Annotated in this window: 60 protein-coding genes and 1 riboswitch (1 of these 61 running past the window's edge); of the genes, 49 read left to right on the top strand and 11 right to left on the bottom strand. The window is 49.8% G+C overall.

Annotated features, from left to right (window positions below; translation table 11 throughout):
• Nucleotides 1-400 carry the 3' end of a transglutaminase domain-containing protein gene (locus tag ABEW73_RS24105; protein WP_430161587.1) on the top strand. 743 nt of this gene lie to the left of the window's left edge, so 400 of the gene's 1,143 nt are visible here — the last part of the coding sequence; the start codon falls outside the window, past its left edge; it ends in the stop codon at nucleotides 398-400.
• 75 nt (nucleotides 401-475) lie between these two features.
• On the opposite strand, the gene ABEW73_RS24110 is transcribed toward ABEW73_RS24105, so the two are convergent.
• Together ABEW73_RS24110 and ABEW73_RS24115 are read right to left on the bottom strand one after the other, a co-directional pair.
• Complete coding sequence (locus ABEW73_RS24110; protein ID WP_430161707.1) at nucleotides 476-1,867, bottom strand: amino acid permease; 1,392 nt, start codon at nucleotides 1,865-1,867, stop codon at nucleotides 476-478.
• Nucleotides 1,868-2,037: 170 nt separating this feature from the next.
• A riboswitch (Lysine riboswitch) is annotated at nucleotides 2,038-2,217 on the bottom strand.
• A gap of 118 nt (nucleotides 2,218-2,335) precedes the next feature.
• Nucleotides 2,336-3,466 carry a virulence factor gene (locus ABEW73_RS24115; RefSeq protein WP_430161585.1) on the bottom strand — a complete coding sequence of 377 codons (1,131 nt, stop codon included), beginning with the start codon at nucleotides 3,464-3,466 and terminating at the stop codon, nucleotides 2,336-2,338.
• A 731-nt stretch (nucleotides 3,467-4,197) separates the two neighbouring features.
• On the opposite strand from ABEW73_RS24115, the gene ABEW73_RS24120 reads away from it, so the two are divergent.
• The 5 genes from ABEW73_RS24120 (at nucleotide 4,198) to ABEW73_RS24140 (ending at nucleotide 9,750) form a co-directional block, all read left to right on the top strand.
• Nucleotides 4,198-5,550, top strand: coding sequence for a cytochrome ubiquinol oxidase subunit I (locus ABEW73_RS24120; protein WP_430161583.1), 1,353 nt, complete (start codon nucleotides 4,198-4,200; stop codon nucleotides 5,548-5,550).
• Nucleotides 5,547-6,578 carry a cytochrome d ubiquinol oxidase subunit II gene (locus tag ABEW73_RS24125; RefSeq protein ID WP_430161581.1) on the top strand — a complete coding sequence of 344 codons (1,032 nt, stop codon included), beginning with the start codon at nucleotides 5,547-5,549 and terminating at the stop codon, nucleotides 6,576-6,578. The genes ABEW73_RS24120 and ABEW73_RS24125 overlap by 4 nt, the downstream gene beginning before the upstream one ends.
• Nucleotides 6,579-6,583: 5 nt before the next feature.
• Nucleotides 6,584-6,685 carry a cytochrome bd oxidase small subunit CydS gene (cydS, locus tag ABEW73_RS24130; RefSeq protein WP_015737491.1) on the top strand — a complete coding sequence of 34 codons (102 nt, stop codon included), beginning with the start codon at nucleotides 6,584-6,586 and terminating at the stop codon, nucleotides 6,683-6,685.
• 127 nt (nucleotides 6,686-6,812) lie between these two features.
• A complete protein-coding gene (locus tag ABEW73_RS24135; RefSeq protein ID WP_430161579.1) occupies nucleotides 6,813-7,844 on the top strand; it encodes an MBL fold metallo-hydrolase in 1,032 nt (343 codons plus the stop codon).
• Between the two features lie 280 nt (nucleotides 7,845-8,124).
• A complete protein-coding gene (locus tag ABEW73_RS24140) occupies nucleotides 8,125-9,750 on the top strand; it encodes an ABC-F family ATP-binding cassette domain-containing protein (protein WP_430161577.1) in 1,626 nt (541 codons plus the stop codon).
• A gap of 126 nt (nucleotides 9,751-9,876) precedes the next feature.
• Here ABEW73_RS24140 and ABEW73_RS24145 read toward each other — a convergent pair whose 3' ends face one another.
• A complete protein-coding gene (locus tag ABEW73_RS24145) occupies nucleotides 9,877-10,068 on the bottom strand; it encodes a hypothetical protein (RefSeq protein WP_076325415.1) in 192 nt (63 codons plus the stop codon).
• 226 nt (nucleotides 10,069-10,294) lie between these two features.
• Here ABEW73_RS24145 and ABEW73_RS24150 point away from each other — a divergent pair, with 226 nt between their 5' ends.
• On the top strand, nucleotides 10,295-11,170 hold the full coding sequence (locus ABEW73_RS24150) for a cation diffusion facilitator family transporter (protein WP_430161575.1): 876 nt from the start codon (nucleotides 10,295-10,297) through the stop codon (nucleotides 11,168-11,170).
• Between the two features lie 109 nt (nucleotides 11,171-11,279).
• Here ABEW73_RS24150 and ABEW73_RS24155 read toward each other — a convergent pair whose 3' ends face one another.
• Complete coding sequence (locus ABEW73_RS24155) at nucleotides 11,280-11,645, bottom strand: hypothetical protein (RefSeq protein ID WP_430161573.1); 366 nt, start codon at nucleotides 11,643-11,645, stop codon at nucleotides 11,280-11,282.
• A 203-nt stretch (nucleotides 11,646-11,848) separates the two neighbouring features.
• Between ABEW73_RS24155 and ABEW73_RS24160 the strand changes: the two genes are divergently transcribed.
• The 3 genes from ABEW73_RS24160 to ABEW73_RS24170 all read left to right on the top strand — a co-directional run bounded on the left by ABEW73_RS24160 (nucleotide 11,849) and on the right by ABEW73_RS24170 (nucleotide 14,685).
• Nucleotides 11,849-12,427 carry a hypothetical protein gene (locus tag ABEW73_RS24160; RefSeq protein ID WP_430161571.1) on the top strand — a complete coding sequence of 193 codons (579 nt, stop codon included), beginning with the start codon at nucleotides 11,849-11,851 and terminating at the stop codon, nucleotides 12,425-12,427.
• A 250-nt stretch (nucleotides 12,428-12,677) separates the two neighbouring features.
• Nucleotides 12,678-13,127, top strand: coding sequence for a MarR family transcriptional regulator (locus ABEW73_RS24165; protein WP_076325419.1), 450 nt, complete (start codon nucleotides 12,678-12,680; stop codon nucleotides 13,125-13,127).
• 52 nt (nucleotides 13,128-13,179) lie between these two features.
• Nucleotides 13,180-14,685 (top strand): DHA2 family efflux MFS transporter permease subunit, encoded by a 1,506-nt coding sequence (locus ABEW73_RS24170; RefSeq protein WP_430161569.1) that lies wholly within the window; start codon nucleotides 13,180-13,182, stop codon nucleotides 14,683-14,685.
• A 128-nt stretch (nucleotides 14,686-14,813) separates the two neighbouring features.
• On the opposite strand, the gene ABEW73_RS24175 is transcribed toward ABEW73_RS24170, so the two are convergent.
• Nucleotides 14,814-14,978 (bottom strand): DUF1328 domain-containing protein, encoded by a 165-nt coding sequence (locus ABEW73_RS24175; RefSeq protein ID WP_006212708.1) that lies wholly within the window; start codon nucleotides 14,976-14,978, stop codon nucleotides 14,814-14,816.
• A gap of 275 nt (nucleotides 14,979-15,253) precedes the next feature.
• Between ABEW73_RS24175 and ABEW73_RS24180 the strand changes: the two genes are divergently transcribed.
• The 11 genes from ABEW73_RS24180 (at nucleotide 15,254) to ABEW73_RS24230 (ending at nucleotide 27,298) form a co-directional block, all read left to right on the top strand.
• Entirely contained in the window at nucleotides 15,254-15,775 is a 522-nt protein-coding gene (locus ABEW73_RS24180; RefSeq protein WP_430161567.1) for a DUF948 domain-containing protein, read from the top strand.
• Nucleotides 15,776-15,832: 57 nt separating this feature from the next.
• Nucleotides 15,833-16,366 (top strand): hypothetical protein, encoded by a 534-nt coding sequence (locus tag ABEW73_RS24185; RefSeq protein WP_430161565.1) that lies wholly within the window; start codon nucleotides 15,833-15,835, stop codon nucleotides 16,364-16,366.
• An 87-nt stretch (nucleotides 16,367-16,453) separates the two neighbouring features.
• Complete coding sequence (locus tag ABEW73_RS24190; protein WP_430161563.1) at nucleotides 16,454-16,798, top strand: general stress protein; 345 nt, start codon at nucleotides 16,454-16,456, stop codon at nucleotides 16,796-16,798.
• 253 nt (nucleotides 16,799-17,051) lie between these two features.
• Entirely contained in the window at nucleotides 17,052-18,227 is a 1,176-nt protein-coding gene (locus ABEW73_RS24195) for a PP2C family protein-serine/threonine phosphatase (RefSeq protein WP_430161562.1), read from the top strand.
• Complete coding sequence (locus tag ABEW73_RS24200; RefSeq protein ID WP_430161560.1) at nucleotides 18,224-21,883, top strand: response regulator; 3,660 nt, start codon at nucleotides 18,224-18,226, stop codon at nucleotides 21,881-21,883. The genes ABEW73_RS24195 and ABEW73_RS24200 overlap by 4 nt, the downstream gene beginning before the upstream one ends.
• A 60-nt stretch (nucleotides 21,884-21,943) precedes the next feature.
• Nucleotides 21,944-22,816 (top strand): CheR family methyltransferase, encoded by an 873-nt coding sequence (locus tag ABEW73_RS24205; protein ID WP_430161558.1) that lies wholly within the window; start codon nucleotides 21,944-21,946, stop codon nucleotides 22,814-22,816.
• 20 nt (nucleotides 22,817-22,836) lie between these two features.
• Entirely contained in the window at nucleotides 22,837-24,516 is a 1,680-nt protein-coding gene (locus tag ABEW73_RS24210) for a response regulator (RefSeq protein WP_430161556.1), read from the top strand.
• A gap of 111 nt (nucleotides 24,517-24,627) precedes the next feature.
• Nucleotides 24,628-24,951, top strand: coding sequence for an STAS domain-containing protein (locus ABEW73_RS24215; RefSeq protein ID WP_430161554.1), 324 nt, complete (start codon nucleotides 24,628-24,630; stop codon nucleotides 24,949-24,951).
• A gap of 32 nt (nucleotides 24,952-24,983) precedes the next feature.
• Nucleotides 24,984-25,433 (top strand): anti-sigma B factor RsbW, encoded by a 450-nt coding sequence (rsbW, locus tag ABEW73_RS24220; RefSeq protein ID WP_430161552.1) that lies wholly within the window; start codon nucleotides 24,984-24,986, stop codon nucleotides 25,431-25,433.
• Complete coding sequence (locus tag ABEW73_RS24225) at nucleotides 25,430-26,200, top strand: sigma-70 family RNA polymerase sigma factor (RefSeq protein WP_009594120.1); 771 nt, start codon at nucleotides 25,430-25,432, stop codon at nucleotides 26,198-26,200. Before rsbW ends, ABEW73_RS24225 begins: the two co-directional genes overlap by 4 nt.
• Nucleotides 26,201-26,320: 120 nt before the next feature.
• On the top strand, nucleotides 26,321-27,298 hold the full coding sequence (locus tag ABEW73_RS24230; protein WP_430161550.1) for a magnesium transporter CorA family protein: 978 nt from the start codon (nucleotides 26,321-26,323) through the stop codon (nucleotides 27,296-27,298).
• Between the two features lie 93 nt (nucleotides 27,299-27,391).
• Here ABEW73_RS24230 and ABEW73_RS24235 read toward each other — a convergent pair whose 3' ends face one another.
• The 3 genes from ABEW73_RS24235 to ABEW73_RS24245 form a co-directional block, all read right to left on the bottom strand.
• Nucleotides 27,392-27,823 (bottom strand): DUF5665 domain-containing protein, encoded by a 432-nt coding sequence (locus ABEW73_RS24235; protein ID WP_430161548.1) that lies wholly within the window; start codon nucleotides 27,821-27,823, stop codon nucleotides 27,392-27,394.
• Nucleotides 27,824-27,961: 138 nt separating this feature from the next.
• Nucleotides 27,962-28,369 (bottom strand): YtxH domain-containing protein, encoded by a 408-nt coding sequence (locus ABEW73_RS24240; RefSeq protein WP_430161546.1) that lies wholly within the window; start codon nucleotides 28,367-28,369, stop codon nucleotides 27,962-27,964.
• A gap of 47 nt (nucleotides 28,370-28,416) precedes the next feature.
• Nucleotides 28,417-28,674 carry a GlsB/YeaQ/YmgE family stress response membrane protein gene (locus ABEW73_RS24245; protein ID WP_006212694.1) on the bottom strand — a complete coding sequence of 86 codons (258 nt, stop codon included), beginning with the start codon at nucleotides 28,672-28,674 and terminating at the stop codon, nucleotides 28,417-28,419.
• 282 nt (nucleotides 28,675-28,956) lie between these two features.
• On the opposite strand from ABEW73_RS24245, the gene ABEW73_RS24250 reads away from it, so the two are divergent.
• Both ABEW73_RS24250 and ABEW73_RS24255 read left to right on the top strand, forming a co-directional pair.
• Complete coding sequence (locus ABEW73_RS24250; RefSeq protein ID WP_430161544.1) at nucleotides 28,957-29,961, top strand: asparaginase; 1,005 nt, start codon at nucleotides 28,957-28,959, stop codon at nucleotides 29,959-29,961.
• A gap of 65 nt (nucleotides 29,962-30,026) precedes the next feature.
• On the top strand, nucleotides 30,027-30,746 hold the full coding sequence (locus ABEW73_RS24255) for a pirin family protein (protein WP_430161542.1): 720 nt from the start codon (nucleotides 30,027-30,029) through the stop codon (nucleotides 30,744-30,746).
• Between the two features lie 110 nt (nucleotides 30,747-30,856).
• On the opposite strand, the gene ABEW73_RS24260 is transcribed toward ABEW73_RS24255, so the two are convergent.
• The gene (locus ABEW73_RS24260; protein WP_430161540.1) at nucleotides 30,857-31,084 is read right to left on the bottom strand and encodes a DUF1128 domain-containing protein; all 228 of its coding nucleotides are present in this window, start codon (nucleotides 31,082-31,084) and stop codon (nucleotides 30,857-30,859) included.
• Nucleotides 31,085-31,265: 181 nt separating this feature from the next.
• On the opposite strand from ABEW73_RS24260, the gene yyaC reads away from it, so the two are divergent.
• From yyaC to ABEW73_RS24285, 5 genes are all read left to right on the top strand, one after another.
• Nucleotides 31,266-31,805 carry a spore protease YyaC gene (gene yyaC, locus ABEW73_RS24265; protein ID WP_430161538.1) on the top strand — a complete coding sequence of 180 codons (540 nt, stop codon included), beginning with the start codon at nucleotides 31,266-31,268 and terminating at the stop codon, nucleotides 31,803-31,805.
• Between the two features lie 108 nt (nucleotides 31,806-31,913).
• Nucleotides 31,914-32,705 (top strand): alpha/beta fold hydrolase, encoded by a 792-nt coding sequence (locus tag ABEW73_RS24270; protein ID WP_430161536.1) that lies wholly within the window; start codon nucleotides 31,914-31,916, stop codon nucleotides 32,703-32,705.
• A gap of 345 nt (nucleotides 32,706-33,050) precedes the next feature.
• Nucleotides 33,051-33,734, top strand: a complete 684-nt coding sequence (locus tag ABEW73_RS24275) for a DUF6483 family protein (protein ID WP_430161534.1) — start codon at nucleotides 33,051-33,053, stop codon at nucleotides 33,732-33,734.
• A gap of 37 nt (nucleotides 33,735-33,771) precedes the next feature.
• Entirely contained in the window at nucleotides 33,772-34,947 is a 1,176-nt protein-coding gene (locus tag ABEW73_RS24280) for a class I SAM-dependent methyltransferase (protein ID WP_430161532.1), read from the top strand.
• A gap of 415 nt (nucleotides 34,948-35,362) precedes the next feature.
• A complete protein-coding gene (locus tag ABEW73_RS24285; RefSeq protein WP_430161530.1) occupies nucleotides 35,363-37,591 on the top strand; it encodes an O-antigen ligase family protein in 2,229 nt (742 codons plus the stop codon).
• Between the two features lie 38 nt (nucleotides 37,592-37,629).
• Here the strand turns inward: ABEW73_RS24285 and ABEW73_RS24290 are convergent, their stop codons facing one another.
• Nucleotides 37,630-37,944 carry a hypothetical protein gene (locus ABEW73_RS24290; RefSeq protein ID WP_430161528.1) on the bottom strand — a complete coding sequence of 105 codons (315 nt, stop codon included), beginning with the start codon at nucleotides 37,942-37,944 and terminating at the stop codon, nucleotides 37,630-37,632.
• Between the two features lie 150 nt (nucleotides 37,945-38,094).
• Between ABEW73_RS24290 and ABEW73_RS24295 the strand changes: the two genes are divergently transcribed.
• The 20 genes from ABEW73_RS24295 (at nucleotide 38,095) to ABEW73_RS24390 (ending at nucleotide 53,391) form a co-directional block, all read left to right on the top strand.
• The gene (locus ABEW73_RS24295; protein WP_430161526.1) at nucleotides 38,095-38,706 is read left to right on the top strand and encodes a DedA family protein; all 612 of its coding nucleotides are present in this window, start codon (nucleotides 38,095-38,097) and stop codon (nucleotides 38,704-38,706) included.
• Nucleotides 38,707-38,709: 3 nt separating this feature from the next.
• Complete coding sequence (locus ABEW73_RS24300) at nucleotides 38,710-39,276, top strand: thioredoxin family protein (RefSeq protein ID WP_430161524.1); 567 nt, start codon at nucleotides 38,710-38,712, stop codon at nucleotides 39,274-39,276.
• A gap of 2 nt (nucleotides 39,277-39,278) precedes the next feature.
• Nucleotides 39,279-39,917, top strand: coding sequence for an MBL fold metallo-hydrolase (locus ABEW73_RS24305; RefSeq protein WP_430161522.1), 639 nt, complete (start codon nucleotides 39,279-39,281; stop codon nucleotides 39,915-39,917).
• A gap of 178 nt (nucleotides 39,918-40,095) precedes the next feature.
• Nucleotides 40,096-40,287, top strand: coding sequence for a hypothetical protein (locus tag ABEW73_RS24310; RefSeq protein WP_430161520.1), 192 nt, complete (start codon nucleotides 40,096-40,098; stop codon nucleotides 40,285-40,287).
• Between the two features lie 247 nt (nucleotides 40,288-40,534).
• Nucleotides 40,535-41,080 carry an RNA polymerase sigma factor SigY gene (gene sigY / locus ABEW73_RS24315; RefSeq protein ID WP_430161518.1) on the top strand — a complete coding sequence of 182 codons (546 nt, stop codon included), beginning with the start codon at nucleotides 40,535-40,537 and terminating at the stop codon, nucleotides 41,078-41,080.
• On the top strand, nucleotides 41,064-41,399 hold the full coding sequence (locus ABEW73_RS24320; protein WP_430161516.1) for a YxlC family protein: 336 nt from the start codon (nucleotides 41,064-41,066) through the stop codon (nucleotides 41,397-41,399). Before sigY ends, ABEW73_RS24320 begins: the two co-directional genes overlap by 17 nt.
• Nucleotides 41,399-41,608, top strand: a complete 210-nt coding sequence (locus ABEW73_RS24325) for a hypothetical protein (RefSeq protein ID WP_430161514.1) — start codon at nucleotides 41,399-41,401, stop codon at nucleotides 41,606-41,608. Before ABEW73_RS24320 ends, ABEW73_RS24325 begins: the two co-directional genes overlap by 1 nt.
• A 36-nt stretch (nucleotides 41,609-41,644) precedes the next feature.
• Nucleotides 41,645-41,839: a PLDc N-terminal domain-containing protein gene (locus ABEW73_RS24330; protein WP_430161512.1), complete on the top strand. Its 195-nt coding sequence runs from the start codon at nucleotides 41,645-41,647 to the stop codon at nucleotides 41,837-41,839.
• On the top strand, nucleotides 41,836-42,759 hold the full coding sequence (locus tag ABEW73_RS24335; protein ID WP_430161510.1) for an ATP-binding cassette domain-containing protein: 924 nt from the start codon (nucleotides 41,836-41,838) through the stop codon (nucleotides 42,757-42,759). The genes ABEW73_RS24330 and ABEW73_RS24335 overlap by 4 nt, the downstream gene beginning before the upstream one ends.
• Nucleotides 42,756-43,532, top strand: a complete 777-nt coding sequence (locus ABEW73_RS24340) for a hypothetical protein (protein ID WP_430161508.1) — start codon at nucleotides 42,756-42,758, stop codon at nucleotides 43,530-43,532. The genes ABEW73_RS24335 and ABEW73_RS24340 overlap by 4 nt, the downstream gene beginning before the upstream one ends.
• Before the next feature lie 214 nt (nucleotides 43,533-43,746).
• The gene (locus ABEW73_RS24345) at nucleotides 43,747-44,127 is read left to right on the top strand and encodes an ATPase (RefSeq protein ID WP_430161506.1); all 381 of its coding nucleotides are present in this window, start codon (nucleotides 43,747-43,749) and stop codon (nucleotides 44,125-44,127) included.
• Nucleotides 44,128-44,300: 173 nt separating this feature from the next.
• Nucleotides 44,301-44,588, top strand: a complete 288-nt coding sequence (gene gatC / locus ABEW73_RS24350; protein ID WP_071219587.1) for an Asp-tRNA(Asn)/Glu-tRNA(Gln) amidotransferase subunit GatC — start codon at nucleotides 44,301-44,303, stop codon at nucleotides 44,586-44,588.
• A gap of 20 nt (nucleotides 44,589-44,608) precedes the next feature.
• Nucleotides 44,609-46,066, top strand: coding sequence for an Asp-tRNA(Asn)/Glu-tRNA(Gln) amidotransferase subunit GatA (gene gatA, locus ABEW73_RS24355; RefSeq protein WP_430161504.1), 1,458 nt, complete (start codon nucleotides 44,609-44,611; stop codon nucleotides 46,064-46,066).
• A 30-nt stretch (nucleotides 46,067-46,096) separates the two neighbouring features.
• A complete protein-coding gene (gene gatB, locus ABEW73_RS24360) occupies nucleotides 46,097-47,536 on the top strand; it encodes an Asp-tRNA(Asn)/Glu-tRNA(Gln) amidotransferase subunit GatB (RefSeq protein ID WP_430161502.1) in 1,440 nt (479 codons plus the stop codon).
• Between the two features lie 116 nt (nucleotides 47,537-47,652).
• Nucleotides 47,653-48,111 (top strand): GNAT family N-acetyltransferase, encoded by a 459-nt coding sequence (locus tag ABEW73_RS24365; protein ID WP_213647777.1) that lies wholly within the window; start codon nucleotides 47,653-47,655, stop codon nucleotides 48,109-48,111.
• Nucleotides 48,112-48,160: 49 nt separating this feature from the next.
• Nucleotides 48,161-48,874, top strand: coding sequence for an MgtC/SapB family protein (locus ABEW73_RS24370; RefSeq protein WP_430161500.1), 714 nt, complete (start codon nucleotides 48,161-48,163; stop codon nucleotides 48,872-48,874).
• A gap of 196 nt (nucleotides 48,875-49,070) precedes the next feature.
• Nucleotides 49,071-49,682: a hypothetical protein gene (locus tag ABEW73_RS24375; protein ID WP_430161498.1), complete on the top strand. Its 612-nt coding sequence runs from the start codon at nucleotides 49,071-49,073 to the stop codon at nucleotides 49,680-49,682.
• A 49-nt stretch (nucleotides 49,683-49,731) separates the two neighbouring features.
• Nucleotides 49,732-51,051 carry a DUF4097 family beta strand repeat-containing protein gene (locus ABEW73_RS24380; RefSeq protein WP_430161496.1) on the top strand — a complete coding sequence of 440 codons (1,320 nt, stop codon included), beginning with the start codon at nucleotides 49,732-49,734 and terminating at the stop codon, nucleotides 51,049-51,051.
• An 88-nt stretch (nucleotides 51,052-51,139) separates the two neighbouring features.
• Complete coding sequence (gene perR, locus ABEW73_RS24385) at nucleotides 51,140-51,559, top strand: peroxide-responsive transcriptional repressor PerR (RefSeq protein WP_071219580.1); 420 nt, start codon at nucleotides 51,140-51,142, stop codon at nucleotides 51,557-51,559.
• A 116-nt stretch (nucleotides 51,560-51,675) separates the two neighbouring features.
• Nucleotides 51,676-53,391, top strand: a complete 1,716-nt coding sequence (locus ABEW73_RS24390) for a glycosyl hydrolase family 18 protein (RefSeq protein ID WP_430161494.1) — start codon at nucleotides 51,676-51,678, stop codon at nucleotides 53,389-53,391.
• A 127-nt stretch (nucleotides 53,392-53,518) separates the two neighbouring features.
• Here ABEW73_RS24390 and ABEW73_RS24395 read toward each other — a convergent pair whose 3' ends face one another.
• A complete protein-coding gene (locus tag ABEW73_RS24395) occupies nucleotides 53,519-53,884 on the bottom strand; it encodes a YgzB family protein (RefSeq protein ID WP_076325456.1) in 366 nt (121 codons plus the stop codon).
• 186 nt (nucleotides 53,885-54,070) lie between these two features.
• Between ABEW73_RS24395 and ABEW73_RS24400 the strand changes: the two genes are divergently transcribed.
• The gene (locus ABEW73_RS24400; RefSeq protein WP_430161492.1) at nucleotides 54,071-54,949 is read left to right on the top strand and encodes a hypothetical protein; all 879 of its coding nucleotides are present in this window, start codon (nucleotides 54,071-54,073) and stop codon (nucleotides 54,947-54,949) included.
• Nucleotides 54,950-55,320 lie beyond the last annotated feature (371 nt).

The raw sequence follows: 55,320 nt of genomic DNA on the forward strand, positions 1-55,320 counted from the left end.
ATCCTATACGTACTACCTCCGGACGGATGAACAGATGGGCCGTGATCATACCTGGGTCAAATCCTATCCGAAGGCGAGCACCCTTTACCGCAACACGCTGTCAGGGCTTGCCGTAAAGGATCGTTCGAGAGCCGGAGTATACAAACAATTGAAACGGGATCTGGAATATCAGCTCTATGATGCCCGATCCATCGTCAGCTCCTACACACAGCTCCAACCATTGGTTAAAGCCGCAAAGGCTGAAGGCAGCCAGAAGCTGGTGTTCCGGTTTGACGGCAGCGAGCGAGAGCTTGTGAATGTGCTCCAGCAATTGCAGATGAAGAGCAATCTCGGCTCCATCAAATACTATCACCATGCGTTTGAGAACACCGGTGATCTGAGAGTGCAGATTATTTGGTAATTAGTCCGCATCAAAAAAAGCAGCTTCCGTTCCCAAGTATGGGAGGGAAGCTGCTTTTGGTATGTCTGGTCTATATTATTTGACGTTCGTGCTTAAATCGCACTCGTCCAATGGCACGACGCGGCTCTTCTTAATCATGCGGTAGCCGAACCAGATGGAGAGGAACAACGGAATGCTGACATAAGTAGCAATGATCGTTAACCAATCGATCTCCCCGCTGAAATTGCCTTGACCGATAATGGCTACAAGACAGAGCAGGAAGGCAAAGATGGGACCGAAGGGGAACCAGCGTGCACGGAACGGCAGCTCCTTCAGGTCTTTACCTTGGGCGACATAGGCTTTGCGGAAGCGGTAATGACTCACGGCAATGGCCAGCCAGTTAATGAATCCGCACATCCCGGAGGCATTCAGGAGCCACACGTATACCACGCCATCGCCGAAGAAGGAGGCCAGGAAGGCCAGCATACCTACGGCGGAGGTTACAATTAGAGCCGCAACCGGTACGCCGCGGTTGTTCAAGCGGCTCAGCCATCTCGGAGCCATTCCTTGCTTCGCCATGGCATACAGGACACGGGTTGAAGCATACATCCCCGAGTTGCCTGCCGACAGCACGGAGCTTAGAATAACGGCATTCATGACGGATGCGGCAAAGGCAAGCCCGGCCTTCTCAAACACCAGCGTGAAAGGGCTGACTCCGATATTATCGACCCCGGATTGAAGCAAGCTGGGGTGGGTGTAAGGGATCAGCATGCCGATGACAAAAATAGCGAAAATATAGAAGATCAGAATGCGCCAGAACACCTGACGGATGGCTTTAGGGACATGTTTTCTCGGATTTTCACTCTCACCGGCTGCGACCCCGATCAGCTCGGTTCCCTGGAAGGAGAAGCCTGCAGCCATGAACACGCCGACCAGTGCGAAGAACCCGCCGTGTACCGGCCCATCGCCTAGGCTAAAGGTGCTGAATCCAACGGCTTCACCGCCAAGAATACCGAATATCATCATGACACCGATAATGAGGAAGATAATGACGGTTGCCACCTTAATGATAGCAAACCAATATTCCGATTCGCCGTATCCTTTGGCGGATAGAACGTTTAAGCCGAACATAATCGCCAGGAACAGAAGACTCCACAGAAATGACGGGCTGTCCGGGAACCAAAATTTAATAATAACCGTCGCCGCTGCGAGCTCGGCGGCGATGGTAACAGCCCAGTTGTACCAGAAGTTCCAGCCGACGGCAAATCCGAAGGCAGGGCTGACAAACCGGGAGGCGTAGGTGCTGAACGAGCCGGAATCCGGAAGATACGTAGCGAGCTCGCCCAAGCTGGTCATCAGAAAGTAAACCATGAGACCAACCGCGGCATAGGCGATAAGCGCTCCGCCTGGGCCGGCAGAGGCGATGGCCGTTCCGCTCGCCAGAAACAGGCCGGTACCGATCGATCCGCCAAGGGCGATCATTGTCATATGACGGGCTTTAAAGCTCTGCTTCAGCGAAGCAGCTGGTGCCTTTTTGCGATTCAAGATCGAACACTCCTTCTATACATTAAGAAATGATATTTAAAATATACCCTGTTAGAACAAAAAGACCGCAGGTATTATACCTGCGGTCTTTATCGTATCCGCATCATACCCTCCATGAAGATAGCTCAACACGGGGAAATCCCCGTGACAGTTCCGTCTCTTTCGACAACGGCCCCAGCACAGAATACAAGAGTATACCCTGCACTTCGGCATTCATGCCTTTCACTGTGCTTCACCGGCTTCTCTTCGCCTCGGCACAACTACTGATCATGTCTGCAACCTCTACCTCATCTTGGAATGATGAGGCTATCTATATATTCAATTCTAACAAGAGAGTCCTAGTATAAATCACATCCCATGTCAGAGGCAATGGTTAAATTTTACGGTATGAAGGTAGTCCTGCTGATACGATTACGATTGATTCCGTTTGGCCATTTGCTGCCAGACGGTTCCGGCAGCTTCTTCGCCGGATTCGATGCGTTCCAGTGCCATACGTGCCTGCAGACTAACCTCGAATTCCGGATCGTTGGCAGCTTCCTCCAGGGCGGAACGGGCTTCCTCGGTACCTACTTCATACAGGAAACGGGCCGCACGCCAGCGTACGATTTTGCTGCTGTCTTTGAGCGATTCGATCATGACCGGGGTAGCGGCAGCATCGCCGATATCGGATAACGTATCCCCTGCGGTACGACGAACGGCCGGTGTTTCGTCGCGCATGGCTTCATATAGGAGCTCCATCGCTTCAGGGGTGCGAAGATCGCCCAAGTAGACGACGACCAGCCGGCGGATCTGCATCTTCGGATCCCGAAGCGCTTGACGGAGAAGCGGAATATGCTTCTCGGATGGCTCCAGTGCATCCAGCGCGGCATAACGGACGCGCCAGTCCTCATTCTGCAGCGCGGCTACGGTTTCCTCGTCAGTCAGCTTCCGGCGCTGCTCGACGAAATCCTCGTCGCTGGCACCGTGGGCAATCGCCTGGGCAACGACCTTATCGAGGCGCTCCTGAGGGAAGGCAGCTTCAAGCTCCTGCTCTACGTCACGGGCGATGTCAGCAAGCTGGCCGTAGCGCACGCCGTACTCCTTGAGTTTGCGCTCTTTGATGAGCGTCGTGGTTCCCACCGCGGCTACCGCTTTGGCGAAGCGCTCCGACAGACCGATGCGTTCTTCCTGATTCCCGCTTTTGACACGAATTTGCATCGGGATATTCCGGAAATACTGCACGAATACTTGAGCCTCTCCAAAAGCGATATCATCGGCACCTTCTTGGAGTCCGGCCGCAAGGCCCTCCTGACCGAATATTTCCTGAACGGCGCCCAGAATGGAAGGCCAATCGGCGTTGCCTTTACGGTCGAGCGCAATGAAATCAAGGGTATGAAAGACGCTCTTTACGCCCGGGATATGGAGCAGCTGCCTGATCCAGGGGGGAGCCGACCGTTCGTTGTCCAGTGTATATGTTCTGCGAATCCCGGACTCCAGCGTTTCGTCAAGGTGAAGCATCATGGAGTTCGGGCTCGGGGTTGGTTCAATAAATGTAATTTTCATGGTATGATCTCGCCTCCTTATCCTCTTATTGTACCTCTTTTCCATGCAGGAAAAAACATCATGGCAAGGATTCAAACAAAATAAGCAGACTTTGGATAAAAAGAGGAAAGGTTTGTAAAACTGATAAGGATTAGATGTATGCCATTTGTGTTTCAAGAGAATGACGTGTGGAAGGGCCGAGCCCTTGAAGAAGGGATGAAATACTTAAAGTGCGTGTTCAAAAAGGTCGATTTTCAGCACCGAAGCTAATGCTTCCGATGTGCGTTTTTTCAAAACGCTTCAGTTGGATGAAGATAGGGACGTCAGGAGCAGAGCGTACGCTTTGGGTACTTGAGCACCTGAAATGTTTCCGCAGGAAACATGCTTCGGAAGCTTCTACTAAGGCCCGGCTGAATTCAAGATTCGATGCCGAGTTGCTTCCTGATTCGCTTCGTGTTAGATATAGAATTTATGAGTTATCAGTGGAACTGATGAAATTCTATATCGCAAGAAAACCTACCTATGCATCGCGGTCGCTCATCCTTGAAGTGGCCTCGATAGAGGTTTTCTTATCAAAAGCGGACTTTTTGAACAACCTCTAAGGGAGGCTAGGCTGACGGATGCACAGGAAACAGGAGCGAAAGCTTGCGATTCTATGCTTTATTGTTGCGGCCATTATGCTATACGGCGCCGTGAAAGGGTATCTGCGCTATATGAAATATTTTGGATAAAGAAACCGAGGAGTGAACCTGATGTCTTCACTGGACCCCGTACTGATGAGCCGGATCCTGACCGGTTTGACCCTGTTTGTACATATAGTTCTGGCAACCATCGGCGTTGGGATTCCGATTATGCTGGCTCTGGCGGAATGGAGAGGGATTCGGACAGGGGACAACCATTATACGTTGCTCGCCAGGCGCTGGGCGCGGGGTTTCGTAATTACGGTGGCCGTCGGCGTTGTGACAGGTACCGCCATTGGTTTGCAGCTTAGCTTGTTATGGCCCACCTTTATGCGTGTAGCCGGTAAAGCTATTGCACTGCCGCTGTTTATGGAAACCTTTGCTTTTTTTGTGGAGGCGATCTTTCTTGGCATTTATCTCTATACATGGGATCGATTCAAAAATAAATGGACCCATTTGCTGCTGCTTATTCCCGTGGCGATTGGCTCCTCCGCGTCAGCGTTCTTTATCACGAGTATGAATGCTTTTATGAATCAGCCCCAGGGCTTCGAGCTGGTGGATGGGGTATTTACGAATGTGAATCCGTTCGTGGCCATGTTCAACCCGGCAACGCCGACCAAGGTGAGCCATGTGCTGGCGTCAGCGTATACGACCAGTGCGGCTGCGCTGGCCAGTATAGCCGCTTTCAGTTTATTGCGGGGAAGCAGGCACATCTACTTTAAGAAAGCGTTGAAGCTTACGGTTGTGTCTACTTTTGTTTTTGCCGTGGCCACCGTGATGATCGGAGATTTCTCCGGCAAATTTCTGGCTAAATATCAGCCCGAGAAGCTGGCGGCGGCCGAGTGGCATTTTGAGACGATGACACAAGCCCCGCTCATTTACGGCGGCTTTCTGGATGAGAATAACGAGATTAAGTATGCATTGAAGATTCCCTATGCGCTAAGCATACTAGCGGGAAACAGTCCCAGCACGGAGGTCGTTGGCCTGAATGAATTTCCGGAGAATGAGAGGCCGCCGATGTCAGTGCATTATTTTTTCGATTTGAAGGTGACCAGCGGCGCCGTTATCGTTCTGATTCCGCTCCTGTATATGTTCCGCAAGAAACTTCCTGGCAAAAGGCCTTATCCAAAATGGCTGCTGCTCAGTATATTGGTTTTGGGGCCATTATCGATGTCAGCCATATGGCTGGGCTGGTTCCTTGCTGAGATCGGAAGGCAGCCATGGATCGTGCGGGGATACATGAAGGTATCGGATGCGGCAACGACTTCATCAAGCGTCGGCTGGATGCTGGTGCTGTTTATTATCCTGTATCTGGTGCTATCCGTATCCGCGATCCGCGTGCTGAGCCAATTGTTCCGAAATAAAAGCGCCGAAGAGGAAATCCGGCTGTTGGGACTCGAAATCGAAGGGGGAGACCGCAAATGAGCTATGCAATGGTAGCAATAACCGTGCTGTGGACATTTCTGTTTGGCTATTTGCTGGTAGCCTCGATTGATTTCGGTGCCGGATTTTTCAGCTATTACAGCGTGCTCACCGGACACGAGAACAAGATCCACAACATCATCCAGCGATATTTATCTCCCGTCTGGGAAGTGACCAACGTATTCCTGATCTTTTTTGTGGTCGGACTTGTCGGATTCTTCCCGGATGCAGCGTACTATTATGGCACCGCGCTGCTTGTGCCGGGCAGCTTGGCCCTTGTGCTGCTGGCGATCCGCGGCGTTTACTATGCCTATCACACGTATGGCAGCCAGACTGGGAACAATATCGTGTATATGGGGCTCTACGGGGCAACGGGGCTTCTCATCCCGGCCGCGTTGTCGACGATATTGGCCATCTCGGAAGGTGGGATTATCTACATGGACAACGGGAAGGTTGAGCTTGATTGGTATACGTTCTTCACGAATCCGTACACGTGGTCGGTCATCCTGCTAGCGCTTGTGAGCGTTCTGTACATCTCGGCGATGTTCCTGTCCTATTACGCGCAGCGTGCGGGGGATGAGGTAGCGTTCGGCGTGGTCCGGGGTTATGCGCTGGGGTGGAGCGGACCGACGATCCTGGCTTCGGTTTTCGCGTTTTTCCAGATCAACCATCAGAATCCGGTGCACTTTGGGCAGATGCTGGATATCGCATGGATGTTTATCGCGTCGTTTATCTGCTTTGTCATTGCGGTGTACCTCGTATGGAAACGAATTCGGCTCGGCATCGCTTTTATCATGGTCATGCTCCAATTTGCCTTTGCCTGGTATGGGTATGGACGCTCTCATCTGCCGTATATTCTCTATGAATACATTCATATTCAAGAGAGTATTACCAACGATACGATGGCGATCGCTTTGATTACCGCATTTATCCTGGGGTTCTGCGTATTGGTTCCTTCCCTGGTCCTGCTGATGCGATTGTTTCTGTTCGATGCGAACTACATTCGCGGCAAATCCGCGAAGAAGGGGTGAGGCAAGTGGAGGACTTCGGCATTTTCATAGCACCGCTGCTCACCGTACTGGCTGCTGTAGCCTTTATGGCGATCTACGTCGTCAAGTATAAAGATCCATCGGATTGATTCTGATCCAAGGCAAATACGGGTTGTTTGGACACGAATCATTCGGTTTAAAAAGAACAACAAACGCAAAGTTGAGCGAAGAGGTCAATACGGGTTAAAATACAGGGTAATGGAAGGAGGAGGCTGCATGCCAAAAATTCGCTATAACAATATCGATAACGTCAGCACCGATAAAACACTTAAACAATTCAAGCAGTGGCGCGACGAACGTCGTCAGAAGAAGAAGGATTACTCCTACTGCATTCCAAACCTGACGCCGGATCTTCAGTATTTGCATAGCAACCGGCACGAAACCTCCGTTACCTGGATCGGGCACGCTACGTTCTTCATCCAATATGAAGGCTTGAACATCGTGACTGATCCCGTATGGGCGCGGAGAATGGGGTTTAATAAGCGCCTTGGAGAACCTGGACTTCCCATTCATGAGATCCCCCCGATTGATGTCATTTTAATCTCGCATTCCCATTATGACCATATGCATGTTGCCTCGATCCGTAGGCTGTACCGTGCGGACACCACGATCATTGTACCGGTTGGTCTGCGTCGCAAAATGATCAACAAAGGCTTTCGCCGCGTAATCGAGCTGCAGTGGTGGGAATCCGCAACCATCAAGGGCGTGAAGTTCTCCTTCGTGCCGACACAGCATTGGACTCGGCGTACGCCATTTGACACGAATACATCCCATTGGGGAGGATTCGTGATGGAGCCCGTGCTGCAGGATGCGAAGAGGGATTCGGGTTCTTCCGATAAATCGCCATGCGATAACGAACCTGTCGCTGAGGACGGCACCCGCCTGCTTCCGCCGAATTTGTATTTTGCCGGAGACAGCGGCTATTTCGAGGGCTTTAAGCTGATCGGAGAACGCTTCAACATTCACCTTGCTTTGATGCCGATCGGGGCATATGAGCCGGAATGGTTCATGACGTCACAGCACGTTAATCCGGAAGAGGCGCTGCAGGCGTTCCAGGATGTGAAGGCCGAGACGATGATCCCGATGCATTATGGCACCTTCAAGCTGGCTGACGATACGGCCAGAGAAGCGCTTGACCGGATGGAAGCGGAACGGGAAAGGCTGGGGATCGCCAAGGAGCGAATTCGCGTATTAAAGTACGGGGAGACCTTCAAGGTTCAGCCTGAGCGGAGAAGCGTGACATCGTAACCGAAACGTACAAGCGATTCTACTCACCATACACCATAGACTGCCCAAAAGAGGTCCGAAAGGTTTTTTTATAATCTTTCGGGCCCATTTTCAGTTGTCTTTTTCTATTAAACTAGAAAAGTAGCCTTTGATCGTGGGCGTCCTGTGCACTTGAGAAAAAGGCACACGCAGGAGGTTATATTTGTTTAAAACCGTTTTATATCGTTCAGAAGCTTCGATAACCGTCGTACTTATGCTATAATGTGCTGAAACCAATAGTGATAAAGGATGGTAATGCTTAATGATCAGTACAAGCGGCGTAACGCTCCGCTATGGCAAACGAGCACTATTTGAAGATGTCAATATAAAATTCACCCCGGGCAACTGCTATGGCCTCATCGGCGCCAACGGGGCGGGTAAGTCTACATTTCTGAAAATCCTCTCCGGTGAGATTGAAGCGAACCAAGGCGAGGTTCATATGACACCGAATGAACGGATGGCGGTTCTGAAGCAGAACCACTATGAATACGACCAGTATCCAGTCCTGGAGACGGTTATTATGGGTCATGCCCGGCTGTATAACATCATGAAAGAGAAGGATGCACTGTATGCGAAATCCGATTTCTCTGAAGCAGACGGCATGCGTGCGGGTGAGCTGGAAGGCGAATTCGCAGAGCTGAACGGATGGGATGCAGAGCCGGATGCGGCAGCGCTCCTGATCGGTCTCGGCATTCCACGTGAGCTGCACGATAAGAAAATGTCGGAGCTGAGCGGTAATGAGAAGGTACGCGTTCTCTTGGCGCAAGCATTGTTTGGCCGTCCGCATAACCTGCTGCTGGATGAGCCTACCAACCACTTGGACCTGGAATCGATTCAGTGGCTCGAGAACTTCCTTATGGATTATGAAGGCACCGTTATCGTGGTATCCCATGATCGTCACTTCCTGAACAAGGTGTGTACGCATATTGCGGATATCGACTTCGGTAAAATCCAGCTGTATGTCGGCAACTATGACTTCTGGTATGAATCCAGTAAGCTGGCGCTTGAACTTCAGCGGGATGCCAACAAGAAGAAGGAAGAGAAGATCAAGGAATTGCAGGCATTTATTCAACGCTTCTCGGCGAATGCTTCCAAATCGAAGCAGGCGACTTCCCGTAAGAAACAGCTCGACAAAATTACGTTGGAGGATCTTCGTCCTTCGAACCGTAAATATCCGTTTCTTCATTTCAAGCCTGAACGCGAGGCGGGCAAGCAGCTGCTTACGGTTGATGGCATCACCAAATCGATGGATGGGGAAAAGGTTCTGGATAATGTCAGCTTTGTTGTAAACAAAGGCGACAAAATCGCATTTGTTGGACCGAACGGTATGCCGAAAACGACGCTGTTCCAAGTCATTACAGGAGAAACCGAAGCGGATGCTGGCGAATACAGCTGGGGGGTAACAACTACCCAGGCGTATTTCCCGAAAGACAACTCTGCTTATTTTGACGGTGTTGATATCAACCTTGTGGAATGGCTGCGCCAATATTCCAAGGATCAAGATGAGACATTCTTGCGCGGATTCCTTGGCCGCATGCTGTTCTCGGGTGAGGAAGCGCTGAAGAAAGCAAGCGTATTGTCCGGGGGCGAGAAGGTTCGCTGTATGCTCGCCAAAATGATGCTGAACGGCGCGAACGTGCTTATCTTCGATGAGCCGACGAACCACTTGGATCTCGAATCCATTACGGCACTCAACAATGGTCTGATCGATTTCGACGGAACGATTCTGTTCACCTCGCATGACCATCAGTTCATTCAGACGATTGCCAACCGAATTATCGAGATTACGCCAAACGGCATCATCGATCGCAGCATGAGTTATGATGAGTATCTTGAGAGTGAAGAGATCAAGGGACTTCGCGAAAGCATGTACCCGGTTGAAGCTTAAGAAATAGGATACGACGGCGGAAGATGATGGCGCGAGCTTTCATCTGGCACGATCCATTAAAAAAATGCTGCACCTTCCAAGGATGGGAGGTGCAGCATTTTTTGCGTTATGTACGGACGGGCTCTTCTACGAACCGCCGGTACGACGACGCTGGTTGTTTGGTTTTTTATTGTTTTGGCTTTTCATTTTTTGCGCTGAACCAGCCTGGAATTGTCCGGGCTTGTTCGCGGATGAGTTTTGCTGTTTCTTTTGTTCCAGCTTTTGCCGGATTGCATCAGCCAAATTCACTTTACGTGACTCATTGTTATTCTCGGGCATAGTATCACCCTCCTCTTTGTGTTCGCTTGTCCTCATTTTATTCGTTTTTAAATCGCCCGGCAAGGGTAACAATGATTAATACCATTTTCTACGCTCCTGGTTCTTTGACCGAAAGCAATTATGTTTCTCTAGACCCACACGAATGACCTTTGCTAGGATTAAATATGGATAATGATGGATATCGCTTGAAGCCTGCAAAAGAGCAAGCAAAGGAGAGACGTGTGAAGTGAATAATGCATATGATAACATCAAACAAGGGGAACGCGGAGCTTGGATCAGTATTGCCGCCTACCTCGTGTTGTCATCGTTTAAAATATTCTGTGGATACTTATTTGCATCCAGTGCTTTGCTTGCCGACGGTTTCAACAACCTGACGGATATTGTGGCATCACTCGCCGTATTGATCGGACTGCGAATTTCCCAGAAACCGCCGGATTCCAATCATGCGTACGGGCATTTAAGGGCGGAGACGATTGCGGCTCTGGTTGCTTCATTTATTATGGCGGTTGTTGGTATCCAAGTGCTGGTTGAAGCCGTTCGTTCATTTTTTGAAGGTGCTAAGGAAATACCGAATTTATGGTCTGCCGGCGTGGCCGGCATCTGTGCCGTTGCCATGCTTGGCGTATACCGGTACAATCGGAACCTCGCACGGCGCATCGATAACCAGGCACTCATGGCAGCGGCCAAGGATAATTTATCGGATGCACTTGTCAGTGTGGGGGCAGCTATTGGTATTATCGGCGCTCAATTCGGCCTGCCCTGGCTGGATACCGTGGCGGCGGTAGGGGTTGGTGTCATTATTTGCAAAACGGCTTGGGAAATATTCAGAGATTGCACTTATAGTCTAACGGACGGATTTGATGAAAACCGTTTGTCGGACTTGCGCAGTACGATTGCCCGTACGCCCGGTGTCGAGGGGATTAAGGACATGAAGGCCCGAATTCACGGCAATCATGTGCTGGTGGATGTTGTCATCGAGGTGGACCCGGATATCAGTGTTCTGGAGGGTCATCAGATCAGTGACCGTATCGAAGAACAGATGGAGAAGATTCACAATATTATGAGTGTCCACATTCATGTAGAGCCTAAGGGATCGTCCTAGGGTCCTACCGAAGAGGTACGCATACAAATGGCAGGCCAAGATCATCTTGACCTGCCATTTAACCTGCTAGGATACATGAAGGATCATGAAGTCCGGCAGTCATACACGATTACGCTACATAAATCCAAGCTTTACCGAGCCATGTATAAACTTCAACCCATTCCCCGCCAAGCACGACACCCGTTCGATTACCGGTTGTGTCGATTTTTTGCGAAGCCAAGGCACCAAGCTTTTCGCCGTTTGGAGCGTTATAGAAGTAGGTTCTTTCCGCAATCTCGATCATAGGTGTAGGCACCAGCACGACTTCTTCCGGTTTGATAATAGCCTCTGTCGTCGAGATTGGAGCCGGTCCTGAAGTTTCAGATACCGTCCCTGAAGTTTCAGGTACCGTCCCGTTAATCGGGTCTGCGCTTGCTACGGCGGTCAGGGACAGGGTGAGTGCTAGGGCTGCAGTAATGCTTAGTGTTTTTTTCATGGAATAATTCCTCCTTGGGACCGAAGTATGATTTTGACACATTATTTTAACACATTATCGTAATAACCACGATTTGGATGTTTTGAACCAAGAAAGTTGGGTACATTTCTCAAATCGTGACAAGTTTCATGGATTCCTATATACTTTGGAGATGGGAAAAGCCTTGTTACTGCAGGAATATCCTATGGGAGGAGGGACTTTGAATGGTACGTCGAAAAAAAAGAGCCGGACGTTTCCTGCTGGGTATATTTGTCCTTCTGCTTGTGATTATCGGTGCGTTGGTCTGGTTTGTTTATCCTACGCAATCGCTGGACATGCAATACCGTTCCATTGATTTTAAGGACAAGTTGATGACCATGGTATCAAATCGGGATACCCGCATGCTACTGAGCACAGAAGAAGTCGGGGAACTCAGCAAGAAGAACATGGTCAAATATATGAGCACCCATGACCTGGGCGTAGATATTACAGGCGCCGATTTCATGATGAATGGCACCACAATGACAGCCCGTATGAACGGGCAGTGGGGGATCCTTCCCTTTGGCGCTGTGCTGCGCTTTCAAATGTCGGCCGAGGGAAGCCATCTTCACCTGACACATGAATCAACGACGATTCGGGGAGCCCAGATCCCTTTGAATATGTTCCGACTGGACCCGATTCAAATTTCGCTCAAGGACTATTTACCGGATCTCGTAACTGTAAAAAATGTGAAGTTTCTGTCCGACGGCTTGGAATTGAACTTCACCATGGATTGGATGTCCATTCCGTCACTATTTAAGTAAAGCAAGGGAATCGGCTAAAGACTCAGACAAGGGAAGAATGTCTGGGTCTTTTTTGTGTTTTTCAATAGATGTCATTATTTTCAGAAAAAAACTATGAAAAAAATACATATGTAAACATTGACACTATAATCATCCGCCACTATAATCAGTAAATGTTTAGAATTAAATGTTTTAGTACTAAAGTATATAGGCGAAGTAGGCTGTCTCTGTTGAAGGAGTGCTGGGCTTTTTAAAGGAGTGTAAAAAATACATGTCCATGCGGAATGAAATTCTGGAGTTGGAGATGCTATTTAAGAAAATGGTTCGGACTGTGCATCATGAATGGCAGAAGGAGGGATTTCCTAAACTAGGAAGAACCCAGTATACCGCCTTGGAGATGCTTCATGAACAGGGAGCTTTGAGATTGTCGGATTTGGCTGATTCCATTCATGTGACATGCGGAGCGGTTACAGGCATATCCGATAAATTAATCGAAGGTGGGTTCGCACGCCGAATAAGGGATACAGCCGACCGAAGAGTCATCCATCTGGAGATTACGCCGCTTGGGCGGGAACTGATCGAACAGCTGGCCAATAAACGTGCTGAGTTGAGCGATTTGTTATACGGTTTTCTAACGGACGAAGAGGTTAAGCAGTTGAGTGTCCTATACCGCAAAATTTTGACGAATGTTGAGCACATCCAAGGTCAGATGTCCACATAGAACTAACATGCTATATGTATGATTTTACTTAGAAAGAGAGTGAAGGCTGCACATGAGTACCCATACCGTTGCTCGCCCCGGCGAGCCTGTTAAGAAAGGCCCTATCATTGCTGCACTTATGATTGGCGCTTTCGTCGCCATTCTTAACCAGACATTGATGAATGTTGCTCTGCCGAGCATCATGGAAAATTTGAGCATTAAACCGACAATAGCCCAGTGGCTGACCACAGGCTTTATGCTGGTGAACGGGGTCTTGATCCCCGTTACCGCTTATCTGATCGCGCGTTTCTCGACAAGGCAGCTGTTCATCAGTGCGATGACGCTGTTTACGATCGGCACCTTGCTGTGTGCAATCAGCCCCAATTTTGCGTTCCTGCTTACCGGACGCCTCGTACAGGCTGCAGGTGCAGGTATTTTGATGCCGCTTATGACCGTTGTATTTCTGAATATTTTCCCTATTGAGAATCGCGGCAAGGCGATGGGGATGATGGGGATCGCCATGATATTTGCTCCTGCTATCGGACCTACGCTTTCAGGATATATTGTGGAGCACTATGATTGGCGTGTGCTGTTCTACATGATCCTGCCTTTCTCGATCATTGCTACGTTAATCGGGGTTTTCTTCCTGAAAAATGTTACCGAGGTCAGCCGGCCGAAGCTGGACATGATCGCGATCATTTTGTCCACCTTGGGCTTTGGCGGTTTGCTGTACGGCTTCAGTGATGCCGGGAATGACGGTTGGTCCAGCACGCCGGTTGTCACGACCCTGGTGGTCGGCGCGATTGCCCTCATCCTGTTTGTATGGCGGGAGATGAAGGCCGACAACCCAATGCTGGAATTCCGGATATTCAAATACAACATGTTTACGTTGACGACCCTTATTAATGTCATTGTCACGATGGCGATGTATGCCGGCATGATCCTGCTGCCCATTTATCTGCAGCAGATTCGTGGATTCACGCCAGTGGAATCAGGGCTTCTCATGCTTCCCGGCGCTATTCTGATGGGGATCATGTCACCGATTACGGGAGCGATCTTCGATAAGGTTGGCGCAAGATGGCTGGCTGTTATCGGTCTGGCGATTACAGTCCTTACGACGTGGGAGTTCAGTAATTTGACCGAAACCATGTCTTACAGCCAGATCATGATCCTCTATACGGCCCGCATGTTCGGTATGTCGATGCTCATGATGCCGATCCAGACTGCCGGATTAAATCAGCTGCCGCGGAGCTTGAACGCCCACGGTACGGCCATGTCGAATACACTCCGCATGGTTTCCGGCTCGATCGGAACTGCGATTCTTGTTACCGTCATGTCCACCCAGGCCGAGAGCAAAGGGGAAGCTTTGATGCAATCGGGACTATTTGATCCGAAGAATCAGGCCGACCTGCTCAAGCTAGGGAACGAAGCAACCATTTACGGCATTAATTATGCCTTTGTTATTGCCACATGGATCAGCGTCGCTTCCTTGATCTTGGCTTTCTTTATTAAGAAGACGAGACCGGCGGAAGAGCCGAAGATCTCAGGAAATCAGGAGGTTGCAGGAACGAACGTATAACCCGATCCGATTTTTACGCAGCGCATAACACATAAAAAGGGTGTCCAATCCGTTTATCCAACGGAGGACACCCTTTTTTCCATTTCCTATGTGTATATTCAATGCATGGGCTTTAGTATGTGACGGTGTCACATACTTCGTCTGCGTCCGGTGAAGAGAGAGATCACAAACAGGACAACGAAGATGAAGAACAGCACCTTCGCGATACTGGCTGCAGCCTCAACGATGCCGAAGAAGCCAAAGATCCCTGCAATCAGTGCAACAACTAGAAAAATTACGGACCATTTTAACATCCTATTCACCCTGCTTTCTTTATCGATTTTATTGGATATAGCAAGCAGTCTCATGAGGCTCCAAGAAGTGGCATATACCCAATTTAAAGCTTGGTAGGGAGCTATCGGCCATTGCCACAGCGCCCTTCGTAGTGTTCTTTAACCGGGGCGGCAGGGGATGAAACAAGCTGTAGAACAATGGCATGAATGGCAGGAGTCCCTTTGTTTCGTGAGTTGGGGGATAGGGTAACTATTGCGTATCCGAAACCAACATACTTGAAAGTGAGGGACAACGTATGCTAACCCAAATCAGTGTTGCCATTATTGCCGTGGCATTTGCGGTTCTGGTTTTCTTTTTAATCAAGACATTAAAGGCTGCGACACAATCGCTCGAAAAGGTAACGGAAACACTTCAGGATGTCCAAAAGACGGTGGACGAATTGACTTATGAAGTGAAGCAGACCATTCGAAATACGAACGATATTACGGTGGATGTTCAGCATAAGATGAGACAGATCGATCCGGTACTGGATACCGTCAAGAATCTGGGAGAAGCTTTAAGCGAAGTCACCTATGCGGTGAAGCAGGTATCCTCCGGCATGGTCAGCCGCTTTAAGCAATCCCGGATGGAGCAGAAGAAAGAGCAGCCTGCCCAAACGGAAGTGCCTTTGACGGCCCAGGATCGTACATTCCAGTCCTATGATGCGGTATACCAGCATACGGAAGCAGAAGAAAAGTCACGCGGCCGGAATTGGTTAGCCTACGTGGATACAGCGGTTGGTCTGTGGAACAGCTTTCGTCGTCAAAAAGCCAGATAAATGTAAAAAAGCCAAGCCCGGGTATAGCTCTGCAAGCTGAAGAAAGGAGGAGGTCGCATGTGGAATGTCGCACTGTTGATGGTAGGGCTTTTGATTTACTCCGGAGGTGGAGGTGTTGTGGCAGAGCCGCAACCTTCTGCCGGGATGTCGCCACCGCCTATTATTCATGCCGCATCGGATGTTGGACAAGCACAAACCAGCGACAACTCTACGGAGAGCTATGGAACTTTAAACGGGATTTCGTTAACGGATAATAAGCGCGATGTCATTCGCAAGCTGGGAGCACCGGTTCGAATTGAGCATGAGGAGCTGACCGGAATGACCAAGCTGGATTACAAAGATTTGGAGGTTGGGGTCCGCAACGGCTACACGGAATATGTTCATGTGAAGCCCTCTGCCGTATCCTTTCAGGTTGAAGATCAGCGTATAGGTATGACAACCAATGACATTCGGGCATCTCTGGGTAAGCCGTATTTTAAAGCGGAGGACGGGGATGTGTACCTTGAGAACCATCATGCGCTTAAGGTGTTTATTGACCGGAACTCCGGTGAAATTACAGGAATTGATTTATTTTTCGATTATAGCGAGTAAATTTGTTTCAACCTTAAGAAATCAGGTTAATAACAAATGGACTACAACCTAAACTGAGGTTTTACACTATTAGGGGAGGTTTTCACAATGGAATTTACCAATACGAAGTCATATGCCAAAGTCGTTGAGAACGGTACACAAGCGGTTCAGGAGGTTCAGAACCTGCGCCAGGCCGGTTACGATCACGATCGGATTTATGTGTTGGCTCATGATTCGGACAAGACAAGCCGAATCGTGGATGCATCCGATGCCAACAACGTCGGCATCAAGGAAGAAGGCGTGTTTGACGCCTTTGCGAATTTATTCCGGTCCCGCGGCGATGAGCTCCGCGCCAAAATCGTATCGCTTGGCTTCACGGAGGCCGAGGCTGGATTCTATGAGAAACAGCTGGATCTAGGCAAGGTACTCGTCATCGCTAAAAAAGATGAATGATATAGCATCGAAAGCTCAGCTTATGAGAGCATCAAATAGTAGGCGTTATAGGACTTAAAACATAGATAAGGAATGAGACCTCGGACGTCTCATTCCTTATCTATGTTTTAAAAGAATGTTCCATAAACCTTATAAAGGTGGAAGATTCAAGATACAGAGCCTTTTTCTATGGCAATTGATCAGAAAGTTATTATAGTATAATAGTAGGAAAAGGATTTCTATCGCATAATCCGTAACGTTAAGGGAGAGGGCAATGAGAATATTAATCGTAGATGACAATCCGACTAACGTCATTATTATTCGAGAAATCTTAAAGAAGGAAAACTATCAGAATACTATATCTGCATCTTCAGCCCTGGAAATGCTGGAACATCTGGGGATTGGCGATCGCAGCCGTGAGCTGTATCCCCGGAGAGCGGATATCGATCTGATTCTGCTCGATATGATGATGCCCGAGATGGATGGAATTGAAGCTTGCCGTATTGTACAGCAATATGAGCATTTGAAAGATATACCGATCATTATGGTTACTGCCGTCGGGGATTCCAAGAAGCTGGCGGAAGCGCTGGATGCCGGTGCCGTCGATTATGTGACGAAGCCGATCAACAAGGTGGAGCTTATGGCACGGATTCGCCTGGCGCTCCGGTTGAAGCATGAGAAAGACTGGCATATTGAGAGGGAACAGCGGGTCCAAGCTGAATTGAAGCTTGCGGCCATGGTTCAGAATGCCGTTTTGAGCTCACCAATTGAAGATGATCAATTTGAGATTCATGCGTTATACCAGCCCTCGGCAGAGCTTGCGGGGGATTTGTATGCATGGTACCCGCTTGGCGAAGGCCGTTATGGCGTGATTCTGCTGGATATGATGGGACACGGGATTACTTCGTCCCTATTTTGCATGTTCATCGCTTCGGTTCTGAAGGACACGGTGACAACTTATGTTGAACCGGAGAAGGTGGTTCAGGAATTGAACCGCAGGTTCAATCAGTTAAACCTCGGCGAACAGCTGATACAGTACTATTTTACAGCGATCTATCTTGTTGTAGACACCCGTTTGAAGCGGGTGGACTATGTCAACGCAGGCCATCCCCCGGCTCTTTTCTTTCAGGAAAGCGGGGATGTGATGACCCTGGATCAAGGCTGCTGCCCAGTGGGGTTATTCGACCGGATTGAAGACATGGAGCCAAGAAGCTTTCAGTATGAAGGCGAAGGACACTTGGTCATGTATACGGATGGCCTGCTCGAGCTGGTAGAGGGTGGTCATGACGAGAAGCTGGATTATCTGAAGGAACATTTGGGCGGCCCTCATCATTGGAGAGAAGATGAAATGAAGGAGCAATATTTTGTGGATGATCCATCGCAGGAGCGAGAGGACGATAAATGCCTGGTTTGGATATCTCTTAAAAAAGGAGAGGAAACCAATCAATGAAGCTTAGGAGCAAGTTAGTCATTGGTTTTACGACTTTACTGGCGCTCATGCTGGTTCTGACCTTGATTGGTTATGACCGAATCACTTATATGAACGACCAGATGGATCAGGTCTATCAGGAGCGCTATCAAAAGGTACGATACTCCAGCGCAATGCGCGGAGAGGTCAACGATATGGCGCGTGAGCTTACGAATATGATACTGAGTAATGACCAGTCCACGTACGCTGTGTCCGAACAGGAACTGGAAACGATGACAACACAAACTCAGGCGTATTTTAAAGCGATCAAGGAAAGTGCAAATACCGCCGAAGAGCAGCAATTGTTAGTCCGGATTGATCGTGCGGTGAATCAATATATCGTTTATCAAAACAAGACATTGGAACTATTGGCAAAGAGCAATGCAACAGAGGCCAATCTGCTACGCAGCTCGACTGGACAAGCTGTCCAGGAAGAGATGCTGACGAGTTTGAACGAGCTTAGCAGTTATGAGAACCAGAAGATCAATGATGAAATAACAGCAGCAAAAGCGGCATATGACCGCTCTGTCCAAATGTTCATCTATATCATGGCTGGCGGATTGTTAATCGGAATGCTGGTCATTCTATGGATTCTCCCAAGCATTACCCGGGGCATCAACGTGGTCTCCATGATGCTGAAGAGCTTCGGCGAAGGCAGGTTGAAGGCGATCCGTCGCATTAAAGTTACGTCCAAGGATGAGTTTGGCGATGTGGCTCGGGTATTTAAAGACCTGTCGGAAGACATTATCGAGAAGCAGCGTATCGAGGAAACCTATCTCCAGGCGCAGCGTGATCAGTCCTGGCTGAACTCGAACATGGCCAGAGTCACGGAGCTGCTGGAGGGGATCAATTCCTTGGAGGAAGTCGGTCAGCGGTTCATCAGCGAATTCACTCCGATTTTGGGTGCTCATTATGGAGCTATCTATATCCGTCAAGAAGACAAACATCCGAATAAGTTGGAGATGAAAGGTTCCTACGCCCACGAAGGCGGCGAAGAGCCGAAGATTTCCTTCATGATCGGGGAAGGGCTTGTAGGTCAAGTCGCGTTCGACAAGAAACCGATCGTACTGAAAAGCGCGCCGGAGGATTACATGAAGGTGGAATCCGCATGGGGATCATCGAAGCCGGTATCCGTCATGATCTATCCGATTCTGTTTGAAAATGAAGTGTTGGGTGTTATGGAGTTGGCAGCCTTTGAGGAAACAACCTCACTACAGCAGCAGCTAATATCTCAGCTGAGTCAATCTCTTGGCATCATTCTGAACAATATTACAGGCCGTCTGCGGGTGGAGCAGCTGCTGCGCGAATCGCAGGCCATGACCGAGGAACTGCAGGTTCAATCGGAAGAGCTGCAGACCCAGCAGGAAGAGCTTCGCCGCACCAACGAAAACCTGGAGGAGCAAACCAATGCCCTCAAGCGTTCCGAGGACTTGCTGCAGCGCCAGCAGGAAGAGCTGGAGCATTACAATACCGAGCTTGTTACCAAGACGCGTGCGCTTGAGGAACAGGTGCAGGAAGTGGAAGAGAAGAACGATGAAATCGAGAAGGCAAGAATGCAGCTTGAGCAGCAAGCGAAGCAGCTTTCGATTACAACCAAATATAAGTCCGAGTTCATGGCCAATATGTCTCACGAGCTGCGGACCCCGCTTAACAGTCTGCTGATATTATCACAGCTGTTGTCGGAGAATAAGGATGGAAATCTGAGCAATAAACAGATTGAATATGCACAGACCATATACATGTCGGGCTCCGATCTGCTCAAAATGATTGATGAGATCCTAGATCTGTCCAAAGTGGATGCAGGGAAAATGGAGATCAACTATGAGGATGTTCAGCTTCCGGATATTGAAGCCTTTGTGGAGCAGAATTTTGCCGCCGTGGCATCACGCAAGCATATTGACCTGGGTGTGCATATTAGTGAAGATATTCCGCAGAGCATTGTTACGGACAGCCATCGCGTGAAGCAAATTCTTCGTAATCTGTTGTCGAATGCCTTCAAGTTTACCAATAGTGGCTCTGTCGAGCTGCACGTGGAGAAGGCCGACAAGGAGAAACTTCCACTTTACCTGAATGCCGAAGCTGATTATGTGGCCTTTGCTGTCAGAGATACCGGAATCGGTATCCCGGCTGACAAAACGGATCTGATCTTTGAAGCCTTCCAGCAGGTAGACGGCACAACCAGCCGTAAGTACGGGGGAACCGGGCTTGGTTTATCCATCAGCCGCGAGCTTTCCCGTCTGCTGGGCGGGGGTATTCTGGTTGAATCAGAAGAAGGCAAGGGAAGCTGCTTCACACTCTTCCTGCCAGCTAGTCATCCGGATTTGTTAGAAGGCACACAGGAAGCAGCTGCAGCAGTTGAGGCACCACCGGAAAGTAATCTGATCGTACCAAAAGCGAAGATGATGACGAAAGAGGTTCAGCCATCCGTTCAGGTGGACGACGATCGCAATCAGCTCGGACCGACAGATAAAGTGTTGCTTATCATTGAGGATGACGTGAAGTTTGCCAAAATCCTTCTGGATATGGCCAGAGGACGCGGCTTCAAGGCTTTGGTTGCCTTGCAGGGGGATATCGGTCTGGAGATGGCCAAGTCGTACAAGCCGGATGCCATCATCCTGGATATCCAGCTTCCGGTTATTGACGGCTGGTCTGTCATGGGCGAGCTGAAGAGCTCAGCGGTTACACGCCACATTCCAGTGCATGTCATTTCGGTCGTGGATGAAGTGAAACAAGGATTAATGATGGGAGCGATCGCTTACTTGAAGAAGCCGTCATCCAGAGAAGCGCTGGAAGACGCATTTACGCATATCGAATCCTATGCGGAAAAATCGATGAAGCATCTGCTTATTGTCGAGGATGACGACATTCAGCGAAATTCCATTATTGAATTGATTGGTCATGACGATGTATCGATTACGGCGGCATCGACAGGCGCCGAAGCGCTCAGTGAGCTGCGCAAACAGCGCTATGATTGTATGGTGCTTGATCTGATGCTGACAGACATGACGGGCTTTGAGCTGCTAGACCAGATCCGCGATGACGAGAACCTGGTGGATCTGCCGATCATTATTTATACAGGCAAGGACCTTGATTCGAAGGAAGAGATGCAGCTTCGCAAATATGCGGAGTCAATTATCATTAAAGACGTAAAATCGCCAGAGCGGCTTTTGGATGAAACGACGCTGTTCCTCCATCGGGTCGAGGCTGATTTGCCGGAAGATAAGCGTAAAATCCTGCAGAAGCTGCACAACAAGGAAGAGCTGTTTGAAGGTAAGAAGATTCTGCTAGTGGACGATGATATCCGCAACGTGTTTGCTCTCTCCAGCGTGCTGGAGGGATACCATATGGAAGTTATCTTCGCTGAGAACGGTCGGGAAGCAATCGAGCTGCTTCAGGATCATCCTGATTTTGATCTGGTGTTAATGGATATGATGATGCCGGAGATGGACGGTTATGAGGCGATGCGACGTTTACGCGAAATGCCGGAATTCGAGAAACTGCCGATTATTGCCCTGACAGCCAAAGCCATGAAAGAGGATCGCGCGAAATGTATTGAAGCGGGAGCATCCGATTATATGAAGAAGCCGATACAAACGGAGCAACTTCTTTCGCTTATGAGGGTTTGGTTGTATTCGTAAGCCGATTTTGTGGGTAAAGTACAAGTAGCAAATAAACACGGGGAAAGCGGTGCAAGCGTAATGTCATCTAGTGACCATATGGAATCAGAACAACGGTTGTTAACAGAGGAAAGCGAACGTGAACTGGAACAGATCGAGATTGAGCTTCTTTTGGAAGGCATTCATAGATTCTATGGTTACGATTTTCGTAATTACGCTATTCCCTCGTTGAGGCGGAGAATCTGGCATCATGTTCATGCCGAGGGCGTATCCACAATCTCAGCCCTTCAGGATAAAGTACTTCACGAACGTTCTTGTTTTGAACGGCTCATATATAATCTGTCGATTCCGGTTACGGAAATGTTCAGGGATCCGAAACTATTCCTGACATTCAGGCAGTCGGTAGTTCCTTTGCTCCGTACGTATCCATATATACGGATTTGGCATGCCGGATGCTCGACCGGAGAAGAAGTGTATTCCATGGCCATTTTGCTTCATGAAGAGGGACTGTATGAGAAATCCCGAATTTATGCGACAGACATGAATTCACGTTCTCTCCAGCAGGCCAAGGAAGGCGTATTCGACATCAAACGCATGAAGCAATATACCAAGAATTATATGGAGGCGGGCGGTACCCGCTCGTTCTCCGAATACTATACAGCGAAGTACAATTCGGTTATTTTCCAACCGTTCTTGAAGAAAAACATGATATTTGCCGAGCATAATTTGGCAACAGACCGTTCCTTTAACGAGTTTAATGTGATCTTTTGCCGGAATGTCATGATTTATTTTAATGATCAGCTGCGGGATCACGTACACGGATTATTTCACGAGAGTCTAAGCCATTTTGGTATTCTCGTACTGGGTTCTAAAGAGTCCATACACTTTACGAATTATAGTGAAGCTTATGAGACGCTGGACCGGGTGGAGAAAATATACCGGAAGATTAAATAGAAGTTTTGTAGGAGGATCTCATGGGGTTTCACGAACCGATTCATATTCTGTTGGTAGATGACCGCCCTGAAAACTTACTTGCACTCGAAGCTGTTCTGGACAGCGAACAATACACGCTAATTAAAGCAACTTCGGGGGAAGAGGCCTTGCGATATCTCTTGAAGTATGATTTTGCCGTGATTGTTCTTGATGTACAAATGCCCGGCATGGACGGTATCGAAACAGCAAGGCTGATCAAGGCGAGAGACAAGACTAAGGATATTCCGATTATATTCATTTCCGCAAACAGCAAGGACGCGGAGCATCTTTTTGCAGGGTACTCTGCGGGGGCAATCGACTATATGGTTAAACCCTTTATCCCTCAAATCTTGAAATCCAAGATCGAGGGTTTTGTCGATATGTACCGGACCAATAACAGGCTGAAGATTCAGTCCATGCAGTTGCACCAGAAGACCCAGGAGCTTGAAAAGATTAATCAAGAACTTGTGCTGGCCAAGGAAGAAGCGGAGATTGCCGCCAAAGCCAAAACGGAATTTCTGGCGATGATGAGTCACGAGATCCGCACGCCGATGAATGGCGTCATCGGGATGATTGATTTGCTGATGGACAGCGATCTTCAGGATGAGCAGCGGGAATACGCGACGATTATCCGCAACAGTGCGGACGCCTTGGTTAACATCATTAATGACATATTGGATTTCTCCAAGATGGAATCAGGCAAAATGGAGCTGGAGGAATATCCGTTTGATCTCAAGTCCTGCGTTCAGGAAGTGCTTGGTTTGTTCTCCGGAGAAGCCTCCAAGAAGAACCTGGAACTTACGTATTACATTGAGGATCAAATTCCTGCGATCATATTCGGTGATATGGGACGCCTTCGTCAAGTGTTGGTGAATCTGGTATCCAATGCCGTGAAGTTTACGAATGAGGGCGGAGTGTATTTGGTTGTTTCGCTTGCTCGAACCGAAGAGGACCGTTTAACGCTTGAATTTACGGTGAAGGATACGGGGATCGGCATCTCATCCGAGAAAATCGATCGGTTGTTCAAGCCGTTCTCTCAGTTGGACTCCTCGATGACAAGGCGCTACGGCGGAACAGGACTTGGGCTTGCGATCTGTAAATCGCTCGTACAGATGATGGGCGGAGAGATCGCGGTGGAGTCCAAGGAAGGCAAAGGAGCCACATTTGTATTTACGATCTGCGTTCATACGCATGAGGAAGAGTATCATCGGCTCCGGGAAGCGGAGCGTTCGGCAAAATATCGTGTCCATGGGGAGAAGCAACCGAACATCCTGATTGTGGACGATCATCCGATTAATCGAAAGCTGATGGACAGCATGCTGGAAAAGATGGGGATGAAAGCGGATATGGCGGAGGACGGAAGGCAGGCGGTTGAGATGGTTGCCGGTCCTAAAGTCTACGACATGATTTTCATGGATTTGCAGATGCCTGTAATGGATGGTCTGGAGGCAGCGCGTATGATCCGCCAGATGAAGCCGGAATCTGAGGCTCCCGTTCTGGTTGCGATGACAGCTAATGTGATGGACGGGATTCAGAAGCGCTGCTTCGACGCGGGCATGAATGAATATATCAGCAAGCCGGTCAAGATCAGCTGTGTGAAACATCTGATATCCCGGTATGTACCGGTAGAACAGGAAGGATGGGATATCACCCCAAGCCCTGTTCGCATCATCAACGGTTAGCACAGCAATCGTTTTCCATATATTAGCGTGTCTATAACCCTCTTAACCTGTTTCAACAAGCGAGATAACGGGTTATGTAAAGGGAAAACAAATGATTGGGAGAGAGTGTCTATGAATACAAAAACGAATGATAAGTTCAATGCTAAGACCCACATGAACGAGGGCGTATGCACGGTATTTTTGAGCGGTGAACTTGATCTGTCCGTCGCTCCGGATTTTCGGTTAGTCATGGAGCCTCTTGTCGGCAATTCCGAAGTAGACTTAATCGTCAACATGAAGGACATGACATACATTGATAGCACGGGTATTGGTATTCTTCTGTCGATACTGAAAGCCAGACATGGCATGGAAGCACGCTTTGCAGTCGAGGAAGTTCCGCCGCAAATTCAAAAGCTGTTTGATATGACGGGTATTGCGAAGTTCTTTCAGTCGTAAGAAGAATTCCCAATAGGAAAGGATCGAAAAGAATGAATTCAGATGTACAAAGAGTAACGCTTAATTTGCCTGCCAGTGCTGAATACGTAGATATTGTAAGACTGAATCTCTATGGAATAGCTTCCAAGATGGGCTTTTCCTATGAAGAGATCGAAGATATGAAGGTCGCGGTGTCGGAGGCCTGTAATAACTCGGTTTTGTATGCTTATAGTCAGGAAGGCGGAATGGTAGAGGTTTTATTTCAAGTGACCGACGATTCGCTATCCATTACGGTCAGAGACGAAGGGGAGAGTTTCGACAGTGTGGGAGCGGTTGGCAATCGTACACTTCATGATAAAGATCTCAGCGAGGTCCAAATCGGAGGACTAGGCTTCTACCTGATGGAGGCGCTTATGGATGAGGTAAGCGTGACAAACCAGGCTGGAAAGGGAACCGAGGTTACGCTGACGAAGCGGCTCGTAAGAAGCGAGGAGCCGGTATGAGTGATAAGGCGACTCCCCAAGAGTCCAGAGATGAAGCCGTTCATTTAATTGAACAGTATCAGCAAACGAAGGATAACGATATCGCGACGGTGCTGATTAAGAAATATGAACCGATGGTCAAAATGGCCGCAGGCAAGATTGCCCGAAATCGGCCCGACCTGTATGAGGATTTGTATCAGGTTGGCCAAATGGCATTAATTCGCCTTCTGCAGCAATATGACATCAGCCTGGGGATTCCGTTTGAGCCCTATGCCATGAAGAGCATGATCGGGCATATGAAAAACTTCCTCCGCGATAAATCATGGTACATTCAAGTACCAAGACGAATCAAGGAGAAGGGTGCCTTGGTTCAGCAAGCGATTGATGAATTAATGGTGAAGCTGGAGAGATCTCCCGATGTGAATGAGATCGCATCCTACCTGGATCTTTCCGTTGAGGAAACGGTTGAAGTGTTAGCCGGACGTGAATGCTATCATTATGTATCATTGGATTCCCCTTTATCTCAGGAAGAAACCGGAGCCACGCTTGGAGAGCTAATCAGTTCGGATGTGAATGATTTTGATTCTGTTGAGAAGCGCATGGATCTTCAGCAGGCGATGAGCCAGTTGAAGGAGCAAGAGCAGAAGGTGCTATTGCTGGCATTTCAGGAGGGACAGTCCCAGAGAGCGATCGCTCAGAGGTTAGGCGTGTCGCAAATGAGTGTCTCACGTATCCAGAAGCGGGCAACGGAAAAACTGAAGCAGATCATGTCCAATTCTTCTTACTGATATGGACAAGCCTCGTAGAAACAGACGTATAGCAACATAAGGCACGCTTCCTCCATTACAGGAAAGCGTGCCTTTTTGGAACCTACGATTCGTATTTATAGAAGGGAGTGGCAAGGAAACATGCTGGGGCCGGATAGGATGGAAGGTCAGGATATTTATACTTTTGCAGGGGGATGGAAGTGGTACGATGTTCGAACGGATGACTGGCAATCCTCCTGGATCGGTGAGCTTCGGACGCGCTATCCTTATACAGTCGAATGGTTTGATCTGGCATCAACGTTAAAGGAACGAAACTACTTATCCGTCCGATTCAAGGATGGGGTGGAGCCGGTCATTTTGGGAACCATGCTTTATAAGGTTACGGATGATGCCGAGCATTACAAGCCGGAACAGTTCTATTTCTATACGGACCACCAAGTATTGATCACCATCAATTTGGATGAGCATACCCGAAGCGTGATGGCTAAGTCCGATAGAGCTTCCATGCTTCATCAATGCCAAAAGCCTGTCGACGGCATGTTTGTGCTGGCTCGGGCCATTCTGCATTATTACCATGCGGGAATGGACCAATTCGAGCATAACCTGCGTCTTGTTGAAAGTGATATGCGGACGCGCAACCGTAGGTCCTTAATGGACAGTATTCTGTCGTCCCGGTTTGAGCTGTTGGAGTGGAGTAATCTGTTTATTCCTTTTCAGGAGCTGATCGCCGCAGCAAAGGAAGGGTATCATGGCGAGCTGGATAGCAGCCGCTCGTTTCAACAGCTCCTTCATCGAGTGGAAAGAATAGAAAAGCTGATTCATCATTATGAGCGCGAAATCGATACGCTGGTGTCGATAGACGATGCAATCTCTGCGTTCCGTGGTAATGAAATCATGAAGACCCTGACGATTTTTACGGTCGTGCTCACACCCGCAACCGTGGTTGGAGCCGTATGGGGTATGAATTTTGAGAATTTGCCCGCCATTAAGACGTTCTGGGGATTTACGGCAGTCAGCGGCTTCACCCTGCTGTGGACCGGGGGGATGTATCTTTGGATGCGTGCGAAGGGATGGACGGGGGACTTGCTTCAAGTGAAGTCCAGCAACAAAAACCTTTGAGGCACGAAGGATATGCATGAATGGCAGCACGAATGATCACAACGCCCGGTGACCTCTAAAGGAACCGGGCGTTTTCAGTACGTAAAAGATACACTAGGATCTGGATTGATCAATATATCCTTGTAAATCCGAGATGAAATCCCCAATCATCGGTACGTTGACAAAGAAGCTGAGAATGTAACCCAGAAGACCCAGCACGAGTGCCGTGCCAAGGGTTAAGCCTAGCCCCCGGGATAGTCCGGCTGTGAGGTTGGCGATGATGCGTTTCTTGGGATTCATGTAATGATCGATCATGTCCTTCATCTCGGATTTCTCCAGCATAGCGGCAATTTTGTCCAGACGCGTGTTCAGTTTCTTCACTTCGTGCCGCAGTTCAAAGGGATGCTCTTGGATATCATCCGCCTCCCGGGAGCGCCTTTCCTTACTTGTTTCGGATTCCATTCGTGACTCCTCGCGTCGTGTTGAACGATTGCCGCCCCGGGTCGAGAAGCTGGAGCCGCTATGATATGGGTTCGCTTTACTCATGAGATATCCCCGCTTTCCAGGCAAATGCGCCGTTTCATTTCACTTATCCATCCATATGATGCTTACAAGCTGACTGTCGCGATCTGGCACAAAAATAGCCAGCTGTGTCAGCTGGCTATTTCGTGACCTCACGAATTATTAATTCGTTGTCGATTTCATTTCACGGCTGACTTCGGAAGAAGTGTCCATCGCTTGATTCTTTACGTCTTTGGAAGCATTAGAAACCTCGCTGGACACGTCCGCCGATGCTTCCTTGACGCTGGACATAATGCTTTGGCGGCCTTCATTCACGGTGGCCATCACATCGGAGGCTTTGGTGCCCACGGTTTTGGCCAGTTCAGAAGCTTTATCGCCTACGGTATAAGCAACTTCCTTGGTTTTATCCGTTACCATGCTCAGTTTCTCGGACAAATCCCCGCGCAGTTCGCGGCCTGGCTTTGGAGCGAACAACAGAGCTGCTGCCGCTCCGACCAAGGCACCGATGAAAGCACCTTTGAAGAATGTGGAACCGCTTTGTACTGGATGTTCTTGTTCTGTGTGATTCATAACTTTCACTCCTTTTAGTTAATATAAAAAGAATATAGACACGAGAATCAGGCTGTACGTCTAAATAGCTTGGCAACAAGACCGAGCAAGAATACGAAGATAGCTGTACCGATGATGGCGGGCACAATGGCAAATCCGCCAATGACAGGCCCCCATGCTCCGAAGAGCCATGGTCCGAGCCATGCGCCCACGAAACCAGCGATCATGGACCCGATAATTCCGCCCGGCATTTCATGACCAACCAGTGCATCCCCGATAATCCCGATGATGATTGCCATTACGATGCTAATAATGATTCCCCACATACGATCGCCTCCTTTTTAAAGAGCAATGTTTTTCGAGTGGGCTTGCTTATCTCGTAATTAAACCTAAGGCCACATCATGAAACAGGACAGCGTGAAACGGGGGATAATATGAAATGTCCGTCCCCTACGGAATTAACCCTGCTGTCATTTGCGGTTTTTTGTACTATACTGAATACAGATTGGCGATAATCCTCGAATAAGCGAGGAATACAGGTACCACACATGAAGAGGTTTTTAAGGCAGGAATGCGGTCACAGACGGTTATAGAAGGAGCTATACAACATGGACACTGTATTAGTAAAGGAATATCGGGCGGACATATTGGAGTGCGTCCACAATGGACATATATGTATTGTTAATGAACAAGGAAGTGTCCAGGCTTACGCGGGAAATCCGGAATATGTGGCGTTTACGCGCTCTTCGGCCAAGCCGATGCAAGCGATCCCCTCCATCCGCGGCGGGCTTGCTGACCATTATGGACTGACGGATAAGGAAATCGCCATCATGACGGCTTCACATCGGGCAGAGCCGGCTCACGTAAAAGTATTGGAAGGCTTTGCCCGCAAGGTGAATATTAGCGAAGCTTACATGGTTTGCGCGTCCAGCTGGCCGCTGGATGAGGAAAATAAAGAAGCTCTTCTGCGAGAGCGGAGAGACAAGAGCAAATGGTATCATAATTGCTCCGGCAAGCATTATGGCATGCTGGCCTATTGCCAGATGGCAGGATATCCGCTGACGGGATACGATCAGCCGGAGCATCCGCTGCAGCAGGAGATTCTTCAAACGGTCTCCGATTTGGCCGGACTGGCTCCTTCGGATATCCGGTTGGGAACCGACGGTTGCGGCCTGCCGGTATTTGCCCTGCCGCTTCGTGCTCTGGCTACAGCCTATATGAAGCTCGCATCCCCGGAACTTATTGAGGATGAGCCAACACAAAGGGCGGTCATCCGAATTACGGAGGCCATGCATGCATCTCCTTATATGGTGGCGGGAAATCACAAGGTGGACACCCTTCTTTTGGAAGATGATAATATTGTGGCCAAGGGAGGCTTTAAAGGTGTGTACTGCTTGGGTCTGAAGAAGGAGCGCCTCGGCATTTCGTTCAAAATTGCAGACGGCTCTGAAGAAGAATGGGGCTGGATAGCGGAGTCCATATTGGAGCAAATCGGGTATAACAACAAAATGACCATCGATCGCCTGAAAGCCGCGTACCCCAAGGATTTATACAACGATGAAGGTCTTAAAGTAGGCAGGGTGGAAACCGCATTTAGGCTGACTCATGCGTAAGCATGACTGATTAGACCGGAAACCGCCGGGGTATTGAATAGTAAAAACGGCGGAGGTGACCGGCCATGATTAAGATCATGACGGCAGCGGAAAGACATACGACCCATAAAGACGGGATTCATAGTGAATTCAGCTTTTCCTTTGGTGATTATACAGACCCACATAACGAGCATTTTGGAAGCTTGCTGGCACATAATGAATATGTGCTTAAACCGATGGAAGGTTTTGATCGAAGGTTTCATCATGACTTAGTCATTGTCCATTTGGTGCTGGAAGGCACGTTAACGTATGAAGATGATACAGGGAAAGAAATGGAGCTGACTCCCGGTTCGATTCATGTCGTGAATACAGGCTCCGGCGTGTACCATGCAGAGAAGAATGCCTCAACTTCCGAGGACGTACGCTATCTGGAAATGTGGTTTCTACCTGCGGAGGCGGACCTTGAGACCAGTCATCACCAAGGCGATTTTACAAAAGAACAGCAATTGAATCAGGTGCTTCCGATTATGGGGCCGGGTCACGGTGAGCACAGCTTGCCCGAGTCGCTGGATGTTGTAATATGCAGTACCATACTGGAGACAGGGAAAGAACTGACGTACAGTCTGGCCGAAGATCGGAGAATGCACTTGTACGTGATAAGCGGTCAAGTGGAAATATCATCGGAAGACGGCATGTTTGATATTACAGCGGGTGACGCGGCCAGGATACAGCGCCGTCATGAGCTGACTTTCCGAGGGAACTCCAGTGAGGGGAACTCGGAAGTGGTGATGATCGATATGCCGTAGAGAAGAACAGAATGCCCCCGGAACTTTGCTTAGATTAGCGAAGTTCCGGGGGCTTTTGCTATACAAGATTCTTCTTTTAGATCTTTTCAAGATTTTCGGGCAATGATGATCTACTGGTTCCCGCGCAGCTGCCCGAGCTCCGATACAACAGCTTCGACTTCCGATATACTAAGGTTTTGCTTATTCATGACCATGTCGTACAAATCATAAATATCATCATATTGATTAACCGAAAAGGCGGAGGCTTGCATGGCAGCCCCTGTAGCCATCCGAAGCTTGGTTTTAATCTGTTCAATCATATACTCGATATTGGCTTGGGATTTTTCACTCAAATCCATGGATTAACACCATCCTCTCATTGGCGGATTTACGATTTTCGTCCCTGTATTGTACCATGTTACCGTGCGGCTCGACCAATGTTTTTGCCATCGGAGACAGAGATAGGGTAAAATCAGGAAAAAAAGGTTTTCAGGCTGCGGGACAAGGCTTCAAGCGATGTAATCAAGGAGGGGGTCCGTCATGAGCGAACAATCCGGCAAGACGCCAGGCGTACAGGCTGTAAAAGCTAAAATGTCGGGGTATGAACTAACGGATTTTTTTCGGTCGATTTCGCAGCGGCATGCGTTGGACAGCGTCGTATTTTTATGTATAGGCACCGACCGTTCGACAGGAGATGCACTTGGACCGCTTACAGGAAGCCGGCTCATGGAATACGGTTTTCCGCATGTGATCGGGACGCTGCCCGAACCGTGTGACGCTTTTAATTTTGTGTCAAGGCTTCAAGGTATACCTGAGGACAAGGCGGTTATTGCTATTGATGCATGCTTGGGACAAGCCTCGTCAGTCGGATATTTCTTTACGTGCGAGGGCCCGCTGACGCCTGCCCAGTCCGTTGGCGGGAGACTTCCGGCAGTGGGAGATTACAGCGTGGCAGCGGTTGTGAACGTCCATGGACCGAAACCGTATTGGACTCTTCAAGTGACGTCCCTATACCAAGTCATGGGGATGGCGGAGCAGATAGCAAAGCAAGCCGCTATAGCCTTTGGCCTTATACCGTAAGACACGGCGTTTCAGCCGGGGGTGTTTCTGTTTAATAATAGATCATTCTTTATAAAATAATGGGTGTCTATCAGATGACATCCGCTGAATAGAAAGAAGGGTATCGCTATGGAAAAAGTACAATGCAACGGCAGCACGATTTGTTATGTTGATCAGGGACAAGGTGAGCCAATCATTCTGCTTCACGGTTTCTGCGGAAGCTCCGCCTACTGGGAACAGGTCCTGCCATTTCTTCAAGGCTTCAGAGTCATTGTACCGGATCTCCGTGGTCACGGGCGGTCTGATGCACCGATGGGATCGTATACCATTGAACAGATGGCAGACGATGTGCTGCTATTGATGGATGAGCTCGACATCCCGAAGGCAGTATTACTCGGTCATTCCCTCGGAGGATATATCACGCTCTCCTTCGCCCAGCGTTACGCTTCTCGTTTGAACGCCTTCGGCCTGATTCATTCCACAGGCTACCCGGATTCGGACGAAGCGAAGGAGAAGCGGGTGAAGGCAGTCAGCACCATCCAAGGGGAGGGCATTACGGCTTTTGTTGATGGATTGGTGCCCGGCTTATTCGCTCCGGATACGAAGGATACTAAGCCGGAATGTATTCAGCGGGCGAAGGAGATAGGTTATCTAACGCCACCTCAGGGAGCGATCGGAGCAGCGCTGGCGATGCGCGAGCGTCCGGACCGACGTGATGTGCTCTCGGCGTCCACGCTGCCTATCCTGCTGGTAGCCGGGGAGAAGGACGGATTGATTCCGGCAGAGCGTACCTTTACGACAGACCATGACAACGTGACCCCAATCATAATCGAGGGCGCTGGACATATGAGTATGATGGAGACGCCGGAGAAGCTTGGCGATGTCATAACTTCCTTCATGGGACGGCTTGAGCATGAATAAACGCATGAGAATCTTTCAATAGTTTATAATGAACGGATACCCCCGAAACGGGATATCCGTTCATTTATTTTTGTGCCAGGCGTGCTATACCTCGTATGCTTGGCTGGCCGAAGTAGAGCCGAGAATGGGAGGGGAAGGCCGGATACTGGAATTCTGGCCCCGGATAGCCTACAATTTAATCGTGATCCGGCTTGGGCTTGACCCGGCAAAATTTCTACCTTGTAAGTTGGTTCGCTGAAGGCTGCCCTGTATTCCTTCGGGTTCTTGGCAGCTGAACGCAGCATGGTAACGATTAAGATCAGGAATATGCTGTATCTGACATGGATGCAGATTGGGGGTGGGCGTATGTTTCGCAGGGATTATCTCGTCCGGCTAATTGAGGATATGACACAGATGATTGCCAAGGTGTTTTCGCTGAAGCAGGAGCGCAAGCACACAGAAGCCCTATGGGAGCTGGATGAGCTCTTTAAACGGCAGTTCCGGTTGAATTCAGGGCTTCTTCGCTCATTGTCCGCCGCCGATATTGAACAGCTATTTCGCAGTCATGGTTATCTGGAAGCGGACAAGCTGCAAAGCGCCGTCAGGCTTATGGAAGAGGAAGCATCCCTGCTGCTTGAGCTGGAGCGTGAAGAAGAGGCTGTTATGCTCTATACCAAGGTTTTTCAGCTATATTTGAAGTCGGCCCTGCAAGGAGCGGATCTCAAACTGCTCGGGTTGACGGAACGGATCGGTATCGTGAGAGAACGTTTAAGGTCATACGCATTGCCCGAGACGGCGATGCGGGATTACTATGCATATACGGAGCAGCAGGGGATGTACGCGGAAGCGGAGAACACCCTCTACCAACTGCTGGATAACGACAAGATGGAATATGGGGAAGCCGTACAGTTCTATCAAAGATTGCAGCAGAAGCTGCCCGAGGATTTGGCGAAGGGCGGGCTTCCGCTGGAGGAAGTCCACGAAGGAATGGATGAGCTTAACCGTCGTTTTCCGCATGCAGCGGTGAACAGCGACAAGTCGTTTACCTAAAGCGGGATTAACCTGTCTATCACATAAAGAAAGCGAGATGTACCTTTTGGATGCATTAAGAAAATTGATTCATAACATCATGGAAGAAGAATCGTTGATCACGGCTACGCTAAGCCAGCTTCGTAAGCGGGAAGGCATGACTTACAGCAAAGTAACGGTTAAGCCCGTAGAGCTCAAGAATAAGCTGCACTATCAGTTCGCCTATTATTCCGGAACCAAAGTGACCCATCAGAACGTGCCGGTGGATGAGGCGGAGGCGGTGCTGGTTGACATGTTCGAGAATGTATTCCGGCAAGCGATGATGTATACGCCGGAAGCGGATTATCAGGTTCTGATCTCGAAGAAATACAAGGTTTCGATTCTGACCAAATCCGCCTCCAAGACCAAGACGGATTTGTCCCATAACCGGAAAAAGACGTATATCCTTGAAGAGGGAGAGCCTGTTCCGTTTCTGGTGGAACTCGGCATCATGAGTGAGGACGGCAAAGTGTTTGCTCGCCGGTACGATAAGTTCAAACAGATCAACCGGTTTTTGGAAATGGTTGAGGATGTGCTTCCCCACCTGCCGGAGGACCGTCCACTGACGATCGTTGATTTTGGCTGTGGGAAATCCTATCTGACCTTCGCTTTATATCACTATTTGGCGGTAACCGCGCGCAGAAAGCTGAATATTGTCGGATTGGATCTCAAGGCGGATGTCATCGAACACTGCAGTATGCTGGCGAAAAAACTGAACTACACCCAATTGCAGTTTCTTGTCGGTGACATTGCGGAATATGACGAACTGGAGCAAGTGGATATGGTGGTCACGCTGCATGCATGTGATACGGCAACAGACGCAGCGCTGGAAAAAGCGGTCCGTTGGGGTGCTTCGGTTATTCTGTCGGTGCCTTGCTGCCAGCATGAGCTGTTCTCCCAAGTCCAGAGCCCTGTTATGGAGCCGCTGCTGTCCCACGGTATTCTAAAGGAACGATTCTCGGCGCTTGCCACGGACGCCATTCGAGCCAAGCTCCTCGATCTGATGGGCTACAAGACACAGCTGCTGGAGTTTATTGATATGGAACATACTCCGAAAAATATATTGATCCGTGCGGTTAGCGGTTCTGCCGGAGATCGGGATAAGCTGTGGCAGGAATATACCGCGTTCCGCGATTTTTTAAGCGCCTCACCATATCTTGAGCGGGCGTGCAAGGACTTGCTGCCGGATACGTAAAATCACATCATGTTGATCTCAGAAAAGCGATGAAAGTGCGACCACACTTTCATCGCTTTTTTAGATATCAGACTTCCATGCTGCTTGGTGGCACCACTAAGTATAAACCTCGAAGCTTGGTCTTCCAGATATCGCAAGAAAGTCTGGCATCGAGCAGATAGCTTCACCCTGATTGCTGATAATTCCGCTTCTGCTGGGCAGCATCAGAACGCGGTCCTTCTTCTGAGAATGTAGATCAAAATAGACGATTTTTTTATGATGGCACTCTAAGCCTCAATCTAGGGGATCCAGCGGCTTTCTAGCATCGATGAGATCCCCGACGCTGTTTCAAGAATAACGACGTATGTCCTTGCCCACAATGCTATTAGATGGTTAGTCCCACGAAGGACGGATGCCGTGGAGCAGCTGAGGATGAATGGTTAAACATTGGAACGGGGGCGATTGGTTCATGGCATGGAAGACCCTGCATCGTAATTGCGGAATGACGCTGATTGCGCTTGTCTTTGTGGCAGGTATCCGGAGTGGAATGTTTTTTGATGGGGATATCTATGGGGTCGGAGCCGGTTTTGGGGTGCTTCTGCTGCTTATGATGGGAACTGAACGGTATGGTGGAATCCAAGGTCAGGAGATTCATGGCATTGGCATGATGTCTGGCTTGGTTAATTTGGATAAAGGTTTGCGAGTGGTGCTTGGGTGCATCTGCGGAATGATTCTCATGTATGTGCTTCATGCAATCGGGCGACCACTCTCTCTGGAAGGTACGATGAAAGAGATCATCCTGTGGGGAAGCTACGGCTCCTTTGCAGCCGTCGCCTGGCGTATATGCCGTACAGGTGATGGCTTACGCATGATGCAGGCGGGTTGGCATCTGATGGGTGCTGCGCTGTGTGGCAGTGCTTTGCTTGCCGTATATGGACTTTTGGAGCTGCCTTATGGGATCTATCATACGGCAGATGCGGACATCAGCGCGACGGGCGCGAGGCTTGGCGGTCTGCTTCAGTACCCGAACACGTTCGGGGCCGTGATGGCCGCCTTCCTGCTGGAGCGGCTGTTCGCGCTGCCGTCCGTCCTGCGGACCCGGACGGGCACGCTCCGCGCAGCGGCTGCCCTGCTGCCGCTGCTGCCCTACACCGCCGCGCTGCTCCTGACGGAGTCGCGCGGCGCCTGGCTCGCGGCCGCACTTGCGTGTGCGGCCGGCTTCGCCCAGGAGCGGCGTGCCTTCGCGCCGCTCCTGGTGGCTGCCGCCGCGCCATTGGCGAGCGCGGCGCTGCTGTACCGCCAGCTGGCTGAGGCCAAGCTGGCTCCAGCCGTGCTGCCCGGCCTGCTATGGCTGGCCGGGCTTTGGGCCGGCGGCGTCCTCGCCGGCCTGCTGCTGTGCCGCTGGCGGCACAGCGGGGGCCCGCGGCGGCGGTATGCCGCGCCAGGGGCCCTGGGGGCTGCGGCGCTGCTGGCTGCCGCAGCCGGAGCGGTGATCCTGCATCAGGTGCAGGATCGGACTCTGGGCGGCGCGGCAACGCTGAGCGCGCGCCGCCTCATGTACAGCGACGCATGGCAGCTGGCTCGGTCGTCGCTGTGGCTGGGACGGGGAGGGGAGACGTGGCGGCAATCCTACCTTGCCATTCAGTCCCAGCCCTACGTGGGTGCCGAGGTGCACAGCGGATATATGGATATCCTGCTGAATACGGGAGTGATCGGGTTGCTGCTTGTCCTTGTTCTGGTTAGCTTTATGGTTGCGAGGCTCATTGCTGTGAGCTCCCGACTCATGCCCGCTGCCTTTGTGCTGATTGGACACGCGGCAGTGGACTTTGACTGGTGCTTTGGGCTGGTATGGCTGCTGCTGCTGTGGCTTACAGTAATGGGCTTCGCTGCAGCCTCTTCTGGTCGGAAAGTGCAGATTGGCCCTGACACAGCTCAAAGACGCAAACCCTTCAAAATAGAGAAGAAGCTGCCAGCCGTTTATGAAGGGAACGGGGGAAATCGGCCGTTACAATCGCTGCCATTGCTCAGGGTTACAGTGATCGTTCTGCTCGCGGGCTGGGTGCTCCTCGCTGCTGTGCTGGGCATCAGCGAGGTCAAAGAGCGTGGGGCCGCCTCGGAGCCGCCCGGACGGCAGATCGCGCTCCTCCAATCCTCGTTAAGGTGGAGCCCCGTCAACACGGAGGCGGCACTGAGCCTGGTGGATTGGCTTCCCCCAAGCCAGCGAATTCCGCTGCTGATGCAAAGTTTGGTATATGCACCGAATCACCCGGGGCTGAGCTGGAAGCTGGCAGAAGCTTATTCGCTCAGAGGCGAATCGGAAGAGGCGGCAGCCTGGTATATAGCGGCCATCGATCAGGATCGGTTCAATGATGTCAAACATACCCGAGCCGTGCTGAAACTGGCTTCCCTTGCAGATTGGCACCGGACGGGAGGAGATTCCGCCAGATCGGTTGAAGCGGCTCGGGCTGGTTTGAAGATCTTGAAGCGCTATCGTTCCCTTGCGGCCGATCTTCGTGAGATGGATGATCATCGAAATGACCGGGAATTCGATCTGTCTGTGCTTGCGGTACGGCAGGCCAACCGATTGGAAAAAACGCTGAATGGGGGAACACGGAAGCATGTGGCAAGGCAGCCCATGCAAGCAGATATCTCGGCCCGGCGCTAGCGCGATTCATGCTGTACTAGGGTACAAGGAAGAGCGCGTTATCCGCCGAAGGCATCCCGGAAGGCCGAGGCCAACTGACGTTCCGGAACCTCCCACAGCTCGGCCAGTTCGCCGCAGACTTCCTTTTCCCACCAGTCGCACAAAAGTTTCTTATTGCTGTGGTTTTCGTGGATCCAGATCAAATTACCGATCACCTTCCGGTAATACAATTCTTCACCTTGCTTCAAGGTTTCCGGAGGAAGGTACAGCTTGAGACGTTTACTCGTGCGGTATAATTCTTTGCTGCAGGCCCGCCGTATCCCGCGCGGGGAGGGGGGCTTGCTGCCCGGTTGTTTGGCATGGGGAGAATGCATGCGTGACTCACTCCTTTGCTTCACCATATGTCCCGAAACCGGCGAAAGTCACAGCGCCGCCCATAATTGGGCGCAGTAGAAGGCATGTCCCGGGCTGTGTTAGAATAGGCTAGTACAAGAAATCAACGCAGTGGAAAGCGGGGGACAAGCGTGGAGTTCTTCTACGAGGCAGTAGGCCGACTGTTTGAATGGATCCAGCAGCTGGGGTATTTCGGAATCATGCTCGGATTAATGGTGGAGGTCATCCCAAGCGAGATCGTACTCGCCTATGGCGGTTATCTGGTGTCTCTGGGTGAAGTTCATTTTCTCGGAGCCATGCTCTTCGGTACCGCTGGCGGCGTGCTCGCACAGTTGTTTATTTATTGGATCGGCCGTTACGGAGGCAGGCCCTTCTTGGAGAAGTACGGGAAGTACATATTGATTAAGAAGAAGCATATCGATTACGCCGAGGAATGGTTTAGCAAGTACGGCACCGGTGTTATATTTACAGCACGGTTTGTACCGGTGGTACGGCATGCGATTTCCATACCGGCCGGAATCTCCAAGATGCCTGTGGGACGGTTTACGCTGTTGACCACCCTGGCCGTTATTCCATGGACGGCATTATTCTTATATCTCGGATTGCTTCTGGGCGATCAATGGGAGCATATCGACGAGAAGGCAGGGCCATACGTGCAGGAGATTCTGCTGGGGGCATTGGCCGTCATGATTCTTTATTTTTTGATAAAATGGATAAAATCATCGAAGGCGAGGTCGAAATAACGAATGAGCATGAATATGGCAAATCATTTGGGGACAGGGATTTCTCCACAGCAATTTATGGACGGCATGCAGAAGAACCAGGAGGCGTTCAAGGCAGGATATGAACAGTTTGTCTGGGAGAATGAAGAGGATAAAGAGTTCTTCGAAAGTCTGAATTTCCGGGATGATCTGCGGGTCCTCATTCTGGCAGCGGATTGGTGCGGTGATGTTGCACGCAATATGCCTGTCGTATTCCGGGCGATGGAGACTGCCGGGATTGAGACCGAAGTGCTGATTATGGAAGAGAATCTGGATGTCATGGATCAGTTCTTGACCATGGGTGGTCGTTCCATTCCGATTGTTATCATTTCAGATACCGGAGGGCATGTTCTCGGTACATGGGGACCCCGTCCGGCGCATGTGCAGAAGTTTATGATTGAGTTTAAACAGAACAATCCGGATCGTGAAGCATCGGACTATCAGGACAACCTTGCGGTCACACGACAAAGCATTATTCAAGCCTATGGGGAAGGGTATGAGTTCCACGCTGCCATCATTAAGGAATTGCGTGAACTTATGTCAGGGTTCTAATCATGACACTTCATATTGAGACTTTTAATTTAGGACCACTTCAGACGAATGCGTATTTGCTGACAGGGCCTGTAGAAGGCAAAGCAGTCATCATCGACCCCGGCATGAACCCGGGAGCGTTGGTGAAACGGATAGCCGATTTGGAAATTGAAGCGATCCTGCTGACCCATGCGCATTTCGATCATATGGCCGGTGTCGAGGAAATCCGTAAGCTAAAGGGTTGTCCTGTTTACCTGCACACCCTAGAGAGTGAATGGCTGTCCAGCCCGAAGCTTAACGGCTCGATGATGTGGCCACAGGTAACGGAACCGCTGTCCACCGAACCGGCTGAGTACGATTTGGCGGATGGACTTGAGCTGCAGCTAATCGGACATACCTTCAGCGTCTTTCATACACCGGGCCATTCCCCGGGAAGTGTGAGCTTCAAATGTGGAAATGATCTGTTTTCCGGTGATGTGCTGTTCCGTCTAGGCGTTGGGCGAACAGACCTTCCTGGAGGTCGTGAACGTGATTTGATTGATTCCATTCAAAATACGCTGTATAGCTTCCCTGATGAAGTCGTTGTGTACTCCGGCCACGGACCCCGGACAACCATTGGCTATGAAAAACAGCGGAATCCTTACGTCTCTGCCAGCCGATAAGATAGCTTCCGACATAAATCGGGAATTTTTGTCTGGACAAACATAGACAACATTGATACAATACGGTTAATTAAATGTTACCCTTGCGAAGCACGCAGACTGTGGAATTTATCCCGGTTTGCGTTCTTTTATTTTATGGGGAGTTTTTTGGCATGGACGTGATTAGGGGGAAGCGCCAGTGAGGAAAGATCATCTATCGCTGTTGAACGGGAGTGTTACAAGAAGCGAAGCGATTGATCGACAATCGGAGTCCCACCGGCAGGCCCAGACGGAAATATCCTCGGTTGTCTGGGATAGGCTGGTGAAGGATGAAGGGATAGCGCAGCAGCCATGGCATCATCGGCTGCAGGTTATACGATTTAATCAATAGACCGACATACGAACATGACACCCTCATCATGAAGTGAATGTGTTCTTTCTATTGGAGAGGGCAGCCGGTGATTTACCGGCTGCTTTTTTTTGCGTTTTTTTACAGGTATCGATGATTTTCTTACCGTCATGATAGGATTTAATAAATGATATCATTCGGTACACGATAAATATAAATATCCATTTGAACGATTGGCTGTTGTTAATCGTATTACGATTGGAATGCGAAAGAAGGTGATGATTTTTTCATGATCCCTGATGAAGAGGACTTGGTACGACAAGCGCAATTAGGTGATGCAGCGGCCATGGCGCTGCTGTTCAAGCAGCATTATTCCTTTCTTTATAAATATTTGCTAAAAGTGACGATGGACCCGATGGTTGCAGAGGATACTGCTCAGGATACCATAGTGCGGTGCATGGAGAATATAACCCGATACAACGGGGCTTCGTCCTTTTCCTCCTGGATGATAACCATTGCTACCCGGTTGTTCATCGATAGCACCCGGCGAAAGAAACGGGAGAAGAAATGGCTGGAGCAGGAGGCGGTTCAGTCGGCAAGGCGGTTGCGCTGGCAGATGGAGCGGCGGGGAGAAGATTGGACGGATATGCTGAATGGATTATCCCGCTTATCTGAGGATCACCGGATTGCTATACTGCTGAAGCATTATTACGGCTATAGCTATGATGAAATCGGAACGATGCTTGGCATTCCCGAAGGAACGGTGAAATCACGAACAGCTTACGGTATCAAACAGCTGCGAAAGGAGATGGGTGACGATGGTCAAAGGACCTGAGCGTGAAGACGAAATATGGATTGAAGGATTTACCAAAGAAATGAAACGGGTGGATCAATTGTTTGAGGATGTGCCATCCCCATCCCTGGAAGGATTGCATACGCTGGCCGTTCATACCTTGGAGCGCAAGCGGCGACGGATGAAATACGAATTGCTGCTCTTTCTTCTGGTAGCATTCTTTATTGTTGGTGGCGGATTGATGGCTGCCTTGGCGGCGCCGATGATCCTACTGTTTATTCACGGGTTCGGCATGGTTGCCGGGATTTCCGTTCTTGTATTTTCCAAGAGTCTAAGGTCTGCCGGAAAGAAGGGAATCTGATGAATGAAGTTAACGAGAGCCCGCTGGCAGTGATCATCCTTGCCGTTGTGCTTGTGCTGATCCAAGGGACATGGCTTTTCCTGGATGCCCGGAAGCGGGGGCTTGGCAAGATGGCCTGGTTCTGGGGGATATGGGGGTCTACGACAATGCCAATGCCGCTGCTCTTTTACTGGATATTCGTCATTCACAAAGATGACCGCAAGTCTTAAGTTTCTTCATTAAATATGGAACATGGGAGGATTATTATGGAAATTAATTGGGGATTGATCTGGCCGATCCTTGCACTGCAAGCGATTCTTGCGGTGACAGGGCTTGTATCTCTGTTCAGGGCAGAGCCTGCGAGTATTCGTGGAGCGAGATGGATGTGGGTGCTCATTATACTGCTGGGTAACATTATTGGCAGCGTTGCTTATTTCGTTGCGGGGAGGCGAGAAGTTTGACGGAGAAGCTTTTAAGCATTCATGAATTGACCAAAAGCATAGGAAGCATCACACCGGTCAAGGGCATCTCATTTGAATTGCAGCGTGGAAGCTGCACTGCCCTGCTTGGTCCTAATGGTGCCGGCAAAACAACCACACTGCGGATGCTGGCTGGATTGATACCCCCAACCCGGGGGGAGATCCGATATGGATCAGCCGATACGCAAACGAGCGGCTGGCGCAACCGCATTGGTTACTTGCCTCAGTACCCGAAGTTTTATAGCTGGATGTCGGGCATGGAGTACTTGTCTTTCAGCGCCAAGCTGTCGGGATTATCCGGAAGAGAAGCCATTAAGCGAAGCCGGGAAGTCATCGAAATGGTAGGTCTGCAGCAGGCCGCTAAACGCCGAATATCCGGTTACTCCGGCGGAATGAAGCAGCGGCTTGGCATTGCTCAGGCGCTTGTGCATGAGCCCGAGCTGATTATGCTGGACGAGCCGGTATCGGCACTTGATCCGATCGGGCGCCGTGAGGTTATGGACCTTTTGGATCGCTTGCGCGGGGAAGTCACCGTTCTGTTCTCTACCCATGTGCTTCACGATGCGGAGGAAATTTGCGATGACATGGTACTGATGGTAGACGGGGAAATTGCGGAGAAAGGCGCCCTTCGTGAACTTCGCACGAAATACCGCCAGCCGGTCCTATCGATTGAGGTTGAACCGGGGGAGCGGGAGGTTGCTTGGCTCGATAGTCTTGCGAGCCGTCCTTATGTGCATGAGATCGAGCTTGGCAAACGCGGCGCCAAGCTGATGGTGACGGATATGGATGTTGCGCGTGCTGCGTTAATCAAGGAGCTTGCCGATGACAGAATCGAGCTGCTTCGTTTTGAAGCGGGCACGTCTTCGCTCGAGGATATGTTTATGAAGGTGGTGGGCTCATGAAGCCGTTCTGGATTTATTATCAAAAAGAAATGCTCGAGGCAGGTCGGACCTATAAATGGATTTGGGTTCCCGCGGTCTTTCTGCTTCTTGGCATTATGCAGCCGGTATCCACATATTATTTGCCGGAAATCCTTACCATGGCCGGGGAATTGCCCCCGGAAGCGGCGGCGTTATTTACCGTTCCGTCCGCTGAGAACGTGATGGCATCAACCTTGAGCCAATTCAGCACCATCGGCCTGCTGGTGCTTGTGCTGGCGGCAATGAACACGGTAGCAGGGGAGCGGGCCACCGGTACGGCTGAGCTTGTTCTCGCCCGCTCGGTATCCACGATTCCTATGATGGCTGCCAAATGGGCCGCCATGATGACGTTGCTGGTCGGTTCTTTTGCGCTTGGACTTGGCAGTGCTGCATATTACACGTATCAGCTCATCGGTCCTTTGGAATGGGGAGCGGTTACCAGCGGCGGGGGCTTATATGCTGTATGGCTGGCCTGGATCGTCACGCTTGTGCTGCCGCTGGGTGCAATCCTGCGCGGGCCGGCTGCGGCCTTCATCAGCTTGGCAGTTGCCGGCGTACTTTCGCTCTTATCCGGTTTGCTGCCCTCCCGCGTCCAATGGAGCCCGGGCCGTTTAAGCAGCATGGCAGCGGAGCGAATTCTTGGCACAGGGAGCAGCGCGTGGTCACCGATACTCGTTGCCATGCTGATTATGGCGGTGTCGATTATCGTTGCCGCGAGGCTGCTCAGAAGGAGTCCATTGTCCCCGCAATCCTAGTTACCATGGGAGATTCAGGTTTTATCTGAATCACATGGACATCTCTATCTTTTTTTAGTAGACTATGAAGACAAGAAAAACGTCTATCGACGTACGTTATCAGAAGAGAGACCGTATTTAGCGGAAGTTTTTCTTGTGAGATAAGGATGATAAGCCTCTGAAGTTTATATTTTCTTATCTCTTAAAAAAGGATAGACAACTCAGGAGGTAGACGATGCTGCGTTTAGGGGAAAAGATTACAATCGTTGCGGACGCCTTTGAGCAGAATCTTCCAATCGGTCAATACGGTTATATCATCGCTTATGACCGAAATCCAGACAATGCGTTCGATTACGTCATTCGGATTCCGAGCCTCAACCGTAATTTTTTTGTTCCGGCAGATGATGTCGAGCTGGAATCAATCGTGTTGAGACAGGAAGCCGAGCGGGTCGAGCGGGAAGCGCTCATCGATTTCGCCCTGTCGACATATAATGAGAAGCTGTTTCATCAAGTGATGAACGGCGAGTTGGAAAGTGTTGAAGAGGAAGAAGAAACCAAGGAAGCAATATCCCAGGCGGATTTCATCAAACAAGTGAATCTTCGTGCTTGGATTTAGAAGAGTCGGCTGAGGCCGACTCTTTTTTGATGGAATGGAAAAGTAACTCCAAAGCAGCAAGCTTCAAGCTGTTTGGATTGAATCTTGCATGCTTCTACAATATAATGAGAAAAGTTGTCGTGACAGACTTTACCCCTTTAACTGGATAGGGGCATGAAGGAGGATGTAAAGCCATGAGCATTACCGATAAGGATGTTCAGCATGTAGCGAAGCTGGCCCGTTTGAATTTGACGCCTGAAGAAGAGCAGATGTTTACCGGCCAACTGAATGCGATTTTACAATATGCCGAGAAGTTAAATGAATTGGATACAGAAGGTGTTGAGCCGACTACACACGTGCTTCATCTCAGCAATGTCATGAGAGAAGACGAAGTGCGCGAGAGTTTGCCCATCGAGAAAGTGCTGCTTAACGCACCGGATGAAGAAGACGATCAAATTAAAGTACCTGCTGTTTTGGAATAGCCTGAAGGGAGGATATACACTTGAGTCTGTTTGATTACAAGTTAACGGAGATACATAATAAGCTTCAGAATAAGGAGCTTTCCGTAACCGATCTGGTTGACCAAGCTTTTACCCGTATTTCCGAACGTGAGGATCGGGTGAAGGCATTTATTACTTTGGACGAAGAAGGCGCTCGTTCATCCGCCAAGGCTTTGGATGAGAAGCTGGCTTCAGAAGGGACGCGCGGACTGTTGTTCGGGCTTCCTGTCGGAATCAAGGATAATATCGTGACAGAAGGACTCCGCACTACATGCGCTAGTCAGTTTTTGTCCAATTTCACGCCGGTTTATGATGCGACAGTTGTCGGTAAATTGCGTGCAGCGGATACGGTGACGATCGGCAAGCTGAACATGGACGAGTTTGCGATGGGAGGCTCCAATGAGAACTCCAGCTTCTACCCCGTGCGCAACCCATGGGATTTAGATCGGGTACCCGGTGGATCCAGCGGTGGCTCGGCTGCGGCTGTAGCTGCAGGTGAAGCTTACTTTGCGCTGGGGTCGGATACAGGCGGTTCCATCAGGCAGCCTGCCTCTTATTGCGGTGTTGTGGGTCTGAAACCAACCTATGGCCTCGTATCCCGGTTCGGCCTTGTTGCCTTTGCATCATCGCTGGATCAGATCGGACCTTTGACGAAAAATGTGGAGGATTCCGCGTATGTCCTGCAAGCGATTGCCGGTTATGACCCAATGGATTCGACATCTGCCAAAGTGGACGTGCCCGACTATCTGAGTGCGTTATCCGGAGACGTTACTGGTCTTCGTATTGCCGTGCCTAAGGAATACCTGGGCGAGGGCGTTGACGCTGAAGTGAAGGAGACCGTCCTGAACGCACTGAAGGTGCTCGAAGCAATGGGCGCTACCTGGGATGAGGTTTCCCTGCCACATACCGACTATGCGGTAGCAACGTATTATTTGCTCGCTTCTTCGGAGGCTTCTTCGAACCTGGCCCGCTTTGACGGCGTACGCTATGGCGTTCGTTCCGACAATGCAGGCAGCCTGATCGACCTGTATCATGAGTCCCGCAGCCAAGGCTTCGGCGATGAGGTGAAACGCCGTATCATGCTGGGTACCTATGCGCTTAGTTCGGGCTATTACGACGCCTATTATTTGAAGGCACAGAAAGCCCGTACGCTCATCAAGCAGGACTTCGATAAAGTATTCGAGCAATATGATGTCATCATCGGACCTACAGCTCCGACTACGGCTTTCAAGCTGGGAGCTCAGGTGGACGATCCGCTTACGATGTATTTGAATGATATCCTGACGATTCCTGTCAGCTTGGCAGGTGTGCCGGCAGTCAGTGTTCCTTGCGGATTCGCGGGCGGACTGCCCGTAGGTATGCAAATTATCGGCAAAGCCTTTGATGAGTCGACCGTACTGCGCGTTGCGCATGCCTACGAGCAACATACTGAACACCATAAACGGCGCCCTGAACTGTAAACCGGCGGCAGAGAAGGAGGGAAACAATCGATGTCTACATCAAAATATGAAACGGTTATCGGATTGGAAGTGCACGTAGAACTGCATACGAATTCCAAAATATTTTGCGGCTGCTCCACTGCGTTTGGAGCCCCGCCGAACACGCATACATGTCCCATCTGTCTTGGCCATCCCGGCGTGCTGCCCGTATTAAACCGCCAGGCTGTGGAATATGCTATGAAGGCTGCGATGGCGCTGAACTGCACCATCGGCGATATCAGCAAATTTGACCGCAAGAACTATTTCTACCCGGATTCTCCGAAAGCATACCAGATTTCCCAGTACGATCAGCCGATCGGTGAAAACGGCTGGATCGATATTGAGGTGGATGGGAAGACGAAGCGAATCGGGATTACCCGGCTTCATCTGGAGGAGGATGCCGGTAAACTCACGCACGTGGATGGCGGATATGCATCGCTGGTTGACTTTAACCGCGTAGGAACGCCGCTTGTTGAGATCGTGTCCGAACCTGAGATCTCGACACCAGAGGAAGCCAAGGCATATCTGGAGAAAATGCGCGCGATTATGCAATACTGCGATGTTTCGGATGTGAAGATGGAAGAGGGCTCGCTTCGCTGCGACGCTAACATCAGTCTTCGGCCATGGGGGCAAAAGGAACTCGGCACGAAGGCCGAGCTAAAGAATATGAACTCCTTCCGCGGCGTACAGCGCGGCTTGGAATATGAGCAGTACCGGCAAACGGAAATTCTCGATGAGGGCGGCGTGATTGTACAGGAAACCCGCCGCTGGGACGAAGCGCAGGCAAAAACCTTCTCCATGCGCGGGAAGGAGCAGGCGCACGACTATCGTTATTTCCCGGACCCGGATCTGGTATCGGTGCATATTAGCGAAGAGTGGAAAGAGGCGGTTCGTGCGACGATTCCCGAGCTTCCGGATGCCCGTAAGGCCCGCTATGCCTCAGAGTATGGTTTGCCGGACTATGATGCTGCGGTTATCACATCGTCCAAGCTGCTCGCCGACTTCTTTGAGGACAGCTTGAACTATACGAAGGATGCCAAATCGGTATCGAACTGGATCATGGGAGATTTGCTGGGTTATTTGAACTCGAACAATCTGGAGCTGTCTGAAGTGAAGATCACGGGCCAAGGCCTGGGCGAAATGATCGGATTGATCGAGAAGGGAACCATCAGCAGCAAAATCGCCAAAACCGTCTTTAAAGAGATGCTGGAGAGCGGCAAGCTGCCTGCGCAAATCGTTGAGGAGAAGGGCCTCGTCCAAATCAGCGATGAAGGTGCAATCAAGAGTATTGTCGAGCAGGTGGTTGCAAACAATCCGCAATCCGTGGAGGACTACAAGGCAGGTAAACAGAAAGCGATCGGCTTCCTGGTTGGTCAAGTGATGAAAGAGAGCAAGGGAAAAGCCAATCCTGCGCTGGCCAACAAACTGCTGGTTGAGGTGCTGAACGGATAATCAACGTTTATCCGTCATGTTCCCGGAATGTATTTAGATAAGGGAGCTTGTCCCGCATCGGGGGCAAGTTCCCTTTTAAGATATCAGAAATAATAACTTGGTTAGGGGATGAATATATGATAAGAGCATTATCCTTGGAGGATAGGGATACCGTCCAGCAGATATGGAGTCTGCAGCACATGGCGTACCCTTTGGAAGCTGAATTAATCGGATTCTCGGAAATCCCTCCGCTGCAGGATACCTTTGATACGATCCGTACGAGCGGGGAAACCTTTTTTGGATATATAAATGAAGAAGGCGATCTTATCGGAGCTATTGCGGTAGAGCCGGAACAGGAGCAGGTCACCATATCACGGATGATGGTCCATCCTGGTCATTTTCGCAAAGGGATCGCGGGGACTTTAATTCGACATGTGTTGGAATCCTACAAGGAGGCGCCCATGTTCGTGGTCTCAACAGGAACGCGAAATACGCCTGCGGTAACGTTGTACGAGAAATTCGGGTTTGTAAAGAATCACGCTTTTGAGGTTGCTCCGGGCGTGGAATTGACCGAGTTCCATCTTCATATACAATGAAGGATATAGCATAAGCGATGGAAGCCGACGTGAGGGGAGTATCGTTCTTTTGAATAATCCTTGGGTGATAGATAATGTATCCATTTTATTAAGATTGCTGCTGGCTATGCTGCTTGGCGGTTTGATCGGTTTTGAACGGGAACGTTCCAACCATGCTGCAGGATTGCGCACGCATATATTGGTATGCTTGGGTTCTACACTTATTATGCTGTTATCCATTTACGGTTTTTCTGATTTTGTAGACGAGATTAACGTTCGGATTGACCCTGCGCGCTTGGCAACGGCCGTCATTACAGGGATTGGCTTCTTGGGTGCCGGTACCATTCTGTTTACAGGTAAATCCATTACCGGATTAACCACTGCTGCGTCCATCTGGGTTGTGGGAGCCGTGGGGTTGGCGGTCGGGGCTGGCTTTTATTTTGCCTCGATTGTATCAACAGTACTAATTCTTCTTAATCTGGTTGTCTTCAATAAACTGGAACAGCGTTACATCCGCGGCAGCAAACTCCATCTCATCACTGTCCATGCAGCGAATACGCCGAATATTTTGGAGGACATATCCGTTGTTCTGGAGGAACAGGAATTCGTGATCAAGAAGCTTATCGTTAACGAACGAAGCAGTGTGGCATACGGGGAGCTGCAGCCTGCGGTATTAGGGCTCGAAATCTCGCTGCACGTCTTGACCGATCGCAAATTCGAACCGATGGAGATCACCCGGCAGTTGCGGGGAGTCGGCCATGTAACGATGGTAACGGCTGAATAGAATATGGAATGAATCATAATAAACGGCAACTGCTGAACCACCGGCGGTGCCGTTTTTTTGCGGGCTTGCAGGCCTTTTGCAGACGATCTATCCAGTTTTTTGCCAGTTACTTCGGCTCCTCGTTGGGGTACTATCAAAGAAAAAACATCGTAAAACAACGCCTGTCCCAGGATGTTTGGAAGGAGGCGAGAAGGTTATGAATCCAACACCCGAACCACAAACCGAAGTCAGCAAGAAGAAACGGCATCAGGTCCAGATTAAGCGTCACCCGGGGCTGCAGCGAAAAAAGCGGAAATTATATGCACTTCTATTAGCCGCTCTCATTCCGGGCCTGGGTCATATATACCTCGGTATGTACCGCAAGGGGATAACATTTATTATGCTGCTGCTGCTGGATATATCGGCGCTTTTATATTTCTCTTCCATCGGTATGCAGATCAATGTACCGCTGCTTGTCGTCCTGGGTCTTCTGATTCCGGTAGGGTATTTCTATAACGTGTATGACGCGCTGCAGGCAGCGGAATATATTATTTCCCGAAAAAAACGTGGTGAGGAAGCCGCTGCTGCTTCCGAGGACGGAAGAGGACGGAACCATCCGTTCCGGGGTGAACGGGGAATCGCTTTCGGCATCATGTTGGTTGTTACCGGGACCATGCTCATTTTGTTTCACCAGAAGCCGCCTTGGCTGCAGACAGGAATCCGCGACTATGGTGCGGAAGCCTCTGCCATCATGCTGATCGTTATCGGGATATGGGCGGGGATCCGGGAAGCTCTCCGGCACCGAAGAGGCAAGGGCAAGTCCCTATAACGCACACAGTGTACGGTGATAGCTGCCTAACAGATGAGGGAGGAGACGGATGAAACATAAAATTAGAGTGGGGCGATATACAGCCGCTTTACTGCTTGTATGTACAGGCGTTTTATTGCTGCTGGACGAGTGGAGAGGCACGGATTATATTTTTACGCTCCAGCGTTGGTGGCCGCTGTTATTTATCCTGCTTGGCGTTGAATATTTAGTCAGGTACACGCTGTCGCGTCTCTTAGGCAAAGGTAAAGTATTTCGGTTTCGGCCGGACATGAGGGGGATTTTGCTGGCAGTGGCTGTTACGGCCTCCGTATTTGTCATCTCCCAGCAGGAGCATTTTCTCCATCTCTGGAACCGGGTGAGCCTGAACTTGACGGCAGCGGGAGTGGATTACAGTGAAGCTGAAGATAACCAGTTCGAGAAGCCGATATTGGAGATTCCGGTGAAGCTTGAAACCGAGAAAATCATCGTCGATCACTTAAACGGGGATATCTCCATTACGCGGCAGGATGTAGACGATATCAAGGTGGAGACGGAAGTATGGGTCGATCATGAGCAGCCCGGTTTAGCTGAAGCGATTGCCGAGCAGTCGACGATCGAAGTGGGGGAAGGCAAGACGATCACGATTCGTTCCAAGGGGAAGGCCTATGGAGAATCAGGCAAACGGCAGCCTCGTATGAACTTGAACATCGCGGTTCCGGATGATCGACGATTCAATTTTGAGATACGAACGATGAACGGAGCCATTACCTTAAACCGCGTGGAAGCGATTGAGAATATTTTGCTTGAGAGTGGTAATGGGCCTATTACGATGGATCGGATATACGGAAACGTTACGGGCAAGACCTTAAATGGTGAAATTACGGCGCGCGGCGTTACCGGTAATATTAAAATGTCCACTAATCGCGGGAATATGCTGGCCGTCGACATTACGGGCGAAACGGATTTAACTACGCAGGTAGGGAATATGACGGTAAAGCGAACGACCGATCTTATCCGGGCTCAGACGAGAAACGGCAATATTCTGATCAGTGGGGCAGAGTCGCAATTAAGTGCTGAATCTCTCAATGGTGGAGTGGCTATACGTTCATCCCGCATTGGTGGCGATTGGAATGTGTACAGTGCGGTTGGAGAGATGGATCTTCACATTCCGCTCGAGGGCGATTACAAGCTTGAAGGGACGATTAGCTACGGCAGAATTCTGACGACGCTGCCCAATCTCTTGATCGAACAGAAAACCATCTCCGGTGAATCCGGTACAGGCGAACATTCTATTCGTATTGAGGGAAACAGTAATCTGAACATCTACCGAAGCTATCCGGAGCAGGAGGAAGGCCGGAACAGCGGGGGCTGGACGCCTCTGCCGGATTGACAACAATCGAAGAAACGCCGTACAATGAAGTCTAAAGAACGGTATAGGTTTTGTAAAAACCAGTTAAACTTGAAGGCGGTGGGCAACCATGGGAACGTCCGTACAGCATGCGCTGGAACAACTGAAAACGACCGGTGTCCGTATCACGCCGCAACGTCATGCGATTTTAACGTATCTGGTGGAATCTATGGGTCATCCGACAGCGGATGATATTTATCGGGCTCTGGAACCTAATTTTCCTAGTATGAGCGTAGCCACAGTATACAACAATCTAAAAATGTTTATTGAAGCCGGTATGGTGCGTGAGCTGACGTACGGGGACAACTCGAGCCGTTTTGACGCCAACGTATCGGATCATCATCATGTTATATGTCAGAGTTGCGGTAAAATCGAAGATTTCAGCTATCCGTCCCTTGAAGATGTTGGAATACAGGCTGAGAAAAGCACCGGGTTTGAAGTAAAGGGACTACGAATGGAACTGTATGGGCTCTGCAAGTCCTGCCAATAGACGCCGGTTATTATAAATGAACGTGCGGAATGAACTATTCCACACGTTTTTATTTTTAAGGGCGTTATTCTGTATTAAGGGATTAGTCATAAGCAAGAGTGAAATGGGGGAGTAGTTTGGCAAGAAGAAGATATCGGGGAAGGAAGAGGCGTACGAGGGGAAGCTCTTTCTTTCTGGGGTTGTTGTTGCTTGCGGCGGGGGTCTGGTGGGTTGTCGCCACATTATTTCCGAACCAGACCCATACCGTGCCGGACTGGCGTGGAATGGACAAGCCGATTTTTGTTCAGGGGGAACTGAAGGAACAGCCTGCACGGGGCTCCGGCGAAGAGCTGCTGCTGCCGATAACGGTGATTCAGGAGAGCGTGGATGCCAACATCCGTTATGAGCAGGAAACGGAATCCGTCATTGTAACGACTTCGGAATCGGTATTCCGCATGAAGATGGACAGCACGAAGGGCGAGCTGAACGGCAAGGTGGTCACTATTCCCTACGCACCTAGACTAATTGACGGCATTGCCTATGTTCCGATTAAGCCGCTCAAACAGCATTATGGTGTGGTCGTTCACGAGGACACGACGACAGGCGCCATCATTCTGATGCGTGCGGGGGATTCCATTCAGTTTGCCGAGGCAGCACCCGGTAACCCTGAGGACACCATGGCTCTCCGCGAGAGCGGGGAGAAGAGGTCTCCGATTGTACTGGACATGCCGGCCGGTGAACGGCTTCGCGTATGGCGTGAAGAAGAGGGATGGTTATTCGTCCAGGCGGATAACGGGTATACGGGATATGCTCTTAAAGAGCAGATTAAACTTGGGGACGTGAAGGAACTTCCGTTGCTTGCGCAGACTCCTTCGCGGGCAGAGCTGGAATGGAAGGATAAGTCAGTCAATCTGGCATGGGAAGCTGTTTATACCAAAAATCCCAGCACGGATCGTATTGGCGAATTGCCCGGTGTCAACGTGGTCAGTCCGACCTGGTTCAACATTGTGGATGGTGAAGGCACGGTCAAATCCAAAGCCGCTAAGCAGTATGTAAGCTGGGCCCATAACAGGAACATGGAGGTCTGGGCTCTGATGGACAACAGCTTCGATCCTGATATGACAACCGAGGCGCTGTCTACATTCGATAGAAGATCACATATTATCAAGCAGATGCTGGCTTATGCCAAGCAATATAAACTCGACGGAATCAATATCGACTTTGAAAATGTCCACACCAAGGATAAAGATCATGTCGTTCAGTTCGTGAGGGAAATGAAGCCGCTGGCCAAAGCCAGAGGGCTGATCGTTTCTATTGATGTTACGCCAAAATCGAACAGCGAGATGTGGTCGCTCTTTCTCGATCGGAAGCGGCTCGGAGAGACGGTTGATTACATGATGGTGATGGCTTATGATGAGCACTGGGCCGCGAGTCCGAAAGCGGGATCCGTATCTTCATTGCCATGGGCCGAGCAGTCGGTAAGGCGAATCATGGAGGAGGACGCGGTACCGTCGTCCAAGCTGGTATTGGGCGTACCGTTATATACACGGGTGTGGACGGAAACAAACGAAGCGGGAGAGACGAAGGTATCCTCCAAAGCGATTGGAATGGAGAAGCTGCAGACCCTGCTTAAGGAACAGAAAGTGAAAAGTACGCTCGATGCCAGTACAGGGCAGAACTATGTTCAATTCACAGAGGGAGAATCCATCAAGAAAATATGGATGGAGGACGGCACTTCTCTGCAGTCCCGAGTGAATATGGCCAAAAAGCTGAAGCTCGGCGGCATTGCTTCGTGGAACCGAAGCTTTGCTATTCCGGAAACCTGGCAAGTTCTGAAGACGATACATGATTAAGGATGAACAGAACTTATCTTCATATCATAATAAAGAACCCGGTTATCCTCGCGATAACCGGGTTCTTTATGTTTAATCGTCTTACGAGTTGCGAATCCTATTGAATGTGCAGGTTCTGCAAATCTCTTTAGGATTTGGTCTGCTGGGCTTCAAGCTCTTCTGCTGTGATGTTGGCCTGACCTGGATCCAGTGTCAAAATCGTATGGCAGAACATGCAGCGGTCGGTTTTTCCCAACATCTTGGTCAATTTATTGCATTCCGGGCACTGAATTTGGACGGCACTCGTGGATAACATACCTGCCCAGAAGTAGATGCCAAGACTCCCCAGCATCATAATTAGGCCAAACACCAATCCGATTCCGGCAAATATCTTGCCTGCTTGACCGAAGAATACGATTCCGGCCGTACCCAGCACCATAAGGCCCATACCCAGCATCGTCAGCAGCAATCCCCAAGTGCGGAAGGCGTTGATTTTTGCGTTCTTAAAGATCATGGCTCGAAAACTCCTGTCTTTCAAATAGTTGTTTATGAAATAACGTGAACCGAGAAATGAAATCTTGTATTCCGTTTGTCGTCTTCATAAGATCTTATCTCCTAAAAGAAGGAACTTACATGGACATGTAGAATTACATTATAACTGAAATGGTTGAAATTCGCCAAGGAATGTATGGAGGGAAACGTGGAATTAACCAACTTTTCTTTTTATTATGGAAATACGGTTGATGAGGAAGCTGTAGGGGCGATAGCATACCGTAATTCGGACAAAAGGCAGCAAGGATTACTTGTTTATGATTTTGAGGTTAATATTGTTGTCGTGTATGACGGAATACCTGATGAGCCTCCCATCCAGCATTCTATCGTAGGCGGGGAACGCTGCCAGGTTATAAGTATCGGGCTGGACGATTTGCATCGGGAACTCCTGAGCGGCACACACAAAGTATTGATCAAAAGCTTCCTAGAAGGAGATATCATAAAAGACGATCAACATCGTCTGTCCAATCTGCGCCGTGATTTCCTTAGGTTTGCTGAACCGTTCCGGGAGCAAAAATTGTTTATCGGTTTTGCCCACTTTCTACAAAAGTATATGGATGCCAAGATGCACTTGAAGGAAGAGCGGGTTCTGGATGCTTACCATACTCTATTAGAAGGTCTACATCATTGGGGGCAGCTGGAGCTGATCGAGCGGGGGATTCATCCAGAGTCGGCTGTTTGGGAGCAGATTACAGGATTGAATACACCCGTCCGCAAATTATATGAAGAGCTTACGGTCAGTACGGAAACGCTCGGGCAACGAGTGGAGCTGGCCCTGCTGGCCTATGAATTCTCCATGATATCGAAGCTGGAGAGCTCAGCAGCGCTGCTGCTCCGCGTTTTAAGAAGCCGGCGGAATCCTTGGACGATACAGGAGCTTATTCTCCACCCTGAGCTGGCACCTGTATGCAAAGAGCTGCCGATCGTGATGCGCAAGCTGGTGTATCAATCACTTGTGAAGGAAGTTCCGCTATGGAGAGGAATTCGATCTTATGGATCTGAAGCCATCCGGTACTACACCGACTAAGGAAGGACGCGAGTCCTTCTTTTTTTGTGCCGGGGCATTTGATATAACGGTTATAAAACAGCATCTAAGGAGACAGTATCTAACGTTAGTGTAGAGAAAAGATGTTCTTAACCGTGCAAAGATGTCTTAGGACGTTTGTTAAAAGAAGCCTGAAAATAATTTGGCGAATGATGTTGACGAGCCACCTGTTTCTGTGATAAATTATAACTCGCCCCTTCGAAAGGGACTTTGATAATTCGGTTAAGAAAATGTCGAATTAAAAAGTTTTCAAAAAAAGTTCTTGACGAAACGATGGGCACCATGATATATTATAAAGGTCGCCGCTGAAAACGAGTTTTCGGCGAAAGACAAAGAAGTTGATCTTTGAAAAC

Source organism: Paenibacillus lautus, from assembly GCF_050482385.1.
Classification (GTDB): domain Bacteria; phylum Bacillota; class Bacilli; order Paenibacillales; family Paenibacillaceae; genus Paenibacillus_AQ; species Paenibacillus_AQ lautus_B.

What these genes read in the sequence shown, in the direction of transcription:
- ABEW73_RS24110 (WP_430161707.1), bottom strand. Translation starts at nt 1,867, where the DNA reads ATGACAATGATCGCCCTTGGCGGATCGATCGGTACCGGCCTGTTTCTG.
- ABEW73_RS24115 (WP_430161585.1), bottom strand. Translation starts at nt 3,466, where the DNA reads ATGAAAATTACATTTATTGAACCAACCCCGAGCCCGAACTCCATGATG.
- ABEW73_RS24120 (WP_430161583.1), top strand. Translation starts at nt 4,198, where the DNA reads ATGTCTTCACTGGACCCCGTACTGATGAGCCGGATCCTGACCGGTTTG.
- ABEW73_RS24125 (WP_430161581.1), top strand. Translation starts at nt 5,547, where the DNA reads ATGAGCTATGCAATGGTAGCAATAACCGTGCTGTGGACATTTCTGTTT.
- ABEW73_RS24135 (WP_430161579.1), top strand. Translation starts at nt 6,813, where the DNA reads ATGCCAAAAATTCGCTATAACAATATCGATAACGTCAGCACCGATAAA.
- ABEW73_RS24140 (WP_430161577.1), top strand. Translation starts at nt 8,125, where the DNA reads ATGATCAGTACAAGCGGCGTAACGCTCCGCTATGGCAAACGAGCACTA.
- ABEW73_RS24145 (WP_076325415.1), bottom strand. Translation starts at nt 10,068, where the DNA reads ATGCCCGAGAATAACAATGAGTCACGTAAAGTGAATTTGGCTGATGCA.
- ABEW73_RS24155 (WP_430161573.1), bottom strand. Translation starts at nt 11,645, where the DNA reads ATGAAAAAAACACTAAGCATTACTGCAGCCCTAGCACTCACCCTGTCC.
- ABEW73_RS24160 (WP_430161571.1), top strand. Translation starts at nt 11,849, where the DNA reads ATGGTACGTCGAAAAAAAAGAGCCGGACGTTTCCTGCTGGGTATATTT.
- ABEW73_RS24165 (WP_076325419.1), top strand. Translation starts at nt 12,678, where the DNA reads ATGTCCATGCGGAATGAAATTCTGGAGTTGGAGATGCTATTTAAGAAA.
- ABEW73_RS24170 (WP_430161569.1), top strand. Translation starts at nt 13,180, where the DNA reads ATGAGTACCCATACCGTTGCTCGCCCCGGCGAGCCTGTTAAGAAAGGC.
- ABEW73_RS24175 (WP_006212708.1), bottom strand. Translation starts at nt 14,978, where the DNA reads ATGTTAAAATGGTCCGTAATTTTTCTAGTTGTTGCACTGATTGCAGGG.
- ABEW73_RS24180 (WP_430161567.1), top strand. Translation starts at nt 15,254, where the DNA reads ATGCTAACCCAAATCAGTGTTGCCATTATTGCCGTGGCATTTGCGGTT.
- ABEW73_RS24185 (WP_430161565.1), top strand. Translation starts at nt 15,833, where the DNA reads ATGTGGAATGTCGCACTGTTGATGGTAGGGCTTTTGATTTACTCCGGA.
- ABEW73_RS24190 (WP_430161563.1), top strand. Translation starts at nt 16,454, where the DNA reads ATGGAATTTACCAATACGAAGTCATATGCCAAAGTCGTTGAGAACGGT.
- ABEW73_RS24195 (WP_430161562.1), top strand. Translation starts at nt 17,052, where the DNA reads ATGAGAATATTAATCGTAGATGACAATCCGACTAACGTCATTATTATT.
- ABEW73_RS24200 (WP_430161560.1), top strand. Translation starts at nt 18,224, where the DNA reads ATGAAGCTTAGGAGCAAGTTAGTCATTGGTTTTACGACTTTACTGGCG.
- ABEW73_RS24205 (WP_430161558.1), top strand. Translation starts at nt 21,944, where the DNA reads ATGTCATCTAGTGACCATATGGAATCAGAACAACGGTTGTTAACAGAG.
- ABEW73_RS24210 (WP_430161556.1), top strand. Translation starts at nt 22,837, where the DNA reads ATGGGGTTTCACGAACCGATTCATATTCTGTTGGTAGATGACCGCCCT.
- ABEW73_RS24215 (WP_430161554.1), top strand. Translation starts at nt 24,628, where the DNA reads ATGAATACAAAAACGAATGATAAGTTCAATGCTAAGACCCACATGAAC.
- rsbW (WP_430161552.1), top strand. Translation starts at nt 24,984, where the DNA reads ATGAATTCAGATGTACAAAGAGTAACGCTTAATTTGCCTGCCAGTGCT.
- ABEW73_RS24225 (WP_009594120.1), top strand. Translation starts at nt 25,430, where the DNA reads ATGAGTGATAAGGCGACTCCCCAAGAGTCCAGAGATGAAGCCGTTCAT.
- ABEW73_RS24230 (WP_430161550.1), top strand. Translation starts at nt 26,321, where the DNA reads ATGCTGGGGCCGGATAGGATGGAAGGTCAGGATATTTATACTTTTGCA.
- ABEW73_RS24235 (WP_430161548.1), bottom strand. Translation starts at nt 27,823, where the DNA reads ATGAGTAAAGCGAACCCATATCATAGCGGCTCCAGCTTCTCGACCCGG.
- ABEW73_RS24240 (WP_430161546.1), bottom strand. Translation starts at nt 28,369, where the DNA reads ATGAATCACACAGAACAAGAACATCCAGTACAAAGCGGTTCCACATTC.
- ABEW73_RS24245 (WP_006212694.1), bottom strand. Translation starts at nt 28,674, where the DNA reads ATGTGGGGAATCATTATTAGCATCGTAATGGCAATCATCATCGGGATT.
- ABEW73_RS24250 (WP_430161544.1), top strand. Translation starts at nt 28,957, where the DNA reads ATGGACACTGTATTAGTAAAGGAATATCGGGCGGACATATTGGAGTGC.
- ABEW73_RS24255 (WP_430161542.1), top strand. Translation starts at nt 30,027, where the DNA reads ATGATTAAGATCATGACGGCAGCGGAAAGACATACGACCCATAAAGAC.
- ABEW73_RS24260 (WP_430161540.1), bottom strand. Translation starts at nt 31,084, where the DNA reads ATGGATTTGAGTGAAAAATCCCAAGCCAATATCGAGTATATGATTGAA.
- yyaC (WP_430161538.1), top strand. Translation starts at nt 31,266, where the DNA reads ATGAGCGAACAATCCGGCAAGACGCCAGGCGTACAGGCTGTAAAAGCT.
- ABEW73_RS24270 (WP_430161536.1), top strand. Translation starts at nt 31,914, where the DNA reads ATGGAAAAAGTACAATGCAACGGCAGCACGATTTGTTATGTTGATCAG.
- ABEW73_RS24275 (WP_430161534.1), top strand. Translation starts at nt 33,051, where the DNA reads ATGTTTCGCAGGGATTATCTCGTCCGGCTAATTGAGGATATGACACAG.
- ABEW73_RS24280 (WP_430161532.1), top strand. Translation starts at nt 33,772, where the DNA reads ATGTACCTTTTGGATGCATTAAGAAAATTGATTCATAACATCATGGAA.
- ABEW73_RS24285 (WP_430161530.1), top strand. Translation starts at nt 35,363, where the DNA reads ATGGTTAAACATTGGAACGGGGGCGATTGGTTCATGGCATGGAAGACC.
- ABEW73_RS24290 (WP_430161528.1), bottom strand. Translation starts at nt 37,944, where the DNA reads ATGCATTCTCCCCATGCCAAACAACCGGGCAGCAAGCCCCCCTCCCCG.
- ABEW73_RS24300 (WP_430161524.1), top strand. Translation starts at nt 38,710, where the DNA reads ATGAGCATGAATATGGCAAATCATTTGGGGACAGGGATTTCTCCACAG.
- ABEW73_RS24305 (WP_430161522.1), top strand. Translation starts at nt 39,279, where the DNA reads ATGACACTTCATATTGAGACTTTTAATTTAGGACCACTTCAGACGAAT.
- sigY (WP_430161518.1), top strand. Translation starts at nt 40,535, where the DNA reads ATGATCCCTGATGAAGAGGACTTGGTACGACAAGCGCAATTAGGTGAT.
- ABEW73_RS24320 (WP_430161516.1), top strand. Translation starts at nt 41,064, where the DNA reads ATGGTCAAAGGACCTGAGCGTGAAGACGAAATATGGATTGAAGGATTT.
- ABEW73_RS24325 (WP_430161514.1), top strand. Translation starts at nt 41,399, where the DNA reads ATGAATGAAGTTAACGAGAGCCCGCTGGCAGTGATCATCCTTGCCGTT.
- ABEW73_RS24330 (WP_430161512.1), top strand. Translation starts at nt 41,645, where the DNA reads ATGGAAATTAATTGGGGATTGATCTGGCCGATCCTTGCACTGCAAGCG.
- ABEW73_RS24340 (WP_430161508.1), top strand. Translation starts at nt 42,756, where the DNA reads ATGAAGCCGTTCTGGATTTATTATCAAAAAGAAATGCTCGAGGCAGGT.
- ABEW73_RS24345 (WP_430161506.1), top strand. Translation starts at nt 43,747, where the DNA reads ATGCTGCGTTTAGGGGAAAAGATTACAATCGTTGCGGACGCCTTTGAG.
- gatC (WP_071219587.1), top strand. Translation starts at nt 44,301, where the DNA reads ATGAGCATTACCGATAAGGATGTTCAGCATGTAGCGAAGCTGGCCCGT.
- gatB (WP_430161502.1), top strand. Translation starts at nt 46,097, where the DNA reads ATGTCTACATCAAAATATGAAACGGTTATCGGATTGGAAGTGCACGTA.
- ABEW73_RS24365 (WP_213647777.1), top strand. Translation starts at nt 47,653, where the DNA reads ATGATAAGAGCATTATCCTTGGAGGATAGGGATACCGTCCAGCAGATA.
- ABEW73_RS24375 (WP_430161498.1), top strand. Translation starts at nt 49,071, where the DNA reads ATGAATCCAACACCCGAACCACAAACCGAAGTCAGCAAGAAGAAACGG.
- ABEW73_RS24380 (WP_430161496.1), top strand. Translation starts at nt 49,732, where the DNA reads ATGAAACATAAAATTAGAGTGGGGCGATATACAGCCGCTTTACTGCTT.
- perR (WP_071219580.1), top strand. Translation starts at nt 51,140, where the DNA reads ATGGGAACGTCCGTACAGCATGCGCTGGAACAACTGAAAACGACCGGT.
- ABEW73_RS24395 (WP_076325456.1), bottom strand. Translation starts at nt 53,884, where the DNA reads ATGATCTTTAAGAACGCAAAAATCAACGCCTTCCGCACTTGGGGATTG.